This is a genomic window from Micromonospora inaquosa, from assembly GCF_003857055.1.
Taxonomy (GTDB): domain Bacteria; phylum Actinomycetota; class Actinomycetes; order Mycobacteriales; family Micromonosporaceae; genus Micromonospora; species Micromonospora inaquosa.
Map to the genome: position 1 here is coordinate 1 of NZ_QGSZ01000241.1, position 53,781 is coordinate 53,781.

38 protein-coding genes are annotated in these 53,781 nt (G+C 66.3%); 24 read left to right on the top strand and 14 right to left on the bottom strand.

The genetic code is table 11. The features are described 5' to 3' along the window. The 11 genes from DLJ59_RS21090 to DLJ59_RS21140 all read left to right on the top strand — a co-directional run. The coding region (locus DLJ59_RS21090; RefSeq protein ID WP_124774355.1) for a pyridoxal-dependent decarboxylase at window positions 1–808 on the top strand (808 nt) is incomplete at its 5' end. Continuing rightward, window positions 808–1,902 (top strand): hypothetical protein, encoded by a 1,095-nt coding sequence (locus DLJ59_RS21095; RefSeq protein WP_124774356.1) that lies wholly within the window; start codon window positions 808–810, stop codon window positions 1,900–1,902. The genes DLJ59_RS21090 and DLJ59_RS21095, both read left to right, overlap by 1 nt. Continuing rightward, a complete protein-coding gene (locus DLJ59_RS21100; RefSeq protein WP_124774357.1) occupies window positions 1,899–2,669 on the top strand; it encodes a class I SAM-dependent methyltransferase in 771 nt (256 codons plus the stop codon). Before DLJ59_RS21095 ends, DLJ59_RS21100 begins: the two co-directional genes overlap by 4 nt. A gap of 49 nt (window positions 2,670–2,718) precedes the next feature. Further along, entirely contained in the window at window positions 2,719–2,922 is a 204-nt protein-coding gene (locus tag DLJ59_RS21105) for a hypothetical protein (protein WP_124774358.1), read from the top strand. Window positions 2,923–2,996: 74 nt separating this feature from the next. Next, window positions 2,997–3,131, top strand: a complete 135-nt coding sequence (locus DLJ59_RS21110) for an FxLD family lanthipeptide (RefSeq protein WP_124774359.1) — start codon at window positions 2,997–2,999, stop codon at window positions 3,129–3,131. Window positions 3,132–3,282: 151 nt separating this feature from the next. Then, window positions 3,283–6,270 (top strand): lantibiotic dehydratase, encoded by a 2,988-nt coding sequence (locus DLJ59_RS21115; protein WP_244236151.1) that lies wholly within the window; start codon window positions 3,283–3,285, stop codon window positions 6,268–6,270. A gap of 47 nt (window positions 6,271–6,317) precedes the next feature. Further along, entirely contained in the window at window positions 6,318–7,532 is a 1,215-nt protein-coding gene (locus DLJ59_RS21120; RefSeq protein ID WP_124774389.1) for a lanthionine synthetase C family protein, read from the top strand. A gap of 15 nt (window positions 7,533–7,547) precedes the next feature. Further along, window positions 7,548–9,635 (top strand): methyltransferase, FxLD system, encoded by a 2,088-nt coding sequence (gene fxlM / locus DLJ59_RS21125; protein ID WP_124774360.1) that lies wholly within the window; start codon window positions 7,548–7,550, stop codon window positions 9,633–9,635. 124 nt (window positions 9,636–9,759) lie between these two features. Continuing rightward, complete coding sequence (locus DLJ59_RS21130) at window positions 9,760–10,863, top strand: hypothetical protein (RefSeq protein WP_124774361.1); 1,104 nt, start codon at window positions 9,760–9,762, stop codon at window positions 10,861–10,863. A 476-nt stretch (window positions 10,864–11,339) separates the two neighbouring features. Further along, complete coding sequence (locus tag DLJ59_RS21135) at window positions 11,340–13,076, top strand: Eco57I restriction-modification methylase domain-containing protein (RefSeq protein WP_244236152.1); 1,737 nt, start codon at window positions 11,340–11,342, stop codon at window positions 13,074–13,076. 1 nt (window position 13,077) lies between these two features. Further along, a complete protein-coding gene (locus DLJ59_RS21140; RefSeq protein ID WP_208648782.1) occupies window positions 13,078–14,169 on the top strand; it encodes a BsuBI/PstI family type II restriction endonuclease in 1,092 nt (363 codons plus the stop codon). Window positions 14,170–14,429: 260 nt separating this feature from the next. Here the strand turns inward: DLJ59_RS21140 and DLJ59_RS21145 are convergent, their stop codons facing one another. The 5 genes from DLJ59_RS21145 to DLJ59_RS21165 all read right to left on the bottom strand — a co-directional run bounded on the left by DLJ59_RS21145 (window position 14,430) and on the right by DLJ59_RS21165 (window position 22,650). After that, entirely contained in the window at window positions 14,430–14,870 is a 441-nt protein-coding gene (locus DLJ59_RS21145; RefSeq protein ID WP_124774363.1) for a hypothetical protein, read from the bottom strand. Between the two features lie 376 nt (window positions 14,871–15,246). Further along, the gene (locus DLJ59_RS21150) at window positions 15,247–18,219 is read right to left on the bottom strand and encodes a DEAD/DEAH box helicase (RefSeq protein ID WP_124774364.1); all 2,973 of its coding nucleotides are present in this window, start codon (window positions 18,217–18,219) and stop codon (window positions 15,247–15,249) included. 14 nt (window positions 18,220–18,233) lie between these two features. Beyond that, window positions 18,234–19,028 (bottom strand): Hachiman antiphage defense system protein HamA, encoded by a 795-nt coding sequence (locus DLJ59_RS21155; protein ID WP_124774365.1) that lies wholly within the window; start codon window positions 19,026–19,028, stop codon window positions 18,234–18,236. Between the two features lie 1,616 nt (window positions 19,029–20,644). Further along, window positions 20,645–21,832 carry a helix-turn-helix domain-containing protein gene (locus DLJ59_RS21160; protein ID WP_124774366.1) on the bottom strand — a complete coding sequence of 396 codons (1,188 nt, stop codon included), beginning with the start codon at window positions 21,830–21,832 and terminating at the stop codon, window positions 20,645–20,647. After that, a complete protein-coding gene (locus tag DLJ59_RS21165) occupies window positions 21,829–22,650 on the bottom strand; it encodes a hypothetical protein (RefSeq protein WP_124774367.1) in 822 nt (273 codons plus the stop codon). The genes DLJ59_RS21160 and DLJ59_RS21165 overlap by 4 nt, the downstream gene beginning before the upstream one ends. A gap of 1,519 nt (window positions 22,651–24,169) precedes the next feature. Here DLJ59_RS21165 and DLJ59_RS21170 point away from each other — a divergent pair. The 4 genes from DLJ59_RS21170 to DLJ59_RS21185 all read left to right on the top strand — a co-directional run bounded on the left by DLJ59_RS21170 (window position 24,170) and on the right by DLJ59_RS21185 (window position 27,589). Next, on the top strand, window positions 24,170–24,730 hold the full coding sequence (locus DLJ59_RS21170) for a hypothetical protein (RefSeq protein WP_124774368.1): 561 nt from the start codon (window positions 24,170–24,172) through the stop codon (window positions 24,728–24,730). Window positions 24,731–25,670: 940 nt separating this feature from the next. Then, complete coding sequence (locus DLJ59_RS21175) at window positions 25,671–26,303, top strand: hypothetical protein (RefSeq protein ID WP_124774369.1); 633 nt, start codon at window positions 25,671–25,673, stop codon at window positions 26,301–26,303. 38 nt (window positions 26,304–26,341) lie between these two features. Then, window positions 26,342–27,004, top strand: coding sequence for a pentapeptide repeat-containing protein (locus tag DLJ59_RS21180; protein ID WP_124774370.1), 663 nt, complete (start codon window positions 26,342–26,344; stop codon window positions 27,002–27,004). A gap of 15 nt (window positions 27,005–27,019) precedes the next feature. After that, a complete protein-coding gene (locus DLJ59_RS21185) occupies window positions 27,020–27,589 on the top strand; it encodes a kinase (RefSeq protein WP_124774371.1) in 570 nt (189 codons plus the stop codon). 111 nt (window positions 27,590–27,700) lie between these two features. Here DLJ59_RS21185 and DLJ59_RS21190 read toward each other — a convergent pair whose 3' ends face one another. Next, window positions 27,701–28,549, bottom strand: a complete 849-nt coding sequence (locus DLJ59_RS21190; protein ID WP_124774372.1) for a LysR family transcriptional regulator — start codon at window positions 28,547–28,549, stop codon at window positions 27,701–27,703. 105 nt (window positions 28,550–28,654) lie between these two features. On the opposite strand from DLJ59_RS21190, the gene DLJ59_RS21195 reads away from it, so the two are divergent. Continuing rightward, a complete protein-coding gene (locus DLJ59_RS21195) occupies window positions 28,655–29,386 on the top strand; it encodes an SDR family oxidoreductase (protein WP_124774373.1) in 732 nt (243 codons plus the stop codon). Between the two features lie 56 nt (window positions 29,387–29,442). Here the strand turns inward: DLJ59_RS21195 and DLJ59_RS21200 are convergent, their stop codons facing one another. Next, window positions 29,443–31,113 carry a Na+/H+ antiporter gene (locus DLJ59_RS21200; RefSeq protein WP_124774374.1) on the bottom strand — a complete coding sequence of 557 codons (1,671 nt, stop codon included), beginning with the start codon at window positions 31,111–31,113 and terminating at the stop codon, window positions 29,443–29,445. 214 nt (window positions 31,114–31,327) lie between these two features. Next, entirely contained in the window at window positions 31,328–31,672 is a 345-nt protein-coding gene (locus DLJ59_RS21205) for a YnfA family protein (protein WP_112582170.1), read from the bottom strand. A 277-nt stretch (window positions 31,673–31,949) separates the two neighbouring features. Between DLJ59_RS21205 and DLJ59_RS21210 the strand changes: the two genes are divergently transcribed. Genes DLJ59_RS21210 through DLJ59_RS21235 form a run of 6 tightly spaced genes read left to right on the top strand, consistent with a single transcriptional unit; the run spans window position 31,950 to window position 38,266 of the window. Beyond that, window positions 31,950–33,170, top strand: a complete 1,221-nt coding sequence (locus DLJ59_RS21210; RefSeq protein WP_279635768.1) for a condensation domain-containing protein — start codon at window positions 31,950–31,952, stop codon at window positions 33,168–33,170. Beyond that, window positions 33,167–34,432 (top strand): MFS transporter, encoded by a 1,266-nt coding sequence (locus DLJ59_RS21215; protein ID WP_124774376.1) that lies wholly within the window; start codon window positions 33,167–33,169, stop codon window positions 34,430–34,432. Before DLJ59_RS21210 ends, DLJ59_RS21215 begins: the two co-directional genes overlap by 4 nt. Then, entirely contained in the window at window positions 34,425–35,522 is a 1,098-nt protein-coding gene (locus tag DLJ59_RS21220; protein WP_124774377.1) for a condensation domain-containing protein, read from the top strand. Before DLJ59_RS21215 ends, DLJ59_RS21220 begins: the two co-directional genes overlap by 8 nt. Next, complete coding sequence (locus tag DLJ59_RS21225; protein ID WP_124774378.1) at window positions 35,506–35,736, top strand: phosphopantetheine-binding protein; 231 nt, start codon at window positions 35,506–35,508, stop codon at window positions 35,734–35,736. The genes DLJ59_RS21220 and DLJ59_RS21225 overlap by 17 nt, the downstream gene beginning before the upstream one ends. Beyond that, the gene (locus DLJ59_RS21230; protein ID WP_124774379.1) at window positions 35,733–36,944 is read left to right on the top strand and encodes a cytochrome P450; all 1,212 of its coding nucleotides are present in this window, start codon (window positions 35,733–35,735) and stop codon (window positions 36,942–36,944) included. Before DLJ59_RS21225 ends, DLJ59_RS21230 begins: the two co-directional genes overlap by 4 nt. Next, window positions 36,941–38,266, top strand: a complete 1,326-nt coding sequence (locus DLJ59_RS21235; RefSeq protein ID WP_124774380.1) for an amino acid adenylation domain-containing protein — start codon at window positions 36,941–36,943, stop codon at window positions 38,264–38,266. Before DLJ59_RS21230 ends, DLJ59_RS21235 begins: the two co-directional genes overlap by 4 nt. Window positions 38,267–38,278: 12 nt before the next feature. Here the strand turns inward: DLJ59_RS21235 and DLJ59_RS21240 are convergent, their stop codons facing one another. The 3 genes from DLJ59_RS21240 to DLJ59_RS21250 form a co-directional block, all read right to left on the bottom strand. Then, window positions 38,279–40,582, bottom strand: coding sequence for an ATP-binding protein (locus tag DLJ59_RS21240; RefSeq protein WP_244236153.1), 2,304 nt, complete (start codon window positions 40,580–40,582; stop codon window positions 38,279–38,281). A 646-nt stretch (window positions 40,583–41,228) separates the two neighbouring features. Beyond that, on the bottom strand, window positions 41,229–41,681 hold the full coding sequence (locus tag DLJ59_RS21245; RefSeq protein ID WP_124774382.1) for a MerR family transcriptional regulator: 453 nt from the start codon (window positions 41,679–41,681) through the stop codon (window positions 41,229–41,231). Beyond that, entirely contained in the window at window positions 41,681–43,180 is a 1,500-nt protein-coding gene (locus tag DLJ59_RS21250) for a SulP family inorganic anion transporter (RefSeq protein WP_124774383.1), read from the bottom strand. Before DLJ59_RS21250 ends, DLJ59_RS21245 begins: the two co-directional genes overlap by 1 nt. A gap of 481 nt (window positions 43,181–43,661) precedes the next feature. On the opposite strand from DLJ59_RS21250, the gene DLJ59_RS21255 reads away from it, so the two are divergent. After that, complete coding sequence (locus DLJ59_RS21255; RefSeq protein ID WP_124774384.1) at window positions 43,662–46,646, top strand: glycoside hydrolase family 3 protein; 2,985 nt, start codon at window positions 43,662–43,664, stop codon at window positions 46,644–46,646. A 53-nt stretch (window positions 46,647–46,699) separates the two neighbouring features. On the opposite strand, the gene DLJ59_RS21260 is transcribed toward DLJ59_RS21255, so the two are convergent. Genes DLJ59_RS21260 through DLJ59_RS21270 form a run of 3 tightly spaced genes read right to left on the bottom strand, consistent with a single transcriptional unit; the run spans window position 46,700 to window position 50,174 of the window. Continuing rightward, a complete protein-coding gene (locus DLJ59_RS21260; RefSeq protein ID WP_124774391.1) occupies window positions 46,700–48,757 on the bottom strand; it encodes a CotH kinase family protein in 2,058 nt (685 codons plus the stop codon). Beyond that, the gene (locus DLJ59_RS21265; RefSeq protein ID WP_124774385.1) at window positions 48,754–49,575 is read right to left on the bottom strand and encodes a polyphosphate polymerase domain-containing protein; all 822 of its coding nucleotides are present in this window, start codon (window positions 49,573–49,575) and stop codon (window positions 48,754–48,756) included. The genes DLJ59_RS21260 and DLJ59_RS21265 overlap by 4 nt, the downstream gene beginning before the upstream one ends. After that, on the bottom strand, window positions 49,572–50,174 hold the full coding sequence (locus DLJ59_RS21270) for a DUF4956 domain-containing protein (protein ID WP_124774386.1): 603 nt from the start codon (window positions 50,172–50,174) through the stop codon (window positions 49,572–49,574). The genes DLJ59_RS21265 and DLJ59_RS21270 overlap by 4 nt, the downstream gene beginning before the upstream one ends. A 704-nt stretch (window positions 50,175–50,878) precedes the next feature. On the opposite strand from DLJ59_RS21270, the gene DLJ59_RS21275 reads away from it, so the two are divergent. Beyond that, window positions 50,879–53,551 (top strand): RICIN domain-containing protein, encoded by a 2,673-nt coding sequence (locus DLJ59_RS21275; RefSeq protein WP_244236150.1) that lies wholly within the window; start codon window positions 50,879–50,881, stop codon window positions 53,549–53,551. Window positions 53,552–53,781 lie beyond the last annotated feature (230 nt).

Below are 53,781 nucleotides of genomic sequence, written 5' to 3' on the forward strand. Positions count from 1 at the left end.
CTACTCGATACCCAAGATCGTCCACATGCTCGGGGCGCGGGGCGTCGTGGTCAACGCGGACGCCGACGGGGAGATGGACTACGCGCACCTTGCCGCGCAAGTCAGCCGCCGCCGACGCTGGCCCGCAATCGTGGTCGCCACCGCTGGCACGACCCTGACCGAAGCCGTCGACGACACCACCGCCATCCGCGCCGTCCTCAATGAGCACCAGGTCACCGGACACCTGCACGTCGACGCGGCCCTGTCCGGCATCCCCCTCGCACTCGACGGCCGGCTACGCCTCGATGACGACAGCGGCATCAGCAGCATCGCCATCAGCGGCCACAAATTCCTGGGCGTGCCAACGCCCTGCGGAGTAGTCCTCATCCGCGACCGCGCCCGCCACACGGTCAGCCACATCGCCTACACCGCCACCCTCGACACCACCATCACCGGCTCCCGCTGCGGCCTGGCCGCCGCCCTGCTCTGGCACGCCATCGCCACCCATGGACATGAAGGGCACCGCTGGCGGGCAACTCAAGCCCGCCGCCTCGCCGCCTACACCGTCGATCAACTTAACGCCGCCGACTGGCCCGCGTGGCGGCATCCGCACGCCTTCACCGTCGTCCTGCCCACCCCACCCGAGCAGGTGCGCAAGAAGTGGCTACTCGCCACTGACGGAGCCACCAGTCATCTCATCTGCATGCCCGGCGTCACTTACGGCCAGGTTGACGCCTTCGTCGCCGACCTCAGTGCCGCCGCACCGCCACGGTTGATCCCACGACCCCGGGCGCGACGGGACGGTCTATCAACCCCGAGCAGGCCGTGATGAACCCCATGCCCATCGGCGCCCAGAGCCGTCCCGGCAATGCCGTGGCCGCACCGCATGCTGTCCTTTCGGGCGCTGTGGACACCCGCACGGCGTCTCTGCCGTCCGTCGCCGCCTGTGGCCGGTGGGCCTATCGCGGGAAAGTCGGGGTGGCCGTTCTCGTCACCGCTCTCATCGCCGGGCAGGTGCCCCCGCCGACCAGTCAAGAATCGCCGCTTTTACCCGGCGCATCCGACGGCTGCGACGTGCCCTCGCCACACGATGATCTCGCCGGCACCACGCGCCCCCTGATGGCGACAAAGCTGCGGCCCGGCCAACCGGCCCGCCCGATCCTGCTCCATCTAGCGCACCACGCAGCAGCGGACCCCTGCGACTCGGCAGTCGGCCGATTCAATCTGGTCCACCACCGCGCCTGGTACGACAACGAAGGCGAGCAGAGCACGCGGGACATCGTGCGCTGGTACGCCGACGACGACTCCGGCGCGGAGTTGATGACCCAGCACCCGAGTGATGGGTTCGGGGTCATCGAGGACTTCTGGCCACCAGGGTGGCTACACGACAGAAACCTGTTCCACGCCTACCGCAGCACCGATTGGCTCCGCGCCAAGTCAAGGCTGCAAAACGCGCAGCTCAACAGGACCACACAGCTCGTGGCCGGTCTCGCCGCGCTCGCCACCTGGCACAGCCCCGGCCCGCCGCAACGCGCCCTCGCCGCGCAAGCCCTCGCAGACACCACCGCGCTGACCGCGCACCCCAACACGCCCGACCACGCCGGCCGCACCGGCATCGCCGTAGCCGCCACCAGCGACAACGGCCGTGAGCGGCACCTGCTGATCCTGCATCCGAGCACTGGAGCTGTCCTGGCCTACGAACGCGCCATCCTCACGCCGACCGGCTGGCGCACACGCGTCTACCTGCTCCTGCTCACCCACACCCACACGCCCCACCGCTATTGGGAGCCACCCGCCACCAACACGCCACCCGTGGCCTTAACGGTCCAACGGGAGATGCCCCGCCGGCCCGGTGTGTGGCTTGTCCCCGCCGAGCACCCCTGCACGCCCGAACTCGAACCAGGAGAGGTATCACCGCGATGACGACTACTCACAGCGGCCAACTGCGCCCTGCCCGGCTGCGTGAACTGCTCGACCCGATCATCCGGCAGCAGCTGGACCGGCTCGAGATTCAACCCGGCCAGCGCGTCCTGGAGATCGGCGCGGGTGGCGGCGAGGTCACCGCCTACCTGGCCCGCCTCGTCGGCCCTCACGGCAGGGTCACCGCGGTCGACAAGGACACCACCTACCTCAACCCAACGAGCATCATCGACGTCTATCAGCGGGACCTGAACGGTGACGATCTTCCCGGCGAGCCCGACAGCTTTGATGTCGTCGTGGCCCGATGGCTGCACGGCGCACTGCCGCACCCCGCAGAGGCGCTGGAACTGATGATCGCCCGGCTGCGTCCCGGTGGCTGGCTCGTCCTGGCCGACGTCACCGACACCCCGCCACGAGTCTTCTGGGCAACTGACGACGACACCCGGCTGATCCACACCGTCATGCGACGCGTCTACCGCACCATCGCCGGACTCGACGGTGCCGGCACCTGGACGGCCGACACCCCCGCCCTGCTCATCGTCAAGGGCATGCCGCAGGTCTGTACCCACGCGTCCACCGAGACCTGGACCGGAGGCGGCCCCGGATGCCAGCTACTCGCCAACCTAGTCGACCACCTCCGTCCCGTCCTGACTACACCCGAGGTCACCGATGCCGACCTCGACCGGTTCGTCACGCTCATGGCCGATCCAAACGTGCTCTTGGGCTCCTACGAGGGCAGGGCTATCCACGCCCGCAAGGCAACCGCATGACATGCGTCGCACGGGGCGCGGGCAGGGTGCGATCCGTCCTGCTGAGTCTGTGGCAGACGCGACGGAAATTACCGCAATCTTCTACTTCGAGAACTTGGGCCGCCGGCAGGCCGCCACCTCCTACCAGCTATTTCCGACCCGGGTAGTCGCCGTGCGACGACTACCCGACCGGCCGCCGCTCATCGAGATGGGCGCGGTGGCCGGTGCCGGCCGGCGGCAGGGGTTCCCCCGTTCCCCTGCCGCCCCGGCCTGACGCTCCGCGAAGTCCGTGCCGGTAGCTGCGGGGGCTACCTGCCCACCCATCGTCCCAACTCCCTAGGAGGAACCATGAACGACCTGCTCGCCGTCAACGACGACCCGTTCCAGCTGGACGTCCAGATCGTCACCGAGGGTCCGGTCGCCGCCGCACTGTTGGCCGACACGGACGACGGCTGCGACACCGTGAAGGGCAGTGACTGCTAGTCGCTTGTCCTTGCCGGTTCCGGTGAGCGACCCGAACGTTCACCGGAACCGGCGACCCCTGAAACCGAGGAAGTTCCCGTGTGAGGAGAGGACCGTGGCGGCGAGAAGCAGTGTGTACCGGGCGGTTGATGCCGCCACGATCCGCATCGCCGTGCACTCGTGCGGAAGCGGCGGCCTGCCGTGGCCGCATCGGGGCGATGCCGCAGGCGTCGATGGTTGGCTGCGGGAGACGTGGAAGCGCCCTGGTGTGGCCGAAGCCGTGTGGACCGCCAGTCCTGAGTTCGCTTCCCGGGTCGAGGCGGTGTGCGCTGGCGGGACACTCGATGCAGGCCGCGGCTGGCGGATGGCTCTGGCGCTGGCGCGGTACCTGGTGCGTGCCCAGCGGCGGGCCACGCCCTTTGGGTTGTTCTCGGGGGTCGCGGCACTGCGCTTCGACAGGACTGCCTCGGTCGTACCGTTAGGGCGCTCGGCCATCCGGGTACGGCCGGACGCGGGCTGGCTCGCGTCTCTGATCGCGCGGCTCGAAGCCGACCCGCATGTGCGCCGCAACCTGCGTGTGCAGGCAAACAATCTGGCGGTGGGACAGGGACTTCGGCTGGCGGTAGGGCGCCGGCCGCACGCCTCGCTACCAGCAGACGGCGTCTCCTCGGTGAGGAACACGGCAGCCGTGCGGCTGGCCGTGTCGCTAGCCGCCGCGTCGGTCTCGTGGGCGGAGTTGGTCGACACGGTGGCCGCCGCGTTCCCACGAACTCCGCGTCCGTCTGCGGAAGCGTTGGTTGCCGATCTGGTCGACCACGGCGTGCTGATTTCCAGCCTCCGGCCGCCGTCGACCTGCACCGACCCGCTGCGACACATCCTGGACCAGCTCGACACCGTGCAGGATGACCACCTCAACGAACAGCAGCCCGTCGCGGCTGCACTCGCGTCGTTGCACGTCGACCTGGGTGGCATCGCAGCCGGTACGACACATCTTCGTGAGCTGGCCGACCGGATGCGTCAGGTGGCAGCGGATCCACAGCCGATCGCGGTGGATCTTCGGCTTGCGGATCAGGTCACCCTGCCGATCCAGGTCGCTGCCGAGATCGCGAGCGCTGTGGGCGTGCTGCGACGCTTGACGTCGCATCCGGGCGGTCGGCCGGAGTGGCGCACGTACCGCGCCCGGTTCGTCAACCGCTACGGCACGACGGTGATAGTGCCGCTGGCTGAGGTGCTCGATCCCCTGACTGGGCTGGGCTACCCGGAGCACTTCACCCGCGCGGCCGATGCACCCCCAGCCTGGTTGTCCAGCCGTGACGAGCGGCTCTTGGCGCTGGCCCAGCAGGCAGTGATCGACGGTGTCCACGAGGTGAAGCTCGACGACGCAGCTGTGAAGGCCCTGGCCAGCCCTGCGCCCGAAGAGGGCCACATCAGCCCACACGTCGACGTCACGGCAGAGATCGGCGCGGTATCGCTGGACGCACTGGCGAAAGGGCGCTTCACGATCGCGCTGATGGGCATGGGTCGCTCGGCGATGGCGACGAGCGGACGCTTCCTCGACGTGCTGCCCGTTCCCGAGCGGGAGCGGATGTGTAAGGAGTTCGCGCGGCTACCCGTCGCGGTGGACGGGGCCATGCCGGCGCAATTGAGCTTCCCACCACACCGTCTGCATGCGCAGAACGTTCTGAATGCCCCGCTGGTCCTTCCATGGCTAATTTCCTTGGCTGAGCATCGTCCGGCAACCGAGGGCATCATCAGTATTGCTGATCTTGGTGTGGCTGCCGGTCGGGACCGACTGGTGTTGGTGTCGATGTCGCGGGGGCGGGTGGTCGAGCCGACGGTCGCGCATGCCGCCGCCTTGCACACGATGCCGCTGCTCGGTCGGTTTCTCGTGGAGTTGCCCCGAGCGATGGACGCCCGGCTGAAACCGTTCGACTGGGGCGCGGCTTCCTGCCTGCCCTTTCGGCCCGCGCTGCGATACGGGCGGGTTCTGCTCACGGCCGCCCGGTGGCGCATAGACCCTGCCTGCCTGCCCGCTGCGGACGCGAGCGACAGCGAATGGTTCGCAGCCTGGGAGGCAATGCGTTCGAGGCTGCGGCTACCCGGGTGGGTGCAGGTCGGCAGCGGCGACCAAAGACTCCGGCTCACCCTCGATCAGGCCATGGACCGGTCCCTGTTACGCGCCCACCTGGACGCCAGCACCGAACCGATCACCGTGGTAGAGGCGGCGGGTCCGGAAGACTTCGGGTGGCTGTCCGGGCGTGCTCACGAGATCGTCGTACCGGTCGCCTCCACGGCCGAGCCCGCCGTGGCGCCGGCCGTCGTCTCCGCACGAGGCCCGGGGCCACCGCCCGCCCCGGCCCCGCCGATCATGCCCGGAGCAGGCGGCATCGTGTCCGCGTCGCTAGCCGTCGAACCGCCAATGATGGAGCTGGTCGTGCTGCGGGGGCTGCCACCGCTGTTCGCCGACTGGCCCGAGCCGCCGCTGCGGTGGTTCGTCCGCCTCCGACGTCCCACGTCGCACGTGCGGCTGCGCTTGCACACGGACGACTATGGACACGCGGCCGTACGGGTCGGCCGCTGGGCCGCTGCCCTTCGACGGCAGGGCCTTGTCGGAGACCTGAGCCTGGACACCTACCATCCCGAGTCAGGCCGATACGGAGACGGCCAGGCGTTGTTCGCTGCGCACGAGTTGTTCGCCGCCGACTCCACCGCAGCCTTGGCGCAGCTCAGCGTGCACCCCGAGCGTCAGGTCAACCGGCACGTCCTTACCGCCGTGAGCATGATCGACCTGGCCGCTGCGATGCTCGGCAGTCGCAACGACGCATGTGAGTGGCTGGTCGCCCACCCGGAGCTTGCCGCGCCGACACCCATCGACCGGTATCTGCTGCGCCAGGCGGTCACCCTTGACCCGACCGTCCTGCCGGATCAGGTCCAGCAGGCATGGCAGGAGCGATCCCGGGCCGCAGCCCGCTATGCCGACACACTGTCCTCAACTCGCGGCCCACTGACCCCAACCTCCGTGCTCACCTCGCTGCTACACCTGCATTTCGTTCGCGCTCACGGTCCCGACGAACCTGCCGAGCAGGTCACGCATCGGCTCGCTCGCCACATCGCGCTGGCGACCGTGCGCCGCCGCGTCCGCACCGCAGGAGCGCCCTGATGACTGCTGTGCCCCTCGCGAGTCCACTGCTACGGGCAGCCGAAACGATGGCCTCGTGCATCACCGACACCCTCACCCAGCCGCCCCCTCCGGACTTCACGGCGGATGACTACGGGCCACGAAGTAACCGCTGGCACGCCCAATCCCTATCGCGAGGTGCCGCCGGGGTAGCGATCCTGCACGGCGTGCGCGCCCAGACGGGGCACGCAGGATGGGAACCGGCCTACGAATGGCTGCGACACGCGACCGCTGACACCCTGAACAACGGCAGCGGAGCAGGACTGTGGTTCGGTGCGCCGGCAGTTACCCACGCGCTGACCACGGCCGCGCCGCACGCCCGTCCGGCATCCCTCGACGCGCTCGATTACTCGGTCGCGGACCTGACCAGGCGGCGTCTGGCCGCCGCGGAGGCGCGCATCGCGGCATGTGCTCGGCCCACGCTGTCGGAGTTCGACCTCGTACGCGGGCTGACCGGCCTTGGAGCCCACCTGCTACGTCGCGAACCGGACGGCCACCTGCTCCGGCAGGTGCTGACGTACCTGGTGCGGCTCACCGACCCGGTCGACATCGACGACGAGGCCGGACAGCTCGCGCCAGGCTGGTGGAGCGGCGACCCGCCCGATCCCGGCAGCCCTGCATCAGGTGGGCACGCCAACTTCGGCATGGCGCACGGAATCACGGGCCCCTTGGCGCTCCTGGCGCTCGCCATGCGCCACAACATCCTGGTGCCGGGACAGGCCGAAGCGATCGGCCGGATCAACACCTGGCTGGACGACTGGCGGCAGACGGGCCCAACCGGACCATGGTGGCCAGAGAGGATCACGGCAGCCGAGCTGCACGCCGACAAGCCCGCGGCACGTGGACCGGCTCGGCCGTCCTGGTGCTACGGCACCCCCGGCATAGCCCGCGCGCAACAGCTCGCCGGGATTGCCCTCCCCGATCCCGCCAGGCAGCAGACAGCGGAAGACGCCCTGTCCCGCTGCCTGGCCGACCCCGTTCAGCTCAACCGACTCGTCGACCCATCGCTGTGCCACGGCTGGGCAGGACTCGCCGCAACGGTTTGGTACGCCGCCGTTGACGCCCAGACCACCAGTCTGCACACCCGCCTGCCCCACGTGATGCGCCTGCTGATCCAGCACGCCACCGACGCCACCCCGGCGCGATCCGGCCTGATCGCCGGCCACGCAGGAATCGCGCTCACCCTGCACACCATGGCCACCGGCACCGACATCCGCTGGGCAACCAGCCTGCTAATCCACTAGACGAGGAGACCACCCATGGACCTCGACCTCGCCTCTGACATCGCCCCACCCATCCAGGCGGTTTCGGTAAGCCAGTGGCGTCAGGTCAACCTGACCTTCGTCGACTGGCAAACCGCCGAGAAGTACGCCGCAACCCGGCTCGCCCCCGCACTAACCAGCGCCGAGGACAGCGGTGTGATCACCGCCTTCTGGTTCATCCGCAAAACGCAGACATGGCGGTTGCGGCTCCTGCCCGCCGACCGGCAAGCCAAGGTCTACGCCTTCCTCGCTGACCTCACCAACGACGACCGCATCCGCGGCGTCACCGAGCCCATCTACCGGCCCGAGGCATACGCGTTCGGCGGCGACCAGGCCATGACGGTCGCGCATAACCTGTTCCACGCCGACAGCCGCCACATCCTCGGCCATCTCGCTGCCGGCGGCGCCCACCGACGCGAACTCGGTGTCGTGCTCGCCACCCGCCTCATGTGTGCCGCCGGACTGGAGTTCGCCGAGCAAGGCGACGTCTGGCGACACCTCGCGATCCGCCGCCACCAAGCCAACGCGCCAGGACCAAGCCCGCAACTGATCGCCGCCGTACAGCGTCTGCTCATCGCCGCCGTCGACGCTCCGGGTAGCCCGCTGGCAGCCACCCCCCAATGGCCGCAAGCCCACGAGCGGGCGGGCGCAGACCTCGGCTTCCTCGACCGGCACGGCGCACTCACCCGCGACCTGCGCGGGGTGCTAACCCACCACCTGCTGTTCCTCTTCAATCGGCTCGGCATCTCGGCCGCCGACGCCTGGCTCCTCGCGACGGCAGCCACGCACGTCACCTTCCACCACTCGTCCACCGACGCCTACGACAAGCACCAACTCGCCCCAACAACAGAGAGAAGCACATACATGATCCACTCGTCTGACGCCGAACCGGAAGTTCCCAGCGCAGCCGTGCTTCGCGAACAGCTCGTTAGCGCCTTGAAACAGCGCGGCCACATTCGCTCGGCTCCCGTAGAGCAGGCGTTTCGCAGAGTGCCCCGCGAGCAGTTCCTCCCCGGTGTCGATGTGGAGACCGTTTACACCCGCCGCCAGATCGTCACGAAGCGCGACCCCAGCGGTGCCGCGCTGTCCTCGGCGTCGAGCCCAAGCCTCGTCGCGGACATGCTCGAACAACTCGATCCGCACCCCGGACATCGCGTCCTGGAGATCGGCGCGGCCACCGGCATCAACGCAGCCCTACTGGCCGAGCTAACCACCCCCGCCGGCAAGGTCGTCACCATCGAATTCGACCAAGACCTCGCCGACGGCGCCCGCGCCAGCCTCGCCCGCGCCGGCTACGACACCGTCGACGTGATCCACGCCGACGGAGCCCTCGGCCACCCCGACACCGCGCCCTACGACCGGATCATCGTCACCGCGGGAGCATGGGACATCTCCACCACCTGGTGGGACCAACTCGCCGACCACGGCCGCATCGTCGTACCCCTACGCGTACACGAGAGCGGCCTGACCCGATGCTTCGCCTTCGACCGCACTGCCGCCCACCAACTCGCCAGCACCACGACACCGCTGGTCTGCGGATTCGTCCCCATGCGCGGCACCGCAGAACACACCGACCACCACGTACGCCTTCACACCGACGTGGCCCTCAAACTCGACGCCGCCGACCACCCCGACCGACAGGCGCTCAGCCGCGCCCTGAGCTACCCCCAGCACGAACGCTGGACCGGCATCGAAGTCGCCGACCCCGACCCCATCGGCCATCTCGACCTATGGCTACTCGTGCACACCAGCACACCTTTCGGCCGCCTCGGCGTCGGCGACACCGCCCGCACCAGCGGACTGGTCACCCCCGCCTACCGATGGGCCGGAGCCACCATCTACCACGGCGGCACCATCGCCTACCTCGCCTTCCAACCAACCAGCGAAGGCCACCACGAAATCGGCGCCATCGCACACGGGCCAGACGCCGACAAGCTCGCCGCCGAACTAACCGACCTGCTCGACCAATGGGACGAGGCGGGCCGTCCCAACCAACCCACCGTGACCGCCCAGCCAGCAGGAATGCGACCTGCCAAGCCCGGCGATATTCAGCGACCCGACACCGCCTTCACCATCTCCTTCTGACGGCACACGCCGGGTCGGTGCCCAACCCCGCCCCGGCCACCCCAGGCACAAGCACCGCCAACCACCACGCACCACCGAACAGACCTCGATGCCAACACGCGCCTCCGCCGTACGTGAGGACACCATGACCCTGCCCCTCGCCTCCACCATCGCCGCCCGTTTCCCCCTCGTCCCCCGCAAACGACCACCAGCCAAACCGCTCGACGCACGAGTGAACCGACTCGCTGCACTCGCCGAGACCGCCCACCGCGAACACGACCCGGAAACAGCATCCATGGTTTTTAACGGAGCCGCCCTCGTCGCCTCCGACTGCGGCGACACGCAACTCGCCCGCACCTGGTGCCACCAACACGCGAACCTCTACCTCAGCAGAACGCCGCTCAGCGGGCATACCGCCCGCTTCGCCCTCGAACCCGTCATCAACCTCGCCCGCCTACGCATCCGAGACGGCGACGGCGGCGGCGCCCACCGCCTGCTCACCGACCTACACGCGTCGATCGTCAGCGGCAGGCGCGCCGTCATTGACGACCTGGAGATACATCCTCAACAGCTCATTGCTGATTCGGACGAACTCCAACAGATCATCGTTTGGCTACGAAGCATCCTGCTCTCGGACGGAACCCGCGCCCTCACCCTCGCCGGGCGCTGGGTGGACGCGCTGACTCACGTACGTCACCACGACGGAATCAGCACCACCCTTCTCGATGGGCGACAGGCCGCGATCGTCGCCCACCTCATCCAGGGCGACAAGGTCGAAGCCGCCGCCCTGCTCAGCCGAACAAAGATTGAACAGCCATGGGAACGAGCGGTACACGACCTCCTCGAGTGTTGGCATGCCACGACGATCAGAGATGCTGCTACACCCGACTTTGCAGGCATAGTTGACCGATCGTCAGCCACCATACGAAGTAGAGGACTCTCGGTGTTCCGTGTGCGCCTTAGTCTCACGGCTCTAGACCTTGCCGTCGGCGCGCCACCGCACGTCGCAGATGACCTGGTCAAACTGCTGACGGCGGACGTCATTCGCGACGAGGACGCCCACGCGGCGCGTGACCTCCTCAACCACCCAGCGGTCGGACCCGAACATCACAGACCGCTGAGTGAATTGATTGAGTTGAGCGGATTGGGCCGGGAGAGCCTGCCGGACACGGCACAGAGATCCCTGTCGCTAGCCCTCGCTCTCGCTGGAACCGTAATCGACAGCGCCTCCAAGCGCGCGAGGTACTAGCCAAGGCAGCGCAGGTGATTAACGGCGGCTCGGGCGGCGACCGGGAACCTCGCGAGTGCAGGCGGTCGCCAGGTCGAGGACCGGATCGACGCGATCCGGCAGGCAACGCTAGCTGCCGAGCTAGGCAGGGACCCAGGAGGGTGCCTCCGGCGAATCGCCGGAGGCCCCTCACGCTGCGCGGCGGTATTGGGAACGTGCGGTCCCAACTTCAGGGTGACGTGACACCTGTCGAGCTCAGCGGCTATATGACTGACAGTCGAGGATGAGCGGCATGACGATCCACAAAAGCTCGACAAGTAGGCCAATGCATGCTTCAGTGCCATAAACCGGCCAGGACAGCACGCGATCGGGCAATAACGCGAATCTCATTCGCAGCTGCCCACTACCTGGGAGCCTCCGCGCTCGTTAAGGTATGCCCGTTACCGATCTTATGGAGGAACGCCGACGTGATGCCCGACCTGCTCCTTGTCGCGGCGATGTCTGAGGCGGTCAAGAGCGTTGGCGCGGAGCGTCCCCTCGGATCGCGCGGCTCTCGCGTCGAGCTTTCGAATAGCGGTTCGGCGGAGTTGACGCCGACGGCAACGGCCGTCTTGGCGGCGGTTCCGGCGTGGTGGAGGGCTCAGGCCGCGGCTGCGGGCCTAGCAGGGCGATGGCTCGACGTTGCTCAGGCGGTGCCGGCGGCTCCACCAGTGGCTCTACCACTGGATACGCCACTCACCGAGTCATGGGGTTCCCTGACGCCCGAGCAGGTTGGGGCAGCCTACGTTGAGGCCCTCACTCCAGCCACCCGCTCGCGACATGGGCGCCACTACACACCGCCTGTTCTTGCCGCGCATCTATGGCGTTTGACTCGGACGTCGCTTGGTCTCTCACCTGCGAACCAGCGGCTGCCGGGCCTAGTTCGAGATCCAGCGTGCGGGTCAGGAGCGTTGCTCCTGCCGGCGCTGCGCGAGCATCTGCGCGCCTCATACCACGAAGATCCCGCCCTTGCCCTCGCGGGCCTGCCCAACCTCATTGAGGGCGTAGACACGGATCCCGCTGCTGTTTGGATCACGAATGTGGTGCTGGCGGCGGAGATGTTGCCGACTCTAGCCCGCGTGCCAGATAGCCGTCGCAAACCACTGCCTGTGCTGGCTGCTGTAGGTGATGGGCTCGCTCCTACTGAGAGGCAGCCCCGCGTGATGATCATGAATCCCCCGTACGGCCGAGTGCGCCTGTCTGAGGAGGAGCGTAGGCGTTACGCGCATGTTCTCTACGGACACGCGAACCTGTACGGCCTGTTCATGGCGGCTGGCGTGGACGCACTCGATGAGGAAGGTGTTCTGGCGGCGCTCGTTCCCACCAGCTTCACCAGTGGACGATACTTCTCAAACCTTCGTGCCCACGTTGGCCGTCAGGCCGCGATGAGTGCCGTGACGTTTGTCGAGGATCGCAGCGGTGTCTTCACCTCCGTGCTGCAGGAAACCTGCCTAGCAACGTTCGAGCGGAAGAAGCGCAGGAAGACCCGGATCACCAGTCTTGGCAGCACCGAGAAGACAATCGCATCGGTAAAGGTGCAGAAGGCCGACGAGCCGTGGTTGCTGCCTAGGCGTTCCGACGACGCTGCGGTGGCAGCAGCGGCGTCCGTCATGACGGAGTCCCTGGGATCGTTCGGCTGGAAGGCGTCAACAGGACCGTTGGTCTGGAACCGCCGGAGCGATGATCTATACGCCGCATGGGGAAGCAACCGAAGCCACGTGATCTGGGCGGCGGACCTCGACGGCGGGATCCTGCATCGTGATAAGGCGCGAGACGCGATGCGGTACTTGGCCCTGACGAAGCCATCCGACGGCAAGGTGATGGTTTTGGACCAGCCAGCTGTACTCGTCCAACGCACGACCGCGCCCGAGCAGACCCGCCGTATTGTCGCCGCGCATCTGGACCTTGAGGCCCTTGTGGCACGCCATGGTCGAGTAACCGTAGAAAACCATGTAAACGTCCTGCGGCCCTCGGGCCCGGACCCGGTCCTCACCCTTGAGGCGATGACGCGATTGCTGGCGACCAAGACCATGGACCAGGTGATCCGTTGCATCTCCGGCTCGGTCGCGGTTAGCGCCTACGAGCTCGAATCGATACCCTTACCGGACCTTGAAGTGGTGCGCGCCTGGAACGAATTGGAGGGCGCGGCCCTAGAAGCCGCCGTGGCAACGGCGTATCGGCCCGAAGGGGACTGACTTGCGCAACTCGGTGGATCCGCCGGAAGCTGAACGCCGCCTCCAAATGATCTTCCCGAGAGCTGCCTTCGACACGGTGCTCTCCAACCCGCTTGCCGGGCTGGCCATCACCGCCCTGCTCTACATCGACGCCGTATGCAAGGTCGATGACCAAGCTGACCTCGTGGTCTGGGCAAGGCCATCAACGGTCACCTGGATGTCGCAAGAGGCGCTCTCGCGCCAGAGCGATGCCGACCGGGAATTATGGCGCAAGACGGCAGCCGGGCAAAAGAAGCATGTGGAGGCTCTGCACCAGTCGTGGGGTGTCCCCTTTGCCCCCTTGTACGCAGACAACTCCCGGGAGACGCTGCGCGATGAGACTTTTCGCCTTTGGCACGAGCACGGCGCAATGCGTAAGAAGGCCGGCGTAGCCACGTCAAGCTCACGCCCCCGCTGGGCCTTGCTCGACGACTTCGCCGACCTCTTCGACCCCACTCTCACGGGCGAAGAACTCGAAAAGGCGGCTAGCGACTGGCGTGAACTGCACCTCGATCCGGGCACGCGCCTCAAGGTCAACGTAGTTCGTAAGGCGGAGACCGACAAGCATGCTGTGACGATCACTCTGCCTGACGGTACAGCGCGCACGCTGGAGCCCGGCAAGTCCTCGCACATCCTTAAAGGCGTTGTCGAGTCCTGGGCGCCCACCCGCCTGACTAAACCCGTGGTACTGGCAATTTCAGAACCAGGCGTGAAGGTGCACCTGGGGGACGAGCAACTGTTGCAAGTCCTCGGAATCAAAATTGATCAGGCGAACGTCCTACCGGATGCGCTCCTCGCTGACCTCGGCACTGAACCTGTCCACTTCTGGATCGTTGAAGCAGTCGCTACTGACGGCCCAGTCTCCCGAAGCCGACGTATGGCTTTACTCGGATGGGCAGCACAACAGAACATCAAGTCCAGCAGGTGCTCCTTCCTGACCGCGTTCCTGTCCCGAAACGCCGAGCCCGCCAAGCGCCGACTGAAGGACCTCGCGCCAGGAACTTGGGCTTGGTTCGTCAGCGAACCCCATCATGAGTTGGCGTGGTACAGCTTCCTCCCGGCTGTGGAGGACTAGTTGTCCTGCCCAGAAAGCGCTTAACGTCCGCTTGCCCTACACCCCACGCGTCCGTACCCCCAGCGGGCGGGCCGCGCTCAGCGCTTCGGGAAACACGCTCCGGGTCGTCTTCGTCAGCGTCGCCAGCCTGAACGTCGCCAGCCTCCTCGGCGACGTTCGCCGGGTGCGTGTTGCCGCAGCGCGCGGTCATCGTGGGCGACACTGCCTGGCTTAGGGCGGTTAACTTCGACGGTCAACGGCCCTCAGCCGTCACGGCAAATTTATGCTCGACTGGGCACAAATACCGTCACTGGAACAGTCTTGGTGTCAATCTCGCAGGGCAGGTACCAGGTCCCGTGCGTCTGGTGTTCGGCAGTGAAGGCTAGGCGAATGACGGTTCCCTGCTGATGCAGCCAGTCCTGCTGCGTCATGCTCCTCATCCAGTGCCCCAGTGTGGTCTGCTCAAGTTGGTACGGCAACTCTTCGCCTATTGGCAGAGGTGCGTCGTACGCTGTGCCTCGGCCCTTGCGATCGGCTTGCGCGTCGTCCGGCCCGGTTCCAGGCGTAAAGCGATATGGGCCCCAAATGTGCTCGCGGATCTCATCTTGCGTCGGGCCGTCCAAGTGCTGCCGATGCTCGCCTTTCCCGCGGCTGAAGTGATCGTTGCGAATGGTCACGGTCAGGCGATCGAGGCGGTCAAGCCCTGGCGGTCCGATCAGCATGACTCGGAGGCGCAAGATATCTGAGCCCGGGTTGCAGGGCTCACAGACTACCCGTAAGCGGGGGATCAATTCGCTGTGACGGCGCTGGCTCTCGATTGACGACAGAGTGATGGTGGCCGCGTTCGATTCGCGTGACGAGGACCGTGCTTGCGTCGCCGCCCACGCCGCGACTCCAACGGCGGCGGCAGTGCCAAGCGATTCGAGTGCGCCCCAAGCCGGCGAAGCCAGGACTGTCCAAAGATCCACGATTTGCACCGTTCCGAAAGTGGGTACGAATGTTGGGCAGGCGGGCACGGTGGTCGGTGGGTCTACCTGTACAGCAGCCACTACTGCGCCTTGCGCGTCTCTGCATCACTTCATGCTGTCGGGATGTCGGCTATGGCACAAAGGTAGCCGAATTATTGTCGGCTACGTCTTCCACCGTTCGGCGGTAGACGAATTCGCCGAGCTGGTCTCGCCAACGCTGTTCATCTTGCAGTAGCAACCGCGCCACCTCGTAGGGTGCCAGAAGCAGGTTCGCCGATAACGCCATGGCCGGGTCATTTCCTAGGGCTACTGCGGCACGTCGATGACGCATACCGCTTGCCATCATTGCACGGGCCGCCGAGGTCGCAACACCGAATCGAAGATAGCTGGCAAGGTTAACGACAGCCGTCGCAAGACTGCGCTCGTCGTCAGCTAGATACCGCTCAAGAAGAGAAATTCCTTGCTCTACGAGCGTAGTGAAGGCGTGAGCGACCACACTGGCATGGACTCTCAACAGGGTGTCGATGTCGGAGTTCAGTTCATGGGCGATTTCAGCGAATGATTTCCCGGCCATCCAAGCGTGAATGAGTGCACGAAGGTCGGCTACCGCCGGCGGGTCGTCTGAGCGATAGGCACCACGTAGGGTATCTAAGAAGTCAGGTTGCGCGTACGCCCATGCCAGCAGGGCGTCCAAGAGCTGCATGTTTAGGGGCGAATCGATGTTTTCCCAATCGGCAAGGCTCGGGGCCAGTTGATCGACAACTGAGTCGAGTAAGCGTGCTTTTGCTCCAGTCTCGCGAACCCACGCCAGCCGGTTGGTAGCTCGCAGACCCGTGATGTGTTGGGCGCGCAGAGTAAAAACATCAGTGAGAAGGCGCTGACCAGCAGCATCGATCTGCTGCGCCGCGAAGGTTTCTGCACCTAATGAGGCCGCGACCTCAGTGAATCGCTCGTCCCCGAGTTCGTCTTGAATGAGTTCGATAAGAGTTGCATCGATGCCATCAACAAGCGGGTAGAGCCCTGGGCTTGCTTCTAGGGCCGGGTTGGACAGGCTGCGGCCATCTCGCCGCAGCGCCTCTTGCAGTCTCCCGATCAGTTCCCTGAGCGCGCCGTGCACGTCCTCGCCCGGCTGCCCTGCGGCAACGGGGCGGATGGTGGGCCACTGCCGGGGATTCGCGCAGATGACCAGCCCCTTTGTCGAGCTTCCGGCTCTGCCGGCACGTCCAACAAGATTTCTGATGTCTCGAGCGAACATCGGGACAGGCTGTCCAGAATGTGACCTCCGCTGTACTGAATACAGCACCAGAGTCCGAATCGGAAGGTTAATCCCTTCCGCCAATGTGCTCGTACATAAAACCAGCCCCACCTGTCGGCGAGACAGTAGCTCTTCCACAGCTTCGCGCGTTTCTTGAGGAATGTCGCCGTGATGAACCACCGCGCCCGAAAACAGGGCCCGGGTGCCAATCCAGTCGGCGCCGTACTCGCTTTCAAGATAGGCACCGACCTCACGCACGATGCCCGATTCGGGCACATGCTCGCCGGGGTCGGGAAGTGGTAGGCCGGACTCGATCTGCTTGATGAGCTCCTCCGCCAGGCCGACGACGCCTTGATCGCCGGTCTTAGTAGCTGCGAAGACGGCCACCGTGCCAAGCGCCAACGATTTGCGGGCGGTGGCGATCGCCTGTGTCTTGATCGACGAAAAGGGGTACGTATTTGTTCGGCCGGTCGTCGAATTCCGATATTCGAAGTCGGCGGCCTGAAGGAAGCCTGGCAAAGTGTGGGCTTGCAGTGTGGTCGCCACGGGCTGCATTTGCAGACCGACGGCAAGCCGTCTGCCGCTTCCTGCAGGGCGCAGCACAGCATACTCGACTTCCGCAGGCCGAAAACTACTCTTAACGACTGTTTCGTCTCGACCACCGAGCCAGGCATTGATCTCTTCGATGTTGGGGACAATGGCCGAGATGAACACCATGCGCGGCCGGAGTAACTCTCGCCTCCGGAGGCGAGTCAGTAGCAACTCCAGGCCGACCCCTCGAGCTCCCTCATCCAGAAGGTGCCCTTCATCGCAGATCACGAGCGAAATGCTCGACAGTAGCTCTCGCGACTTGCTCAATAGCCCTGTAAACGCTTCCGGTGTGGCAATAAAGACACGAATTCCTTCAAGATCCTGTGTCTCCTCGCGGGTCGGCACCGTCCCGCCGTAGATCGTCCTTGTCGGAAGGCCAACCGCAGACAGGCGCCGGGCGAGGGACCCGCGTAGCTCGCGTGCGAGCGCCCGGTAGGGCACCAAGAGGAGGGCGGCGGCCCCGGGGCTGTTGGTGAGGTGACTGAAAATTAGTGTTTCGGTAAGCGCCGTTTTCCCGGCCCCAGTTGGCATTTGCAGAGAGAAAGATTCGCTGCTTGTTAGCAGCCCAGCCTCGATAGCTTGCACCTGCGATGGGAAGAAGTCCCAGACGGGAGGTCGACGGCTAAGGAGTGAACTGACAAGGGGATTCCAGCGTTCCGTGTCTCCGGCGGGTAGGACCGCACGTATGTTGACGCGACTGAAGCGGGCGATCAGCGAGGCGTATACGTAACTGACCACCCACTCGTCCGGGCCTTGTGAGAGCGCCTCCCGTGCCGCGACAACAGCGGCTTCCGCCCGCCGCTCTATCTGATTAGTGCGACCACTCTGGAGTGCGGCCAGCAATTCGTTAGCTGTCTGGGATCCTAGTCTCCGCGGACGCGCTATCAGGTCGTAGCACGCCCGGTAAATTTCCGAGGGCCAATCACTCGGATTGGCCTGCTGCATGGTCAGATAAGCTGATGCCGAATAGCCGCCGATGTAGAACGCTACAGAGGAGAAGAGGAGAGAATCAGAACGCGCGGCTCCCGTCAATTTCTCGCTAAGCTGTGCTAGTGCGTTCCCCAAGGTTGCCCAGTCGCGCTTGTCGTCGGTTGATCCGCGCAGCAGGTCAAACAGCTCTCCAACCAGGGAGAAGTAAAGATCAGTACTCCTCCCCTCCTGATAGCTAAGAGGAGTCAATTGAGCGCGTAGGCGAAATGTATCGACGTTCTGGCGCGTGTCAGCGTCGGCCACCCACCGGCGAAGATTTTGTCTCATCAGGCACCAGCTCCTCAGGCGACGCTCGCGGCGATCGCCGTATACAACGCCTCGTAGTTATTCTTCAAGTCGGGGACCGAAATAACGATGAGAGTGCACTCGTCCTCCGGGGGCGTCTTTACGTCCTCGATCTCGACGTTCAGTAAGCGGGAGCATACGATGGCAACAGCGCGGAAATCCCGGGCGGCGGGTGGATGATCAATAGCCTTGAGGAACCGTTCGATATGATCCAGCCCCACAGTTCCGAGGTCTTCGCCAATAGCACGTTCCCTAAGCCAGACGAGAGTCTTCAAGAGGCGCCCCTCTCGATCCTTGCGAGAGTCCGCTATGGCAGATGCGATGGGGGTTGACTTGCCGTCAGTGGACTTAGTCTTGACCTCGGCGCAAACCAGCCGATCATTGGGCGAAGATTTCGGCCATTCGGGAAGAATCAACTGCACTACATCTGAATACGGGGCAGGCTTGGTCCGATCCTGCTTGAGTCGCCACTTCTTGGGGTCGTAAACGTCGGCCGGATGCGCCGACGCAGCTAGGAACAACGCCGTAAGGATCTCGCCGAAATCTCCCGCCATGACCGAACCCGGATCGGGAGTCTTGGCCGCGATAACCGCGGACAACGGCTGGCCAGTCCTCGCCACGTTGGCAGCTGCATTGCCATCCGAGACATAGCAGCGTCGCGCCGGAACGCCAAGAAGATCGGCCCAATGATCAGCAGCGTCCACGGGCACTCTAATCAACACAAACGCCTGCTCCGGATCCTCGACGAAGAACGTCCTCACCTGAGCCAGGTCGATCCCAAGTTCCCGCATCGCCCTTCAGCCTCTCTCAGTTGGAGAGGTTGGGTTCATCGGGGCCAAAAAGAAAAGAGCTTATCTGATTCAAGAATGAGAGTGTGCAGAATAGTTTAGTTTGCGGAAACATGTGCAACCTCCTGCGAATAAGTACGGATGAGCTGCGCGGTTGCGTGTGGCCGTGGATGGCAGGGGTCTGATCGGGTATGGTGCGGCCTTGGTGACGCCGTGGGTGGATAGGGACCGGGCCAACTGAGGCGTTGAACGCAGTGTTGCTGTGCGGAAGCGGCGGCGGCGATCGTGCTCGACGCGATCAGCATCGCCGATATTAGCCTGCTCGCGCATCAGCCCATCGTCTCCGTTGATCCACCGCCGGAGCGTCGGTCCGACGTGCCCTGACTGAAACCCGAGCCAGTTGGCGGCAACTCGCGCACGGCCCGGCAGCACTCCGTCGGGTACTTACGGGGCGACGGCAGCGCCTGGCCTTCGTGATACCCCCAGCAAACCCATCGCGTGCTCTCAGCCGGAACCGGGCTCGAACCGGCCTGGGGTACAGCGGGGAAGCCTCCTGGCTAGAAATGGCCCTTCGCCGTCTGGGTCAACCGCCACTGACTGCAATCATCCGTGAGCCATCTGGTACCTGAACCAGGCAGTGCGGCCCTCGCGGCCACCCCCGATACCGGCTAGCTCAGGTCGCCTTGTGGTCGCTCTTGCGGCTAGCCGTTTGCCGTACTGCGCTGCCGCTGTACTAGTCAGACGGCACCATCGCGACTGTCGTGAAACCGACAGCGCTAGTCGCGTCGCCGACGAGCAAGATGCACTGATGAAATTTGACCGGCAGTCCCTCCTGCTTCTCATCGGAAGCGGGGTCTGCATTCTCACCGCGTTGATCCTAGGGATGGCCTCCATCTCAGTGACTTACCATGCCGCCGCCGGGGAAGAGCAGCCAAAGGTCACAGATTGGATGCAGGCATGGGGAAGCGTCCTTGGCGTTCTCACCGGGTTGACGGCTGCCTTGGCCGCGACGTGGCTTCTCCGTCACGAGCGACAGCAAGCGCGTGAAGCACGGACTGAACTTGCCGCAGAACGAGCGGAGGCAGCCCTAGCCCTTGCCCGTACCGTGATCGTTAGCGCTGCAAGATTCACCATCGTCAACGGGCTCGTGAGTAACGTAATCGCCACCGTGCACAACGATAGCGCGGGTCCGATTCGGCAGGTGCAGCTGCATGTAGACCTCCCCGGACAGCGGCTCCCATTACCACCCATCTCAGCCATACCGCGGGGCGTGGTCCAAGAGTCGCGTCGTAAGTTTTCACCCCCAGTAGAACTCGGAGGCGACGGGTGGTCCCCGGTGGGTGGGAGGGCCCCAGTAACAGCCGTCTTCGTCGATTTTACTGGCCAGCGATGGTGTAAAACCGACGAAGGTGAACCTGAAAAGTGGCGTGACGCCTCTAATAGCAGTTAGTCCCTGCCTTGCAAAAAACGCGTGTGCCGACGATCGTGGCGATTCCGCAGTCGTCGCGCACGACTCATTAGATGGTCGGAAGTGCGAGGGACGGTGAACTCTCACACCTCCGGCCTCGCGATGCAGGTATGCTCTTAACTCGGTGGCTGCCGTAGCCTGAGCCACGACTTCAAGGAGCGGCCCGAAAATCGTCTAGGGTGAATAACTCGCCCATTGCAGGGTCGGGTGACGCTGCTGTTGCCTGTTCCCCGAATCCCTCGAGATCTCGAGTGGGACGCCTCGCAGTTGCGGCACGGAAAACTTCGACCGGCACGCGGCACTCGTTGGCGAGCAGCTCCATGTCGTACCCAGCTTGCTCCAGAAGTTCTAAGCTACGTGGAAGCAGCGAAGGCTGTTCGGGGGTGGGCATTACACCCGGTTCTCGACGCCGCCAGCCTCTAGCTGACAGCGTCGCCATGGCGTGGTTGTACGAAGACTCATTCATCACAGACAGCTGGCGCGCCCGCATTAGCAGAGCTTGAAGGCTTACGTTCCATTTGTCCTTTAGGGCAAACAGCCTGGGCCAGCCTACCTTGACCGGCAAATCCCCGACTAGCTCTTCTTCGGGCATCAGGAACTCTGCCGCGAACCGGTGGGCCTGATCTTCGATAATCTGCCCGCCCGGCTCGGCATCCGCGTGCATCACCAGATGCCCCATCTCGTGCGCGACGTCAAATCGTTGCCGAAAGTAGTCATCTTTCACGGGATTGAGCATAATTAGAGGACGAATGGCCGTCTCAATCGAAAAGGCGTCGATGGCGGCTGCCTGCGGGATGGAGAAAATCACGATTATGCCGTGGTGTTCTGCCAGCCGGATAAGGTGGCCAACTGGGCCGGTGTTTATACCCCACGCAGCTCGTAGTTTCCGAGCCGCGTCTTCCGGCTCGCCGACCGAAACTCGATCGGGTGAGACCGGAAACTGTGGAATGTTTCGAATGGGAAACTCGACATGTCGTTCCAGTGAGGTCACAATGTCATGGGCAAGTAGGCCATAGGAATTAGCCTGATCTCTTACCACTTGAGTGGTGGATCGAAGCGACCGGAAGTGAGGAAGTTGGGTTGCTACATCGTCGCCTCCTCCGGCAAGGAAGAACGAGGGTTCCACTCCAAGAGACAGCGCAAGTTTAGCGACAGTCGCCGCCGCTGGACGTTTCGTTCCATTCTCGTAGGAAGCGACGGCTGTGGGGGTTTTCCCGATCCGCTCTGCGAGTGCATTTTTGCGGAGCCCTGCGAGTTTTCGCGCGAGGGTCAGTCGACGTCCGCTAAATGCCCTGGCGACATCGGCAAGTTGATTGGGGAAGCGAGGTGAGATATTCATGCCCCGCTCGCGGCCTGATCGCGTGGTCCTTCCGCCGACTTCGAACGGAGACGGACGGGTGCGTCCGGTACGTTGTTCGTCTGAGGAGCGATAGGTTGCCGTGGGCCGGGCTTGAGGCCCGTGCCTGGCGTGCCACCGGGACCGCCGATGAGGGGTTCCTTCCAGTGCCAGGCTAGGGCACCGCCGGGGTTGAGTGCCGACCGGCCGACGTATAGCTCGCTGAGCCCGGTGTGGCGGTCGAGGCTGTGGGCGAGCACGAGCGTGATCGCATCGTCCTCGACCTCGTCGCCGGCCAAATCCCCGATCGTTGCAAAGGCATCGCTAATGCTGGTGCCATCGACCCCAAGCAGCATGAATTGGTCGGGGTGAGGCTGGGCGGCGACTTTGCGTTTGGTTGGGCTCTTTCTCGGCCAGGGGATCCGATCGATCTCTCCGAACTCGAACGACGCCAGTAGCCAGCGCCAGCGTCCGAACCGCCAGCCAGGCGACTGACTGAGGTTGGAACGGACGACCGAGCCGGGTGCAATTGAGGGCATAGTGTCAATGTCGGACTGGGTCAGACCTTCCACCAGTACATCGAATCCCTCTCCGGCCTCAGGCGACGGCGACCCGAGGGCGAAGCGCTGGCAAGAGAAGACGCGATCGTGTCGATCGCACATGAGCTTGAAGGCATTGAACCCAAGCACTGCCTGGTCGTGACCCGTTGCCGGATCGAAGTCCTGCGTTGCTCGCGCGTGCGCCGATTCCTGGATCCATCGCAAGGCGTTGAGTATCCCGCCGGCTCGCAGCTCGGAAAGCGCTTCGTCTCGTTCGGTCACGGTCTTGGACTCTACCTGATGACCCGAGTTGATGTATAAAAATGAACCGAGTGAGATAAGTCACACCGGACTGATCTCGCCCTCATCGGGCCTGGTGCGCCGGGATCTCGCAATGTCGTCGTTCGCTGACCTGCGTGCTGCCCGCGCGGTGAACAACTGAACACCCCAATCAACGCCTCCCACCCACGCGGACGGGAGATGTTGGCCAGCGCCGTGACCGGGGGCAACCTGAGAGCCCTTCGCGTTGGCCTCGGGTTGCGCGGGTCGTCTAAGCTGTCGGCTGTCGATCCGAGCTGGACGGATCGGCAAACCGAGAGAGGACACTAACTTCGGGCTCGGAACCGGAGTTAGGGCATCCCCTCTGCCGATTGGTGGGGGTGCCAGCCCGTACGTGAAGGTTTTGCAAATTCTGAGATCCCGCTCAATCGGCGCAGGACCTCGGCTCCACCAGTCATGCGTACTGGTCGAGCTGAGCCCTGCGCGGCCTCACTCGACCAGAGTGAGGAGAGGCAAGCAGTGGGACTATCCAGCATTGAGCCCATCGCCGCAGCTAGCCCGCTGGTCGCTGCGGTTCTCGTGGGGCTTCCGGTAGCCGGCAAAGTCATCGTGGCCGGTATCGCCTTGTGGGGTGCTGAATCCAAAGACCGCGCCGCCATCGTGAAGGCTGCATCCGAGCTGTTCCATTGGTGGCGTCGGTAGATCGCGCGACGGCCGGCTGACCGGGCAGGCGACGTTCTGCCCGGTCAGTCCTCTTCAGCGAGGCCAGGCCGGTTCCTGGCAATCCAGGCGCGAACGGCCTGCCATCCCAGACGCGGCCCATGCTCAAGACGACGTAGGGATCGGGAAAGCCCTTCCTGCCCACGATGATCGTGGCGCGCTACCTACTGATACCGCCCAGCAACTCGCGGATCTCGTCCCGCCCAAGCAGCTCCACAACCTGACGGTAGGGCCTCGGGGGATTGCATCGATTCGTTCTGAGTCGGACGTCCCCCTGAGGGGATTTCCTTGAGACACCCCCGTGCTGCCATGGGTGAATAACCCGACGTGTCACTGGCCAGGTGAGAGCTGATGACCACGCACGGGCCTGTGCAGTTCGCGCGTGACGGCCTAAGCCATATCGGCGGCTATTCGCATGAGGTCGTTTGGCGATCTCTGCGGCGGACTTAGCGTGGTTCGTCCGGCAGGCCGCCCGGCCCTTGAGGTCGCGAAGGTATCCACAACTCGTGTGGTCCAGGCGCCCCTTGTCGGTGACCTTCGGCGCTAACTCGGGCTTAGCCGCGGTGGCCTTCATGTTCGGGGCCTTGCGGGTGGCGGCCTCGGTGGCCTTCGCGGTCGTAGTGGCGGGCTCGTCCGGTTCGGTCATGGTGTCCTCCGTGGTCGGTAGGTCCGTTGCCCAGCCAACGTAAGAGGGCCGTTGACCAGTCCTAACCCCCTTCCCATCTGGTCCGAGGCTTCGTCTTCATCTGGTGGGACTGCCTCGTGACCTGGGTATGTCGCATCGAGGTCCTACCCTGTCCGGGTGCTTGCTGCTGAGGCCCCGAAGATCACCGACTGGATGCAGGCGTGGGGAAGCCTGGCAGGTCTCGCGCTATCGGGGATAGCCGCGCTCGCGACTGTGCTCTTGCTGCGCCATGAGATCCGCGTACGCCGGGACGAGCAGCGAGACAATGAGGCGGCCCAGGCGCGATTGGTGGTCGGGCGAATTAAGGCGATTGAAAGGAGCATGCTGCTTGAGATAGCGTCTAGCGGGGCGTATTTACGTTACGAGGTTGTGTGGGAGGTGTCTAACTACAGCGGTTTGCCAGTCTTTGATCTAACCGTGAATCTTTTTGAGGATGTAGTGCCAGCCGCTAGGGCTGATGTCGTGGATGGAACCTTTTCGGCCAAGTTTCAGGTTGATGAGGCATTGGCTGAAACTTATAGCGTTGGCGAGATCCCGATTACCATCCAATACTCAGATGCGTCGGGCTTGCGGTGGCGTCGGCGCGGCCTTGGCACTCCGACTCGGCAGTTCGTTCCCAAGGTAAGTCCTCTCTATATGTGGCGGCTCAGGTATCGTCACCGACGGCGAAAAAGTTGATCGGGCTGCGGCGTTCCCGATTACACGAGATGCTGCACTCCGGTCCCCACCACTGAATGTCGATCCGCTGGCCAAGTGCTCGTACTCGTCCTCGACCCGCTCAAGTCGGCGTTTTGCGTCACCGATCAACTTCCGCAAGGCTTGTTCGGTCTCGCCGATGTCGTCAGACTGGTCGGACAACGCGACGCGCAGCTCGGGAGAGTCAGCGGCATGGAACACCTACTCCAAGACGTACCTCAACGGTGCCACTGGCACTGACGGGAGGCCTGAACACCGGCCCTGGTGAGACCGCGCCGTGAGTTCGCCTTGGGTGCCAACCGCTTCGATTACCAACGTTCCCGACGGCGGTGAACAGTCTGCGACGTGTCCCCCCGGACAGGACAACCCACATGCGTCGGCATCCCGCTCACACACGACGCAAGGAATGCCGGGCACTGGCACCGATACGAATATTTTCTTTGGTAGGCGGGTCACGATGGGTAGGCGCACGTCGTCTTCTTTATGAGGTAGGTCCTATGGCGGTCTGTGGGGGTGCGCGGGAATCTGACGCCGGCCTGCCCCCGTTTACCCCCCGAAAACCCCCGCTTGAGGTTGACAACCAGTGACAGAAAGAGATGACCGCTTTGGCGTGTCTGTGCAGCTCAGCGCCTAGCCTTGACAGTCATTGACAAGGTCGAGGTGGCTACGGTCGGTAACCGCGGGTTCGGGGTTCGAGTCCCTGGCGGCGCACCAACGAGATAGGCCCTGACCTGGTGGTTCACACCGTATCGGGGCCTTTTTCGCGTACGGCGGTGGCGGGTGGCCGCTCGGTGGGTGCTCGGGAACCGTCGGATCGGTTCGCGTCGGGTGGGATGCGATGCCATGTATGTGGACGTCGTCGGCCGGTCTCGACGGTGTTCGCCAGGTATCGATGATTGTGCTCCGGCCGTAGGATGCGCGCGTGCAACCTATCGACAGGCAAGAGTTCGCTGCTGGTGTGCGATGGTGGCAGACGAAAACGAAGTGGCCGAACGACTTCCATAACGGTGCTTATGCGGTGCTGGCCGCCCAGAACCCGGATGGCGAGTTTCTGGACGACTGGTGGCCGGACTTCGGTCGGCGACTGACCTCCTGGAAGGCGTTGCGCCCGCACTCTCGAGCCGACGTGAATGTTCGACTGGTCGCCAACCGGGACAGCTTGGCCACCGCCTGGCATCAGGCATGCGCGCCGGTGAAGGATATGGATATCTCCGGCGTTACCTGGGAGCAAGTGCGGGCGTTTGCCGAGGTGGTCGGGCGGCTGAAGCCAACAAAGTCGGGTTCTCCGGTCTTCCAATCGAAGTTCTGCCACTTTCTGCTTCCCCGAATTTTCCCAGTGTTCGACAGGGCTGCGGTTGGTGGCTTTCGCACCTACGAGATCTATTTCAACAGGGTCAAGTGCATGTGGGGGGCCACCCACGCTGACCTTCAAGCCGAGCTGATTGCGGACCTGGCCCGGCTCGTCGAAGAGAATGGTCAAAGCCGTCTGCACGACGGCTTCCCGGTGGCAACCAAGATCACCGAGCTGGCGCTCATTGGACGTCGTCACGCCTGATGTCGTGCCCACCTCGCGCCCGCACAGGTTGAGGACACATGCGCACCACCACGATCGGCGACGTGAAGGTCCTGCTGCCGGACCTCGAACCGGACGACCTCGACGCCACGACGGACCTGGACGGCAACCTCACCGAGGCCCTCGTCGACGGCGCGGCGTGGCACGGCTCGCACCTTGAGGACGCGCGCATCCGCAGCAGTCTGATCACCGGCGTGGACCTGAGCGAGAGCACCTGGGAGGCGGGCAGCCTCTACGGCTGCGAGATCACCCGCACCGACTTCTCCGGCGCGACCCTGACCGGCATCACCATCGAGCGGTGCGCCATTACCGGCTCCCGGTTCACCGGCACCCGACTCACCGACGTACGCCTCAAGGACGTCCTGTTCGACGGTTGCCGCTTCGACTACGCCACCTTCCAACGCGTCACCGCCGCCGGCTCGGTCGCGTTCACCGACTGCACTCTCACCAACGGCGCGTGGTCTTCCTGTCGGCTTCCTCGCATCGCGCTGCGGTCCTGCGACCTCACCGGACTGGAGATGGACTCCTGTCAGCTCGACGGCACCGACCTGCGGGGCAGCCCCCTCCAGGGCCTCAAGACGCCGCTGGACAACCTGCGCGGCGTGACCCTCGGCGAGGCCCAACTTCCTGACCTCACCCAGTTGGCCGTGGCCGCCCTCAATCTCACCGTGCGCAACGACTGAAGCCGAGGAGGCATCGTGCTCGCTGAACCCACTGGCAGCCTGGACACGATCCTCGTCTGCGTCCGGGGCAACTCCGGCTCGGGCAAGAGCAGCACCGCCCGCGAGCTACGACGCCGGCACGGCCGGGGCTGCGCCCTGGTCGAGCAGGACTACCTGCGTCGCATCCTGCTGCGCGAACGGGACAAGCCCGGCGGCGCGGCACCGGCGTTGATCGGGCAGACCGTCCGGTTCGCGCTGGACCACGGCTATCACGTCGTGCTGGAGGGCATCCTGCACACCAGCCGCTACCGAAGCATGCTGACCTCCCTGTGGGACGGGCACCGCGGCCGGTCGCTGTTCTGCTATCTCGACGTGTCCCTGGCCGAGACCCTGCGCCGACACCTCACGCGTCCGCAGGTCACCGAGTTCACCAGCGATCAGATGAGCGGCTGGTACGCCGCTCACGATGTTCTGGGCTGGCCGGGCGAACTCGTCCTACCGGAGACCACCACTCTGGACGAGGCCGTCGAGGCCATTGCCGCTGCCGCCGGGCTACCCCAGACCGGACGCGACGACGACCTGCTGCCGAACGTTCCGCCGTCCTGATCGGCAGCCTGGCGGCGCACCAAGCCCTGACCTGGTGGTTAACACCGGGCCGGGGCCTTTTTCGCGTACGCCGATCGTGAGTGGTCGTTCGTACGTAGCGCCTGCACGCATTTAGCGGCGCAGTGCGGCTCGGACGAGATCAGCGACGGCTCGGGAGCGGCTGTGCGGGGGCCAGGCGATGACCGTGGTGACTTCTGGCGCGTCCACGATCGGTACGGCGACGAGATCATGGGTCAACTGGGATCGGGCGGAATCAGGCACGATCAGCAAGGTCCGGCCAAGGGAGATCAGCTGGAAAAGTTGTGAGTGACTCTGCGCCTCGGGGCCTGGGCCGTCGGGATAGGTGCCGTCATTGGCGGGCCAGCGCGGCAGCGGCAGGTCGGGCAGCTCGGTCACCTCGCTGAGCTGCAGACTCGTGCGGGTGGTGAGGGGGTGGCCGGCCGGGAGGATGGCGACCTGGCCCTCGGTGAGCAGTTCTTCGGTGTCGAACCCGGTCAGGTCGTCGAACGGGTGGTGAAGGATCGCGACATCGGCACGTCCGGTCCGTAACAGTCGTTCTTGTTCGCCGGGGCCACACAGCACCACGTCGACGTCGACCGATCCAGATTCGGCGGCGTAGGCGTGCAGCAGCTTCGCGAGCAATTCGCTGGACGCTCCAGCCTTGGTCGCCAGCACGACGCTGGGCCGACCAGTGGCGGCGAGAGCTGCGCGTCGGGCGCGATGCTCGGCAGCTTCCACGGCGTCCAGCGCTGCTCGTCCCTCGCGGAGCAGGACCGCACCGGCTTCGGTCAGGGTCACCGACCGGCTGTCGCGCTTGAGCAAGGCGACACCCAGGCGGCGTTCGAGCTGACTGATCGCCCGCGACAGTGGCGGCTGGGCTATGCCCAGGCGTTGCGCCGCTCGGCCGAAGTGCAGCTCCTCGGCCACGGCGACGAAGTACCGCAGCTCTCGTGTCTCCACGTCTGAAGCCTAGCCGGGTACGGAGGTGCGGCGATACCCTCACGGTATCGGTCATGACTCAGGTGGTCTTGGCCGGTTCGCGGGCCGTGACTCACAGTCGAAGACATGACTGACACGAAGATCGCCCTGGTCACCGGGGCCAACAAGGGCATTGGGTACGAGATTGCGGCAGGCCTGGGTGCGCTGGGCTGGACCGTGGGGGTCGGGGCGCGAGAGCAGACCCGGCGGGATGCGGCGGTGACACGGCTGCGGGACGCCGGCGTCGACGCCTTCGGTGTTCCGTTGGATGTCACCGACGACCGCAGTGTCGCCGCCGCAGCCGACCTGATCGCCGAACGTGCCGGACGCCTCGATGCCCTGGTCAACAACGCTGGAATCACCGGCGACAGGCCGCAGCAGCCGAGCAGCGTCGATCCGACGATCATCCGTACGGTGGTGGAGACCAACGTCATCGGCGTCATCCGGGTGACGAACGCCATGCTGCCGTTGCTTCGCCGGTCGGCCTCGCCACGCATCGTCAACATGTCCAGCAGCGTCGGTTCTCTGACCCGGCAGTCGGGCGGCTATGGCGAGACCACCACGGGCCCGGTCGCCGCGGCCTACGCGCCCTCAAAGTCGTTCCTGAACGCGGTGACCCTTCAGTACGTCCGCGAACTGGCAGACACGAACATCCTGATCAACTGCGCCTGCCCGGGCTTCGTCGCCACGGACCTCAACGGCTTCCGTGGGGTGCGTACGCCCCAGCAGGGCGCGGCGACCGCCATCCGCCTGGCCACACTGCCCGACGGGGGCCCCACCGGCGGTTTCTTCGAGGACGCCGGTGTGGTGCCCTGGTGACGGCTCGCGACTCCCGCGCCGACCCGACGCGCGCCACCGGCGGGCATCGCGGCAGGTCAGCTGGTGGCCCGCTTCGGGAGTAGCAGTTCCTCGTGATCGAGTTCACGTTCCAGTACGCGGAGTTCCTCGTCCGGCAGCCGGCCGGAGTCGCGCCAGCGCACGAGTTCCTCGCGCTGCGCGTCGATGGCTGTCCGCCGGACACGAAGCGCCGTCTCGTACTCCGGTGAGGTCTGTATCTCGGATGAGCCGCTCTGCTCCAGATGGTCCAGCCGCCAGCGGTAGCGCGCCAGTCGGGCCAGCAGTTGCGTACGGGTCTTGTTGACGGCCGCCGCGCTGTCCGGCTCCGCGGCGGCAACGTCGTCGAGGCGGGCCAGGGCGGCCTCGACCGCCGCCGAGCGGGCCTCGTTGCGTACGCGGGCCTGGTCCGTTTCGTTGGCGCGTAGGCCCAGCATCCGCACGAGCGGCGCGAACGTCAGGCCCTGCCCGACGAGTGTCACCAGGACGACCACGAAGGTGCAGAGCAGCAGGAGGTCACGGTCGGGAAAGGGTGCGCCGCTGTCGGTGGTCAGCGGCAGGGTGAAGATCGCGGCCAGGCTGATCACGCCACGGGTGCCGGACCAGCTCAGCGCCACCACTTCACGGGAGGTGAGTCGGCGGGCGTTGCGGTCAGCGCGCTCGATCTGCCGGGCAGTCCCGGGGTCGTCCTGCTCGGAGATTCCGCCCAGCCGGGTGTGCAGCGACCGGGGGAGGGACTGGGTCATCACCAGCCACGCGGGGCGTAGCAGGAGCACCACGCCGACCGATACGGCGATGGCGGTGACGATGGTCGACGTGTCGTACTGACGCACGCCCTTGACGACCTCGGGAAGCTGCTGGCCGATCAGCAGGAAGACGAAGCCTTCGAGGAGGAAGTCGACCAGCCGCCATACCGCGCTGGTCTGTAGCCGGGCGGCGCCCGAGGTGAGCTGGGGCGCCTTATGGCCGACGATCAGACCGGCGATCACCACGGCGAGCACCCCGGAGACGTGCAGTGCCTCGCCCAACAGGTAGGCCACGAAAGGTGTCGCGAGCGAGATGGCGTTCGACAACAGCGGGTCCGCGGTGAGAGGCCGGGCCAGACGCACCAGCCAGGCGATTGTCGCTCCCACGGCGACCCCGCCGACCGCCGCCAGCACGAACTGGCCGACGGCGGACGGGAACGAGAACTCACCGCCGACGGCGGCGGCTACCGCGACGCTGAGCATCGTCAGCGCGGTGGCGTCGTTGAGCAGCCCTTCGCCCTGAATGATCGTGACCAGCTTCGGTGGCAGGTTGACTCGGCGGCCCACCGCCAGGGCGGCCACCGGGTCAGGTGGCGCGATGGCGGCGCCGACCGCGATCCCGGCAGCGAGCGTCGCCCCGGCGACGAAGAGGTGGAACCCGATGCCGACCAGCACCCCGGTGAGGAGCACCAGCAGCACGGACAGGCTGACCACGATGCGGAGGTTCCGCCGGATGTCCAACAGCGAGGAGTCCAGCGCCGCGCTGTAGAGCAACGGCGGCAGCACGATCATGAGCACAAAGTCGGGATCAAGGCCGATGTTGGGGCCGGGGAGCATCGCGTACGCGATGCCGATGAGCGGCAGTAGCGCCGCGGCAGGCAGACCGGTACGGGCCGCCACCCACCGCACGACGACGATGACAGCGACAGCAGCGAGCACGAACAGCAACGTCGAATGAGGGCTCACCCGGTTACACCCCCTGGAGCGGCGCGAGGTTCTGCGGATCCACTGCGGGCTCGCGTCGGAGCCGGCAGTTCGGCGCCGTTGGTGCCGGGCAGCGCGGCCAGCAGCAGTAACGAGCGTACCCGCTTGATCAACCGAACCTGGCCGCCTGCTGGACACGGCCACCGTGCCCAGCACCGCCGCCGACGACAACCGGTACGCGCGCCGGCGAATCAGGTCAGGAGCCGCCCGCCGAACGGGGCGCGTACATGATCAAGGCGACGCCGATCAGGCAGATGCCGGCGCCGATGACGTCCCAGCGGTCGGGCCGGAACTTGTCGACGATCACGCCCCAGGCGAGGGACCCGGCGACGAACACACCGCCGTAGGCGGCGAGGATGCGTCCGAAGTTCGGGTCGGGTTGGAAGGTGGCGACGAATCCGTACGCGCCGAGGGCGATGACTCCGGCGGCGATCCACCACAGGCCGCGGTGCTCACGCCAGCCCTGCCAGATCAGCCACGCCCCGCCGATCTCGAACAGGGCGGCGACGACGAACAGCAGGATCGAGCGTACGACGGTCATCGGTGGACCGTACCCGTCTGCCCCGGCCCGCGATCCTGGAGTGTGCGGATCTCGCACGCTTTCGGACGCTCTCGTACGGCCCTTTCCGTTGACGCTGCTCGCCGCCGAATGTCAGGGTCAACAGTGTTCCGAATATTAATCCGGAGCAACGGGGGAGGTGAACAGAATGGTGAAGAACGACTGCGCTGGCTGAGCCCCGGCAGAAACCATTCTCGTGGGGTCGGGGCGGCCGGTGTGCGACAGCCGCGACCGCCCCGATTCCTATGGAGATATCGTGGTGGCTGGGAACGCAGAGAACACGTATCCGCTTACTATGGGCCAGTTGTCGCTATGGCAGGATGCCGTGCGTCGCCCCGCCAGTCAACGCTGGGAATCAAACATGAACCCGGCCTGGCCGGTGCCATCAGGAATTGGCACGGATAAGGTCAGGTGGGCGCTTGCCGCGCTTGCGGAACGGCACGAATCACTACGGACGCGCTACGGCACGGCCGGCGACTCCAGTGAGGTCCACCAAATTGTCGCCGAATCTGCTCCGGCCGCCTACCAGGGGACGGTCGAGCGGGAACAGTGGTCGGCAATGGCGGCCGAGCAGTTGCGGCTGCCCTTCGACCTGACCGAGCAGCCCCCGTGGCGGGCCTGGGCGGTCCAGAAGGACGGATTGACGTGCCAGGTCCAGCTGATTATCCACCACCTTGCCGCCGACGGCGCGGCCCTGATGGTCCTCCAGCAGGACTTCCAGTCACTGATCGCATCACGAGCGGCAACCCGGCCGGCCCCCACTCCGCGAGGGCTGGCCGCACGTCAACGAGAACCGGCATACGCAGCAAGGCTCGCTGCTGCCGCCGAATATCGTGAACAGACGATTGCCGCCGCGCCGCGGGAGGCGGGCATTGAACGCCAGGGCCTTCTGCGAGCCTGTGCACATACCGGGATCTCCTTCGGCCTTGCCCGGAAAACCGCACAGAAACTCGAAGTGACGTTACCCAATCTGCTCTTCGCGGCCTATTCGCACGCTCTTGCCGGAATGGCGGGTGGAGACTCGCCCCTGCTGTGCCTCCTGTCCGCGAACCGGCTGGAGCCATCGGTGCGAAATCTTGTCTCATCGATGACGCAGTGGGTTCCGGTCCGCAGCGCCGAAGGCGCGGGACGCCCGTTCGCTGCCGTTGCCGCCGATGCCAACATCAACGCGATACGCGCCCTTCAGCACGGGATCGTCGACCCGGCTGCGGTCGCGCCACTGGACCTCGACCGGGGATGTTTCTTCACGTTTGTCTCGCCGCCCGCAACTGATACCGCGGCCGGTGGTGGCCTTGGGCAGAGCCGGATTGAGTGGTTGCCGCCACGGGGACGCAGTGGTCCGAGTTTCTACCTCATTGCCAGCGTCTTTCCTGAGGTCAGTCTGACCCTCCGTGTCATGCGATCGGGCTATGACCGGGAGGGCCTGGAGAGTTTGCTGAGTTCGATGACGGCGACGTTGCGGCAAGAGGCGGCGCGATGAGTCGGAGCCTTTGGCGTCACCGCGACTTCATGGTGCTCTGGTCGGGGCGGACGTTGAGCGAAACGGGCGACGCGATCTCGTTGCTCGCCATCCCTCTGCTCGCGGTGACCGTTCTTGACGCGGGCGCGCTGGAGGTCGGCGTGCTGACCGCGACGAGGATGGTCGCCTATCTGTTGATTTCACTTCCGGCGGGGGTCTGGGTGGACCGCTGGCCGAAACGAATGCTCATGGTCATTTGCCTTCTGTTGCGGGCCGGGCTGGTGGCCACTGTCGCCGTGGGCGCTTGGTTCGGTTGGGTCACGATGGCGCAACTCTGGATTGTCGCGTTGCTTTCGGGCGTGTGCACCGTGCTCTACGAAACTGCTCACCACAGTCTGGTGCCAACCATCGTGGCGCCTGACCAGTTGCTCGACGCCAACGGGAAGATGAGCACGACCTATTCGGTTTCGATGATCGCCGGGTACAGCGTCGGCGGCGCGCTCATTTCGGTGATGGGTGTGGCAAGAACGGTGGGGTTGGATGCCCTGGCCTATCTCGGCAACGCCTGCTCGCTGCTGTTGATCCGTCGAGACGAGCCGGCGCGGGCCGAGGCGCGCGAACGGCACTTCCGCCGAGAGTTGGCCGAGGGGTTCTCGTTTGTTTTCCGTCACCCCATCATGCCGAGGCTGGTTGCGGCGGCGGCGACCCTGAACCTGTTCAGCCAGATGATTTTCGCTCTCTCGGTGCTGTATCTGGTGCGGGTTCTGCGGCTGTCCGAGGGCCAGGTCGCGTTGACTCTTGCCCTGATCACCATTGGTGGCGTCACTGGAGGGCTGGTATCGGGACGACTGGCCCGGGTAGTGGGCACGGCGAGGATCATCTGGGCTGCGCCGCTCGGCCTGGGCTGGCTGGTTCTGCTCGTCCCCGCGTCGCGACCGGGTTGGGGCATGGCGACCTACACCCTTGGCATGGCCGCCCTCAGCGCCCTGTTCGCCATCTACAACGCCGCCTCGATCAGTTACCGCCAACGGGTCTGCCCACCGGAACTGCTCGGCCGGATGACGGCCTCGGTGCGGTGGGTCATCTTCGGGGTGATGCCGTTGGGCGCGCTCCTGGGCGGCGCGCTGGGCTCCTGGATCGGCGTCCGACCGACCTTGTGGATCGCCGCAGCCGGAGTGTGGGCCTCAGGACTCTGGGTGCTTCTCTCACCTCTGCGCTGGATGCGCGACCTGCCCGCTGACACTGCCGGGAAACGGAACGAGGAGGCGATACAGGTTGGCTGACACGCCATACGGACAGCGGATTCTCGCCTGGACCGGTAGCGGGGTTCCCGCCGAGCGGTTCGTCGCCGTTGGCGGCGTGCGGCTTCCGGAGAAGCCGGACCTCGACTGGATTCAAGACCGCCTCGACGCCGCCGTGTGCCGGCATCCCGTGCTCGGCGCCGGCCCGGTGCCACTGGCGGACGTGGACAACGTCTGGGCGGCGGCGTCGGCGGCGAGCTATCCGCCGACGTCACCGTGCCTACTCTGGGCGTACGTCAACGGGCCCGAGCTGCTACTCGTGGCGCATCACACCGTGTCCGACCCCTGGTCGATGCGTGTCCTGATCCGCGACGTGCTCAAGGGCGACGGAACTCCGGCCCCGTCCTACCGACACGACGTGTCGACGAAGCAGCTCAGAAGGATGTCCCGGGCCGTCCCGTTCTGGGAGCAGGCGCTCGCCGATGTGCCAGCGCTGACCACGGACGCTGGCCCCGGCGAGCCCGAGAGCACCCGAGAACTGCGGATCAGGACAGACATCACGGTGGCCCAGACGGATGTGGTGGGCCGCGCGGCGCAGAGCACCGCGTTCGTGGTGCTGTTCGCCGCCTTCGCCCAGGCTCTTCAGCCGCTGAGCGAAGGTCGAGATCTGATCATCCCGGTGCTGACCTACGGGCGCGACCGATCCGAGTGGGACACCGTGGGCCTCTACATGAACGTGTTGCCGGTGCGGCTGACGACGACCGACCTGCCCGCTGTGCAGCGTGCCTTCATTGCGGCCTACGCCCAGGAGGTTCCCTTCCCGGTGCTCGTCGAGACGGTGCCTGCTGCCGGTGCCGCCTTCGTCCGTGGTGGTCCGGCCCTGGCTCAGTTCGAGGTGATCCAGGTTCCGGCTGACGACAGCATCGAGCCACTGACCATTCCCGCCGGTCTGGGTCTCGGCGGACCGATACTGCCCGTCAACGGGCTCGCCTTCTGGCTGGAGCTCGGAGGCGGCGGCGTCTACACGGTGTGCCTGCGCTACCGGGACGACCTCTATCGCGAGTCGGGGATGCGGGCACTTGTCCAACGGTTCGTCGACAGGTGGGGAGACCTTTATGCAGCAGCGCGCTGAGCTCCAGGGCCGGCTGATCAAGCTGTGGAGCGAGAAACTCGGTGTTCCCACGGTCACCGTCGAGGACAACTTCTTCGCCCTCGGCGGCGACTCCCTTCTGGCCGCGGACCTGCTGATGGACATCTACGAAGAGTTCGGCATAGAGATCGACGCGGCGGTCCTGTTCCTCAAGCCCACCATCGCCGATCTTCTCGAGGAGGTCTCGGCGGCATGAACCTGGTCCCGTCGACCGACGTGGCGGCCATCGACCTCGCCCGGATCGACCTCAGCGACCCGGCGCTGTTCGCCGCCGGCGACCCGCACGCGGTGTGGCAGGCGATGCGCCAGCGAGAGCCGGTGCGGTGGCAGGCTGTCGACAGCACCGGCTTCTGGGCCGTCTCCACCTTCGACGGGGCCGAGAGGGTGCTGTCGGACCATGCCACCTTCTCCTCCACCGGTGGCGTCATGCTCAACATGCTCGGCCGGACAGAGCCGGCCCAGGGGCAGCAGTTCTCCGCGACCGACCCGCCGGAGCACGGCCACATTCGCGGACCCCTACAACGTGAACTGGCGATGCGTGCTGTTCAGCAGCATGCTGCCGTGGTCCGGGAACATGTCCGGGATCTGCTCGGGTCGCTGTCGGGAAGCTTCGACTTCGCGACCGCCATCTCGCCGCTGCCGATGGCGTTCCTCGGGCCGCTGATGGGCATCCCGGCCCGGGACTGGCCCCTGATCGCTCGCCTGGTGGCGATGTCGGTCGCCGAACACGACCCGGACACGGCTGTCGAAGGGGGCCCTCAGGCGACCCTCGACCGGGGTCACCGCGAGCTGTTCGCCTACCTGCTGAACCTGTCGCTGGAACACCGTAAGCGCCCGCGTGGCGACCTGGTGGACGCGCTGTTGGCGCTGCCGATCAGCGCCGGTGGAGTAGTGGCCAACTGTTACAGCCTGATTCTGGGAGCTGCGGCCTCCATCGCCCACGTTCCCACTGCGACGCTCGGCGAACTGCTGCGCACCGGTCAGTACCCGACGTGGGCCGCGCGGCGCACTTCCATCCCCAGCGCAGTGGAGGAGGCGATCCGCTGGACCTCTCCCGCCGGGCACTTCCTGCGTACGGCAACCCAGGACACAGCCATCAACGGCAAGGCAATCGCCGCCGGAGATGCGGTGGTGCTGTGGATCGGCTCCTCCAACCGCGACGAGCGCTACTTCCCTGATCCCCACCGGCTGGACCCCTCCCGCCGGGGGCAGCGCCACCTGGCCTTCGGCGCCGGCGCGCACTACTGCATCGGGGCGGCGCTCGCCCGGCTCGCGCTGAGGATCGTTTTCGAGGAGATGTTTCACCGGTTTGCCTCATTCGAGCTCGCCGGCGACATCGTGCACGTGCGCTCAACGTGGCTTGCCGGCATCAAGAGCCTTCCAGTGGTGGGCCGACCGCGATGACCGACGATGTGCTGGCGATGATCCAGGCACGCATGCGGGAGGTCCCCGCTGCCATCGCGCTCGTCGACCGTCACGGATCAACGACGTATGGGGAGCTTGACCGCGTGTCGGGCTCCATAGCGAGCTATCTGAAGAGCCGGGACGTGGCCGCGGGCGAGCCCGTTGGTGTGCACGCCCCGCTGTCCCGATGGGCAATCGTCGGGATGCTGGGGGTGCTGCGGGCGGGCGCCCGATACGTGCCGATCGACACGGCGTTTCCCGCCGAGCGGCAGCAGCGGATGAAGCAGCGCAGCGGGGCGCGTATCCACCTCACCCAGGACCTGATCGCGACCCTGCCCGACGGGGAAGCGCCCTGGCGGGACGGCCCGTACGCCTACACCATCTTCACCAGCGGCTCGACCGGCAACCCTCAAGCGGTGACGGTCTCCCGGACCGCGTTGAGCTACTCCACCACAGCCCGGATCGAGTATTACGGTGAGCCGCCGCACCGCTTCCTGCTGTGCTCGTCCATATCCTTCGACAGTTCGGTGGCGGGCATCTACTGGACGCTGTGCACCGGCTCGACACTCATCATCCCCAGCGACAGGCCCGCAAACCTGCCAGCCGTCCTGAAGGCCGGTCGGGAGTATCATCCGACGCACGCGCTCATGGTTCCGTCGCTCTACCGGCTGCTGCTGCGTTCACCGATCGAATCGCTCACGACGGTGATCGTCGCCGGGGAGACCTGCTCGCCCGACCTTGTTCGGCAGCATTTCGACACCGTGCCACGGACCGCTCTGTACAACGAATACGGCCCCACCGAGTGCACGGTGTGGAGCACTGTGCACAAATGTGCCCCTGGCGATGACCCCGTGCCCATTGGCCGACCGATCCCCGGAACGACGGTGTCCATTCACGACGGCGAACTCGTTATCTCTTCGCCCGGCGTGGTGAACGAGCATCGCGAGTACCGCACCGGGGACATCGTCAGCCTCGGTGACGATGGTCTGCTGCGGTATCACGGCCGCGCCGACGATCAACTCAAACTGGGTGGAATGCGTATCGAGTCGGCCGAGATCGAAAACGCTCTGCTCACTTTTCCCGGAGTCACCGACGCGGCAATCGGCGTACACGAGTCTCGGATCGCGGCCTTCCTCACCGGCCTGTCCAGCATCGACGAAGGAACGCTGAGAACCCATCTGCTGCGGCTACTACCAGCAGTCGCGGTGCCCAGGGCGTTCCGAGCCGTCCCTCGCCTGCCGTCGCTCCCGAACGGAAAGCTGGACCGTACCGAGCTGGCAGACCGCACGGCAGCGATCTTCGGCGGGGTGCCGTCGCATTGACACGGACGGACATCACCCCACGCGCGGTGACGTCGTTCCCTGACGGCACTCGGCTCCCTGCGGCAGGGTGTACGGGAGGAGTTCGGTGAGTTTGTCGGTGTCGCCGAGCCGGGTGAGGATGGCCCCCGCCTCCTCGAAGGCCCGTCGCGCGGCCAGCGGCTCAATCTGCGCGTACGCCTTGCCCAGATTCGTGAGTGCGGTGGCCTGCATCGAATGCCAACCCCGGGTGCGCCAGATGGCGACCGACTCCTCAAGGTGACCGATCGCCCGTTCGGGGAACCCGTCGGCCAACTCGATCTCGCCCAACACCTCCAACGCTTCGGCCAGGTGGTGGCTCATGCGGTACTCCCGGCTGAGCGCCACCGACGTCTCCGCCGTGGTGCGTGCCGAAGGATCACCGCGTTGGAGGGCCAGCCGAGCCAGCGCGAGCAGCGTCAGGACTTCGGTGTAGGTGTCGCCGTAATGACGCGAGATGGTCAGCGACTCGCGGAGCATGCGTTGACTGTGTTCGAGGTTGTCGAGTTGGCGATGGGTGATGCCGGAGAACTGCAGGACGGTGGCGACCCAGCGCGGATTGTCCAGGGCTCGCGCCTCGTCCAGCGCGTCGGCCAGGCCAGCGGCGGCGTCGTCGAACCGCCCCTGCTCGTAGTGGGCGACGGACAGCGCCAACCGGGACCGGATCCGGCCACCCCGGTGCCCCGACCGGTTGGCCAACTGGAGGGCCCGGGTGGCGTAGGTGATCGCGGTGTGGTGGTCGCCGGCGGCGGTGAGCGCCCAGGAGCACATCACCGCGGCGTCGCTCATGCCCTGCTCGTGCCGCAGCAGGGTGAACATGTCCAACAACCGGAATGCCTCGTCGTGCAGCCGGGACATCGCGTCGCCGTCGCCGCCGTCGTTGATCCACGTGGTTACGTCGATCAGGCCGCGCAACATGACCGCCTCGCCGAGCAGGTTGCCTGCCGTGCGGCACGCCGACATGACCTCGGTGTTGGTGTCGACCCAGTCGCTGTACATGCCGCGCACGTCGAAGTACTTCTCCATGCACCCGGCCAGGTCGAACGCCACATCGTCGCGGCCGAGCAGACAGGCCTGCCGGATCAGGGACCGCAGCGCCGACCGCTCGGCGTCGAACCACAATCCCGGGTCGACACCCGGCGTGTACCGCTCGACCCAGCCCGTGACCGGGCGCGGCGCGGGTCCGCTGATCGCCGCATAGCACGGCCCGGGGATGTGTCGAGCCATCCGCTCGGTGAGGGCCAGCCAGCCACCGAACCCACGGGTGAGCGCGCTGGCAAGCGACTCACTGGTCTCCTCGGCCTCGGCGCGTTCCCGAGCGAATATTCGTACGAGGTCGTGAAAGCGGTAGCGTTGCTGCCCGGCCACATCGGTGTCGGTTGCGGTGAGCAACTGTGCATCCACCAACGCCTCGGCGCGCTCGATCCCGGTGTCCAATGTTGAGTCGAGAATGGCCGCGGCGAACCAGGCCGGGAAGTCTGGCAGGTCGAAGAGGCCGAGCAGCCGGAACAACCGCCGTACCGTCGGATCGAGCGCCTGGTAGCTCAGCGCGAGCGACGCGCGAACCGCCAGGTCGCCGGCTGTCAGCTGGTCCAGGCGGCGTCGCTCGTCGCCGAGCATCGTCGCCAGGTGTCCGAGGTGCCAGGTGGGTCGGGCGGCGAGGCGTGCACCGGCGACGCGTACCGCCAGTGGTAGGCCACCGCACAACGAGACGATCCGCGCAGCCCCCGTGTGCTGCGCGGTCACCCGATCGTCAGTGGTGATCCTGGCCAGGAGCCGGATCGCCGCGTTCGGTGGGAACACGTCGAGGTCGACGCGGCGAGCACCCTCGATGCCGGTGAGTCGTGCCCGGCTGGTCAGGATGACGGCACAGCTCGCCGTGCCCGGCAGCAACGGTCGGACCTGTTCCTCGGTGGCGGCGTTGTCCAGGACCAGGAGGACACAGCGGTCGGCGAGGCGAGTTCGGTACAGCTCGGCACGTTCGGTCTCGTCGGCCGGAATCACCTGGTTCTGTACGCCCAGCGCGCGCAGAAAGCGGGCCAGGACGTCGCCGGACTGCAGCGGCGACGCGTCGGCACCGCGCAGGTTCACGTAGAGCTGACCGTCGGGGTAGGTGCCGGCCAGCCGGTGCGCGACGTGCACCGCGAGGGCGGTCTTGCCGATGCCACCCATGCCGCTGATCATCGCGATGGCCGGCGCGTGGTGGTGCCGGTCGGTCTTCGTCGCACCCGAGAGGAGCTGGTGCAGCGATGCCACCTGATCCTCGCGACCGGTGAAGTCGGCGATATCGGCGGGCAGCATGGCGGGCACGGACCCACCGTCAGGTGCGGGCCGCGGCGCGTCGTGCGTGACAGGTGCCGCGGCGGCCGGCCGGGTGGATGCGGCGGCGAGCGTGTTGCGCGCCGCGACCCACGTGGCGACGGACGCCTTGTCGAGCCCGCAAGCCCGGACGAACGTCGCGACGACGTCGCTCCTGGGCAGGCTTGAACGGGCAAGCATCGAGGCGGTCGTACTCGCTGGCAGTGTCTCGCCAAGGGCCTCCGCCCGGCGGGCCAGCTGGCGATATGACAGATCCGACCACGCCCGCAACCGGCGGAGGGCGGCAATGTAGTCGCCCGGGTTGCCGAGCCCATTCGGGCTCGGCAACCCATCAGCAAGCTCGGTCATACGTTTCCCCCGTACCGACGTCGCTCTATGAATGATCACCATAGTCGTCGATTGGTCGGGCGGCCAGTGGCGGGCGGGGGTGTCCCGGCATTCGAATTCGCTCCACCTGGGGCGCGAATCATGAAGTCGAACACAACAATGTGCGCCAGGCGAACATCGGTGCCTCTGCCAGCGGTACAAGAACTGTTACGCAACCAACCGGATTTTGGGATGCGGCGCTCCGCCGGCGCGTTCGACCTGCACCGCCGCAGCGGTTCACGGCCACCAATTCCAGCAGCGCTCAGACCGTTTGGTCCGTGTGATGGTCGAGTCTGCCGCGGAGCGTGCCGGCGAAGCCTTCGGCCAGGGCGAGTTGGTCGCGTAGGGCGGTGACGCGGGCGGTGGCGGCGCTGTGGAACATGGCGAGCCGGTCGAGCAGGACGGCGCGGTCAGCGCCGGTGGCGGTGTCGAGGGCGTCGAGGACGGCCAGGAGGTCGCGCATCTCGTCGAGGGTGAAGCCCAGGGGTTTCATGCGCTTGACCACGGCGAGGCGGTCGAGGTCGGGCTGGGTGTAGAGGCGGAAGCCACCCTCGCTGCGGGCGGAGGGCACGATCAGACCGGCCTCCTCGTAGTGGCGGATGGTGCGAATGCTCAGCCCGACCCGTTCGGCGGCTTCGCCGATCTGCATGAGGCGGCCGGTGGCCGGGTCGGAGCCGTGCTGCTCCGACCCGACGTCCCGGCTGGTGGTGACCATCAGTGGCCGACGCGGAGTTGGCCGGCGAGGGTGTTGTGGATGCGGGCGCTGGGCTTGTTCAGCTCGATGATCTCGACGGTCTTGCCACGGGTGGCGTACTTGGTGGTGATGGCGTCGAGGGCGGCGACGGATGAGGCGTCCCAGACGTGGGCGTGGGTCATGTCGATGACGACCATCTCGGGGTCGTTCGCGTAGTCGAACTGGCCCACCAGGTCGTTGCTGGAGGCGAAGAACAGCTCGCCGTGCACCGAGTAGATCCGGGTGGTGCCGTCCGGGTCCAGGACGCTGGTGACCTCGACCAGGTGGGCGACCCGCCGGGCGAAGATCACCATGGCGGTGAGGACGCCGACCACGACGCCGATGGCGAGGTTGTGGGTGGCCAGGGTGGTGGCGACGGTGGCGAGCATGACGATGGTCTCGCCGTACGGCATCCGCTTGAGCGTGGCTGGGGCGACGGAGTGCCAGTCGAACGTCGACACCGCCACGATGATCATCACGGCGACCAGTGCGGCCATCGGGATCACTGCGACCACGTCACCGAGCGCGACGACCAGGATCAGCAGGAACACGCCGGCCAGGAACGTCGACAACCGGGTACGGGCACCGGATGCCTTCACGTTGATCATCGTCTGGCCGATCATGGCGCAGCCACCCATGCCACCGAAGAAGCCGGTGACGATGTTGGCCACGCCCTGGCCCCAGGACTCGCGGGTCTTGCTGGAGGGGGTGTCGGTGATGTCATCCACCAGCTTGGCGGTCATCAGCGACTCCAGCAGCCCGACCAGCGCGATCCCCAGGGCGTAGGGGGCGACGAGGGTGAGGGTGTTCATGGTCCAGGGGATCTGCGGCAGGCCGAGGGTGGGCAGGCTGTCCGGCAGGGCACCCTCGTCGCCGACGGTCGGCACCGCCACGCTGGCAAAGACGGTGACCAGGGTCAGGACCACGATGGCGACCAGCGGCGCCGGGACGGCGCGAGTCAGCCGGGGGAGTCCCACGATGATCGCCAGGGCGACGGCGACCAGTGGGTAGACCAGCCACGGCACGCCGAGCAGGTGTGGGGCCTGGGCGGCGAAGATGAGGATGGCCAGGGCGTTGACGAAACCCACCATGACGCTGCGTGGGATGAACCGCATCAGCTTCGCCACGCCCAGCACGGCGAGCAGGATCTGGATCGCGCCGCCGAGGATCACCGCCGCGATCAAATAGTCCAGCCCGTGTTCCTTCGCCAACGGCGCGACGACGAGGGCGATGGCTCCGGTGGCGGCGGAGATCATCGCCGGACGGCCGCCGCAGATCGCGATGGTGACCGCCATGGTGAACGAGGCGAACAGCCCCACGCGGGGGTCGACGCCGGCGAGGATCGAGAAGGAGATCGCCTCCGGGATCAACGCCAGGGCGACGACCAGGCCGGCGAGGACCTCCGTGCGGAACACCTTCGGCGACAGCCAGGACGGGCGGGACAGACGCGGCCGGTTGACCGCGGACAGCACAGAAGACATACAGCCATTTCCACTCGGGCGTCCCGTGGACGCGCACAGCGGGCAGCTACCCACCGATGAGAGACAGTCGGTTGAACGGCCTCGGGGCGTCATTGCCCGGACGCCATGGCGACCGCAGGAGCCACCCGGCCTCGCCTCGACAGACAGCCGACGGCCGACGGCCGACAGCGAACCTACCCTTCCGTAACAGGAGAGTTCACCGAGGGTGGTGATCATCACGTGCCACTTCGGTGTTTTCACGTGCCCCGGCAGAGCTCCGGTGGCGGGGGTCCTGCGGCGGGTAGGGCCGGCCGGTATTGCCGACTCATAGGTAGGCATCTATAGTTTCGCGGATCACCACAATCATGGCCGTCGTGACGCGGCCGGGTCGTCGAAGCGCTTCGACGATTCGTCGTTCAGGCCCGTCAGCCGGGTGTCGAGCCTGGTCACACCGGCCTCGGCGCCCGCACGGGCGTCTGTCGTACGACATGAGGAGAACCGCATGCGGAACTGGCGCCTTCGGCGCGGAATCACCGCGCTCGCGCTTGCCCTGCTAGCCCTACCGGCCGTCCCCGGCACCGCGCTCGCCGAGCCCACCTACCCGTTCCGAGATCCCCACCTGCCCGTGAACGCCCGGGTCGACGACCTGCTCGGCCGCCTCACCCTGGACGAGAAGATCTCCTGGTTGCACCAGTACCAGCCGGCCATCCCCCGGCTGGGCATCGGCCTGTTCAAGACCGGCACCGAGGCGCTGCACGGGGTGGCCTGGTCCACCGACATCGACAACAACGGCGCGGTGGTCAAGGCCCGCGGCACCGTCTTCCCGCAGCCGGTGGGCATGGCGAGCACCTGGAACACCAACCTGATCCGGCAGGTCGGGTCGGCCGTCGGCGACGAGGCGCGCGGTTACCACGCGCAGAACCCCCGGGTCTGGGGGCTCAACCTCTGGGCGCCGGTGGTCAACCTGCTGCGCGACCCCCGGTGGGGCCGCAACGAGGAGGGCTACTCCGAGGACCCGCTGCTCACCGCCGCGATGTCCACCGCGTACGGCTCGGGAATGACCGGCGGTGACCCGAACCATCTGAAGAGCGCACCGACCCTCAAGCACTACCTGGCCTACAACAACGAGGTCCGGCGGGACGTGACCTCCTCGAACGTGCCGCCTCGGGTGCTCAACGAGTACGACCGGGCCGCCTTCAAGCCGGCCATCGCCGCCGATGCGGCGACCGGGATGATGGCCGCGTACAACCTGGTCAACGGACGTCCTGCCACTGTGGACCCGGACCTGGCCACGGTGGTCCGCGACTGGACCGACCAGCCGCTGATGAACGTCACGGACGCCTGGGCGCCGAACAACCTGGTGAACTCACAGAAGTACTACGCCACCCAGGCCGAGGCGAACGCGGCGATCATCAAGGCCGGACTCAGCAGCTTCATCACCGACGACACAAACGCCCAGCCGACCATCACCGCCATCAAGGAGGCCCTCGCCACCGGCCTGCTCACCGAGCGGGACATCGACGCCCGGATCCGCGAGATCCTGAACGTCCGGTTCCGGTTGGGTGAGTTCGACCCGGGCGGCGGCCGGTACGGCGGTATCACCCCGGACGTCATCAACAGCCCCGAACACCAGCGACTGGCCCGGCAGGCCGCCGGCGAGGCGATGGTGCTGCTGAAGAACGAGCGGCAGGCGCTACCGCTGGACCCGGCCCGGACCCGCAAGGTGGCGGTGCTCGGCCCGCTGGCCGACACCCTCTACTCCGACTGGTACGGCGGCGACCTGCCGTACCAGGTGACGGCGCTGGACGGCATCCGCGAACGGCTGGGCAACTCGGCCAGCGTGAGCGGGCTCGACGGGGCGGACCGGATCGCCCTGAAGGATGTGCAGACCGGCCGGTACGTCTCGGCCACCGGCACCACCGACGCCAACCCGGTCCTCGGGACCGGCGCGACCCCGGCGCTCGTCGCCCAGTTCGACGTGGTCGACTGGGGGCAGGACGTGGTGACGCTGCGCAACGCCGCCAACGGCCGCTACCTCGGCTACAACTGGGGGCCGTTCGTCACCCGCGACGAACAGCCGAACGGTTGGTACGTCCAGCAGCAGTTCAAGCTGGAGCCGCAGGCCGACGGAACAGTGGTGCTGCGCTACGTCGGCTACGAGACCAAGGAGAGCTGGTTCGGCGCCGACACGTACGTGACGATCGGTGACGACGGCGCCCTCAAGCTCGGCGCATCGACCCCGGCTGCCGCGGCCCATTTCAGTCGCGAGGTGATCAGCAGTGGAATCGACCGGGCCGTGGCGGCGGCCAAGGCTGCCGACACCGCTGTGCTGGTGGTTGGCAGCAACCCGTTCATCAACGGCCGGGAGGCGCACGACCGGACCTCCACGGCGCTGAGTGCCGGCCAGGAGGCGCTGGTCAAGGCCGTGGTGAGGGCCAACCCGCGGACGGTGCTGGTGCTCCAGACCAGCTACCCGGTCACCATCCGATGGGAGCAGGAGCACGTACCGGCCATTGTCTGGACCACCCACGCGGGCGCGGAGACCGGTCACGCCGTCGCCGACGTCCTCTTCGGCGACCGCAACCCGTCCGGCCGGCTCACCCAGACCTGGTACCGCTCGGACTCGCAACTGCCACCGGACCTGCTGGAGTACGACATCATCTCGTCCCGGCAGACCTACCTGTACAGCCGCGCGAAGCCGCTCTACCCGTTCGGTCACGGGCTGTCGTACACCAGATTCCGGTACGGCCAGTTGCGTGCCGGCGCCCAGTCGGTCGCTGCCGACGGCACCATCACGGCCAGTGTCGACGTGACAAACGTCGGCAGCCGGGCCGGGACCGAGGTCGTCCAGCTCTACACCCACCAGCGCACCTCCCGGGACACCACCCCGATCCGCCAGCTCAAGGCGTTCCAGCAGGTGCGACTCGCGCCCGGGCAGACCCGTACGGTGACCCTGCGCCTGCCCGCCGCGGACCTGGCGCACTGGGACGTCACCCGCAGCCGGTGGGTGGTCGAGTCGTCGGTGCACGACCTGATGGTCGGGGCGTCCGCCGAGGACATTCGGGCCCGCGCCGCGGTCCGGGTCCGCGGTGAGACGATCCCGGCCCGGGACCTGTCCCTACCCACCGGGGCGGAGAACTTCGACAGGTACGCGGGGGTCCGGCTCGTCGACGAGACGAAGCCCAGCGGTACGGCGGTCGGTGCCACCGCGGCCGGTCAGTGGATCTCCTTCGGCGGTTCCGCGCTGCGCGCCGGCCCGCACACCTTCAGCGCGAAGGTTGCCAAGGCCGGTGCGGATTCCGGCACCATCCAGATCCGGTTGGGGTCACCCACCGGCCGGCTGCTCGGCACGGCCACCGTGCCCAGCACCGGCGACGACTACCGGTACGTCAGCACCAGCACCGAGTTGACCCGTGCCGTCGGCACCCACGACGTGTATCTGGTGTTCGACTCACCGCTGCGGCTGGCGGAGTTCTCCATCAGCTGACCGGCGTTCGGGGCCGGTTCGATCGTCGAACCGGCCCCGAAACGGTTGGTTGGTCAGCTCGCCGTGCAGGTCAGCGTCGGTGTGCTGGGCGTGCCGGTGGACGAGGCGAGGAACCCGAAGGTGGTGCTCGCGCCGGCGGCGAGTGTGCCGTTGTAGGCGACGTTGCGGGCGGTGACCGCGGAGCCCTGGCTCGTGACTGTCGCGTTCCATGCCTGGGTGACAGCCTGGCCGCTGGCGAAGGTCCACGTCACGGTCCAGCTGCTGACCGCCGAGGTTCCCGCGGTGACCCGTACCTCGCCCTGGAAGCCGCCGGTCCACTGGCTGGTCACCGCGTACGTCGCGGTGCACCCGGCCGCCGGCGGCGGCGTCGTGGGCGGCGGCGTGGTGACGGACCCGCCCCAGCCGGCGGTGGAATCCAGCCAGGCGGCGCGCCGCAGCATCCAGTCCCGCATGACCTGGACCTGCCCCTGCCACGTGGGCGAGGTCGGTGTGCGGAAGAAGCTGACCGTCGGCGACGTCAGGATGGGCCAGCGTTGGAAGTTGCGCTGGGCCGCGTTGGTCAGCGGGGTCGCGAGAGCGTTGATCCGGGACTGGAGCGCGGCGTCGGAGAGCAGGCCCCGTCGCAGCGTCTGCCAGCGCGATCGGGCCTGGTTGACGAACGCGGGGTCGCGTAGCAACTGGGCGAACCAGTCGTTGGGCGACGGTTGCCGGGTCTGCTGGTGCTGCCAGCCGGACACCTGGTCGTTGCCGAAGAATCCACCAACGCCGAAGCTGAGGTCGAAGTCCCACAGGGGACCCGCGAAGATCTTGCTGTCCCGGTCCTTGTAGAAGTGCGAGCTGCGGACGTACGCGTCCATCTCCCGGCTCAGCTCGTTGACGATCATGAGGTCGATGAAGGAGTCGACGTCGATGTACTTGCGGTATCCGGTGGTCGGGTCGGCGAAGTTCGACGAGTGCAGCACGTCGTTGAACTCCTGGATGTGACCGCGCAGCCAGTCCCGTTGCTGCGGTTGCAGGGGCGACGGGTCGGCAACCTCAAGATAGTTCCAACAGGTGGCCGCCGGCCCGGTACACGGCAACGTGGGCTCCTCGGCCGCCATCCACTCGAACTTCCAGATGTACCCGCCCTGGATCTTCGGCAGGGTCACATCGTCCTCGTCCAACTGCTTGAGGTCGAGACGATCCTTGGAGTTCTTGATCGTCTCCATGAACATGTAGACGCCCATGTAGTCGCTGGCGCCCACCGGGCCGGCGTCCGTGTTGAGGTAGAACTCGGCGAACCGGTAGCGCGGAGCCGGCAGCCCCATCTCGCGTCCGAGGTCGTAGACGAACGCCTCGCGGATCAGCGCCTTGTCGGGGAACGGGCCGCGTAACACCCAGTCGGAGTCGGCGGGCATGCCCAGCACCGGGTGGTCGGCGTCGTCGTTCTCGTTGTCCCAGAACTCGACCCGGAACGGCGTCTTCTCGAACGTCGCCGACGAGTTGCCGCGCAGCCGGAATCCCGCTCGGGTGCTGAGCGTCGGGGTGGCCGCCAGCGACGTGGTGCCGCCGGTCGGTTCGAAGATCATGGTGGTGGCGTCGAAGTACTCACGATCTGGCCGGCCCGCACCGTACGAGTCGATCAGCACCACCGGCAGGTCGTGGGCGGTGCTGACGTTCTGCGCGGCATACATGGCGGTGCCGGGCGCACCCGTTGGTGTCTGGCCGACGAACGCCTGGGCTCGCAGCTGGGTGGTGCGGGTGAAGCGCAGCGCCGAGCCCGAGTAGAGCGACGACTGGACGGTGGGCGGCTGCCCATTGGTGGTGTAGCGGATCTGGGCGCCGCTGATCGTGCTGCCCAGCGTCACCGCCACCTCCCCCTGGAAGGTGCCGCTGGGCACGGAGAAGGTGATGTCGCCGACCAGGTCGTCTGCCGCGGCCGGTGCGGCATCGGCGGTCTGGGTGCCGGCGAGGAGCTCGGTGACGGGCTGGGCGGCCTGGGCGGCGGTGACGGGTTCGGCGTCGGCCGGTGGCGAAGACACCACGAGTAGGCCTGCGACGAACACGGCGGCGGCCGCGATCCCGGCGGCCCGAAACGCCGAAACCGGGAGACCGGTGTTGCGGGTGGTCATGCGCACGATGCCTCCTGTTCTGATCGGGTGGGAACGGTCAATTCCGGCAGCGCCGAGTGCGGGTTGGCGCGGAAATGGCGGCGTAGCGTCCGTCGCCACGGCACATCTGGAAGGTCCAGGCGCAGGGCCGCGAGACCGGTGGCGTACTTCGAGATGCGTACCGGCCTGGTTCCGCGCTGCCACAGAATGCGGTCGACCAGCGAGGGGGCCGAGCTGGTCTTGGTCTCGACTACCGCGATGTCGGGCAGCCGCAGTGCGCGGTCGCCGTCCTGCCAGCTGAGCCCGGTGTCGATGGTGACCCGGCTCGCGGTCGCCGGCAGCAGCAGAGTGGAGCGACGGTAGCTGGTGACCAGCGTCGGCTCGAACGGCCTGGCCGCCAGGTTGGACAGGATCGACTCCCGATCGAGCACCTCGTTCACGAACCCGCGCCCCGACCGGACGGTGCGGCGGTCCTCGGTGAGGTACGGCAGGCGATGCTTGGTGATCCGTCCGCGCGCTCCGCTGATCTTCACCTCCAGCCAGCACTGGGCCGAGTCGAGGTAGGTCCGGGTCCGCACCTTGAAGCGCCTGCGCCGTCGGTACGCGGCACAGTGGTAGCTGGCCAGGCAGGGCGTGTCGAAGTACACCGACTCGTACCGGAAGGTGCGCTCGCCATCGATGTCCAGCACCCGGGCGTACGGGGTGAGCTGGTCCAGCAGCTGGGGCAGCTCGTCCACCGCGATCACGTACTTGCGGTCCACCCTGCTCTGCAGCGCCGCGCGGTCGATCGCCTCGGCGAGTGTGACCGGCGCCAGCCTCGCCAGCGGTGGCGCGGTCATCGGAGCGCCCCGGCCCGTGCTGGCTTGCTGGTGCCGGCCGCCGTGCTGCGCCGCGCGACCGAGTATCGGACGTCGACCACGGTGGTCTCGTTGACCATGTCGAGCCGCTGGACGATGGCGTTGTGCACCCGGGCATTGAGCAGTTGCTCCAGCTGGGCGACGAGGGCTGTGTGATCGGTGACGGCGGAGTCGAGCACCAGGATCTGGTGTCGGTAGTGCCGGAGGAGGCGCCGGTGGTCACCGACGAACATCACCGCGACGATGAGGGCCATCAGGCCTGCGCTGAGCCAGACCGACGTGGTGCTGAGCGCGCCGAGAATGCCCAGTGCGAGAGCGGAGAAGTAGTAGGCGACCTCGTGCTGGTCGAGCTCCGTCGACCGGAGTCGGATGATGGAGAGCACCCCGAACAGTGCCAACCCCAGTCCGAGCCCGGCACCGACGTCGCTGGCGCTCAGCGCGCTCGCCACCGCGAGGACGCCGACGTTGACGCCCAGGTAGGCGACGACCAGGTCGCGTCGGCGGTGTCGCGGGAAGTAGAGCCCGAAGACGAGCAGCGCCACCGCAAAGATGTCGATCGCGAACAGGACGAGCTGCGACATCGCTGGGGTTCCTCCTGATGTGCCGCCGGAACGGACCGACGTCCGCCGGCGGTGCGTGGCGACCTGCGGACGTGACCGGGCCCGGAATACTTTTCGGGAAACTTTCGGTATTTCGGTGGTGACTGTAAGCAGAACATCAATGCAAGTCAATGTGTGATCGGATCCCGCGTTCGGCACCTGGGCCCGGTTGAGGGCCTTTCGGGGCGGCTGACGTGGGCAGGCTCGGGGCGCTGTTGCGGGGCTCGCGAGTGCCGAAACTTTCGGAGTCTTTCGGGGTGGCGGCAGGACCTGTGGGTCGCGGCTGCCGAACCTGACGCCGTCGGCATCCGCGCCGGCGACCCGACCGGCGGTCCCGGTTCGGCGCAGTGTGCCCCGCCAGCCTCGGGCTAGGTCACCCGGTCGCTGCGGATTCGTCGGACGACGCAAGCGTGGGTGCTCGATCGGTGCGGCTGATCTGCCCGATCCAGGGGCATTTCTGCATAGACGCCCCCCAATTGCCGGTTGCATTGGTCAGACGTGTGACCTACGCTCCCACTAAGAATTTCGGGGCGGTTAACAAAGAGTGCGGTCGAGGCGATGGAAGTCCCCACCGGCCCTTAGTGGCGTCCCTGTTCCGTACTCGTCGCTCGATACGCACGTTGGGCACCCCACGTCGACGACCAGTGAGAGGAACAGACGTGAAGTCAGCCATATCCACCGCGCGAATGTCAGTGTTGGCGGTGGCGGCGCTCGTCGCCGCCACCCTGCCGGCCGTGCTGACAAACCAGCTGCCGGCCTCGGCCGCGGTCCAGGCGACCTACTATGTGGCGCCGGACGGCAACGACGCCAACCCGGGCACCCTGCAGTCCCCGTTCCGGACCGTGCAACGTGCCCGCGACGTCGTTCGTACGATAAGCGCGAACATGACCGGCGACGTCAACGTCTATCTCCGTGGCGGCACCTATCCGGTGACCAGCACGATCGAATTCGGGGCGAGCGACTCCGGCACCAACGGGTTCCGGGTCAGCTACGCGGCCTACTCCAACGAGAAGCCAGTCCTTGACGGTGGCGTCCAGGTGACCGGGTGGACCCAGCACAGCGGCAACATCTGGAAGGCGCCGCTCGACCGCGCCAACAAGCTGCGGGCGCTCTACGTCAATGACAAGCGCGCGTACATGGCGTCGAAGACCATCGGCTCGGCCGGCTGCTACGGGACGTACAACATCACTGCCAACCAGGCCTCGTGGGCCTGGGAGTCGGGGTCGCAGTGCGACGGCGCCAAGTACAGCCTGAACGACTTCCCGGCCGTTGCGCGCAACCAGGACGACATCGAGATCGAGACGGGTACGACCTGGACCACCGCCATCGTGGGCGTCCGGCAGGTGACCACGAGCTCCGACGGCGCGAACCGGGTCGCGCTCTTCCAGCAACCAGGCGCTGCCATCGCGCAGGGCGCGTTCAACGGCAACGCCCAGGTCGGCGGCACCCACAAGCTCATGAACGCGTACGAGTTCCTGGACGCGCCCGGTGAGTTCTACTTCGACAAGGGCACCAAGACGGTCTACTACTACAAGGCCAGCGCCGAGAACATGTCGACCGCGACGGTCTACGCGCCGAACAACGTCACCACAGTGCTCCGGGTCGCCGGCACCTCGACGACCAGCCATGCCCGCAACATCACGTTCTCCGGCCTGACGGTGCGGCACTCGGACTGGAACCTGTTCAACGTCGCCGGATCGTCCTTCAAGCAGGCGCAGCAGGGCAACCTCGGAGCGCAGGTGTACGCGAAGGGCAACTTCCACGTCTACTACTACCGCAACGTGGATGTCACCCCCGGCATCATCCAGATCCAGAACGCCGACGGCCTCCTGCTGCAACGCAACCGGATCGAGCACACCGGCGCTGACGGAATCAACATGGTCAACGATGTGCAGGGCACCCAGTTGATCGGGAACGCCACCAACGACATCGCCGGGTCCGCCATCACCGTCGGCCATCCCCAGCACGTCTACATCGGCGACGGCACGTCGACCAACCGGGAGAAGTACTCCGCGTCGGTCGAGGGGCTACCGAAGAACATCGACATCAAGAACAACTACCTCTACGACAGCGCGGTTCTGTTCAACGGGCACAGCCCCATCTCGGCGTACTTCGCCGACACCCTCACCATTCAGCGCAACCGGATCGAGAAGGCCCCGTGGTCCGGCATCACGCTCGGCTGGGGCTGGTGGAACTTCGACGGATCGTCGGGCTCGATCGTGCCCAACCGGCCGACCACGACGGCGAGAAACAACACCATCAGCTACAACCACATCATCGACACGGTGCAGCGCCTCAGCGACACCGCCCCCATTTACACTCTCGGAAGCCAGCCCGGAACCACCATCACCAACAATTACCTGCAGGGTGTTCCGTCGGGCCACAAGTACGGTCTGCACCCGGATGAGGGCTCGGCGTTCATCACCTTCCGCGACAACGTCCTGAGTATCGACAAGAACGTCACCTGGATGATCAATTCGGATGACTTCGGGCGGAAGCACGATCTGAGCATCACGCAGATCTACGGCCCGATCAACAAGGTGTCGAACAAGAATCTGCCGAACAGCACCGTCAACGACATCATCGTCTCGTCTGATTATGTCTGGCCGGCGGTGGCCTATGGCATCGCCGCGAATTCCGGCCTTGAGGACGCGTACCGGGACATCATCCCGGCGAGCAATTTCTCCGCACCGAACTACGTGCTCCCGGCCAGCACCTTCGTCACCAGTGCCACCGCGTCGATCCCGATCCGGAGCATCGGCGACGCCACCAAGTCGGTCTGGCTGGCTCCGTACGGCACGACCACCTTCACCGCCGGGGCGACGATGACCAGGGCGGCCGGCACCGCCACGTCCATCGCCGTGCCGAGCACGCAGGGCGAGTACCGGCTCTATGTCGTTGACGCGCAGGGCAACCGGTCGGCCGAGTCGACCTCGATCGTCCGGCAGCAACAGGGCGGCGGCGGTACGGGGAGCGGCCAACTCGTGGGTGGCCAGTCCGGCCGCTGCGTGGACGTACCCAACTCCACCACCACCAACGGCACCCAGATGCAGCTCTGGGACTGCTCCAACGCCACGAACCAGCGGTGGAGCCAGACCGCCAGCAAGCAGCTGACCGTGTACGGCAACAAGTGCCTGGACGCTTCCGGGGCCGGCACGGCCAACGGGACCGCGGTCATCATCTGGGACTGCCACGGCGGGCTCAACCAGCAGTGGAACGTCAACACCAACGGCACCATCACGAACGCCCAGTCCGGGCTCTGCCTCGACGCCAACGGCGCTGCCACCGCCAACGGCACGAAGATCATCCTCTGGTCCTGCAACGGCGGCACGAACCAGCAGTGGACGCTGCGTAGCTGACCGACCAGACCCCGGGGGCCAGGCCGACACGGGCCTGGCCCCCGGCTGTTTCTGACGGCCGAAGTTGTCGCAGGTCCGGCGCCCGGCTCGGCGCCGCCGACGTCGCTAGTGCCGTGACCACGAACGTTGACGGTGTTGGTCAGGCTGCGCGGGTAGCGGGTTGGCCCCAGTGTCGTTGTCGTTCGCTGCGGATGCGGGCTCGTTCTCGGCGTTGGGCGGCCAGGACGTCG

What these genes read in the sequence shown, in the direction of transcription:
- DLJ59_RS21250 (WP_124774383.1), bottom strand. Translation starts at nt 43,180, where the DNA reads ATGTCTTCTGTGCTGTCCGCGGTCAACCGGCCGCGTCTGTCCCGCCCG.
- DLJ59_RS21260 (WP_124774391.1), bottom strand. Translation starts at nt 48,757, where the DNA reads ATGACCACCCGCAACACCGGTCTCCCGGTTTCGGCGTTTCGGGCCGCC.
- DLJ59_RS21270 (WP_124774386.1), bottom strand. Translation starts at nt 50,174, where the DNA reads ATGTCGCAGCTCGTCCTGTTCGCGATCGACATCTTTGCGGTGGCGCTG.
- DLJ59_RS21095 (WP_124774356.1), top strand. Translation starts at nt 808, where the DNA reads ATGAACCCCATGCCCATCGGCGCCCAGAGCCGTCCCGGCAATGCCGTG.
- DLJ59_RS21130 (WP_124774361.1), top strand. Translation starts at nt 9,760, where the DNA reads ATGACCCTGCCCCTCGCCTCCACCATCGCCGCCCGTTTCCCCCTCGTC.
- DLJ59_RS21205 (WP_112582170.1), bottom strand. Translation starts at nt 31,672, where the DNA reads ATGACCGTCGTACGCTCGATCCTGCTGTTCGTCGTCGCCGCCCTGTTC.
- DLJ59_RS21100 (WP_124774357.1), top strand. Translation starts at nt 1,899, where the DNA reads ATGACGACTACTCACAGCGGCCAACTGCGCCCTGCCCGGCTGCGTGAA.
- fxlM (WP_124774360.1), top strand. Translation starts at nt 7,548, where the DNA reads ATGGACCTCGACCTCGCCTCTGACATCGCCCCACCCATCCAGGCGGTT.
- DLJ59_RS21160 (WP_124774366.1), bottom strand. Translation starts at nt 21,832, where the DNA reads ATGAATATCTCACCTCGCTTCCCCAATCAACTTGCCGATGTCGCCAGG.
- DLJ59_RS21230 (WP_124774379.1), top strand. Translation starts at nt 35,733, where the DNA reads ATGAACCTGGTCCCGTCGACCGACGTGGCGGCCATCGACCTCGCCCGG.
- DLJ59_RS21120 (WP_124774389.1), top strand. Translation starts at nt 6,318, where the DNA reads ATGGCCTCGTGCATCACCGACACCCTCACCCAGCCGCCCCCTCCGGAC.
- DLJ59_RS21275 (WP_244236150.1), top strand. Translation starts at nt 50,879, where the DNA reads ATGTCAGTGTTGGCGGTGGCGGCGCTCGTCGCCGCCACCCTGCCGGCC.
- DLJ59_RS21235 (WP_124774380.1), top strand. Translation starts at nt 36,941, where the DNA reads ATGACCGACGATGTGCTGGCGATGATCCAGGCACGCATGCGGGAGGTC.
- DLJ59_RS21215 (WP_124774376.1), top strand. Translation starts at nt 33,167, where the DNA reads ATGAGTCGGAGCCTTTGGCGTCACCGCGACTTCATGGTGCTCTGGTCG.
- DLJ59_RS21135 (WP_244236152.1), top strand. Translation starts at nt 11,340, where the DNA reads ATGTCTGAGGCGGTCAAGAGCGTTGGCGCGGAGCGTCCCCTCGGATCG.
- DLJ59_RS21145 (WP_124774363.1), bottom strand. Translation starts at nt 14,870, where the DNA reads ATGCTGATCGGACCGCCAGGGCTTGACCGCCTCGATCGCCTGACCGTG.
- DLJ59_RS21265 (WP_124774385.1), bottom strand. Translation starts at nt 49,575, where the DNA reads ATGACCGCGCCACCGCTGGCGAGGCTGGCGCCGGTCACACTCGCCGAG.
- DLJ59_RS21240 (WP_244236153.1), bottom strand. Translation starts at nt 40,582, where the DNA reads ATGCTGCCCGCCGATATCGCCGACTTCACCGGTCGCGAGGATCAGGTG.
- DLJ59_RS21155 (WP_124774365.1), bottom strand. Translation starts at nt 19,028, where the DNA reads ATGCGGGAACTTGGGATCGACCTGGCTCAGGTGAGGACGTTCTTCGTC.
- DLJ59_RS21245 (WP_124774382.1), bottom strand. Translation starts at nt 41,681, where the DNA reads ATGGTCACCACCAGCCGGGACGTCGGGTCGGAGCAGCACGGCTCCGAC.
- DLJ59_RS21110 (WP_124774359.1), top strand. Translation starts at nt 2,997, where the DNA reads ATGAACGACCTGCTCGCCGTCAACGACGACCCGTTCCAGCTGGACGTC.
- DLJ59_RS21150 (WP_124774364.1), bottom strand. Translation starts at nt 18,219, where the DNA reads ATGAGACAAAATCTTCGCCGGTGGGTGGCCGACGCTGACACGCGCCAG.
- DLJ59_RS21195 (WP_124774373.1), top strand. Translation starts at nt 28,655, where the DNA reads ATGACTGACACGAAGATCGCCCTGGTCACCGGGGCCAACAAGGGCATT.
- DLJ59_RS21255 (WP_124774384.1), top strand. Translation starts at nt 43,662, where the DNA reads ATGCGGAACTGGCGCCTTCGGCGCGGAATCACCGCGCTCGCGCTTGCC.
- DLJ59_RS21225 (WP_124774378.1), top strand. Translation starts at nt 35,506, where the DNA reads ATGCAGCAGCGCGCTGAGCTCCAGGGCCGGCTGATCAAGCTGTGGAGC.
- DLJ59_RS21180 (WP_124774370.1), top strand. Translation starts at nt 26,342, where the DNA reads ATGCGCACCACCACGATCGGCGACGTGAAGGTCCTGCTGCCGGACCTC.